This is a genomic window from Flagellimonas okinawensis (genome assembly GCF_029194005.1).
Lineage (GTDB): Bacteria > Bacteroidota > Bacteroidia > Flavobacteriales > Flavobacteriaceae > Flagellimonas > Flagellimonas okinawensis.
This window is the reverse complement of the sequence record NZ_JARFVA010000005.1, coordinates 57,672-115,342: the sequence shown is the minus strand read 5'-3', so window position 1 is coordinate 115,342 and position 57,671 is coordinate 57,672. Positions and strand designations below refer to the sequence as shown.

48 protein-coding genes (2 of these 48 cut by a window edge) are annotated in these 57,671 nt (G+C 41.1%); 22 read left to right on the top strand and 26 right to left on the bottom strand.

Annotated features, from left to right (window positions below; translation table 11 throughout):
* The 5 genes from PY091_RS14055 to PY091_RS14035 form a co-directional block, all read right to left on the bottom strand.
* A protein-coding gene (locus tag PY091_RS14055) for a GumC family protein (protein ID WP_275650292.1) crosses the window boundary here: on the bottom strand, positions 1–878 show its beginning. It extends 1,492 nt beyond the left edge of the window; the window shows 878 of its 2,370 coding nt (coding positions 1–878); it begins with the start codon at positions 876–878; its stop codon lies beyond the left edge, outside the window.
* Between the two features lie 40 nt (positions 879–918).
* Positions 919–1,686 (bottom strand): polysaccharide biosynthesis/export family protein, encoded by a 768-nt coding sequence (locus tag PY091_RS14050; protein ID WP_417957296.1) that lies wholly within the window; start codon positions 1,684–1,686, stop codon positions 919–921.
* A gap of 13 nt (positions 1,687–1,699) precedes the next feature.
* Positions 1,700–3,646: a polysaccharide biosynthesis protein gene (locus PY091_RS14045; RefSeq protein WP_275650290.1), complete on the bottom strand. Its 1,947-nt coding sequence runs from the start codon at positions 3,644–3,646 to the stop codon at positions 1,700–1,702.
* The gene (locus PY091_RS14040; RefSeq protein ID WP_275650289.1) at positions 3,643–4,776 is read right to left on the bottom strand and encodes a DegT/DnrJ/EryC1/StrS family aminotransferase; all 1,134 of its coding nucleotides are present in this window, start codon (positions 4,774–4,776) and stop codon (positions 3,643–3,645) included. Before PY091_RS14040 ends, PY091_RS14045 begins: the two co-directional genes overlap by 4 nt.
* 252 nt (positions 4,777–5,028) lie before the next feature.
* Positions 5,029–6,597, bottom strand: coding sequence for a hypothetical protein (locus PY091_RS14035; protein ID WP_275650288.1), 1,569 nt, complete (start codon positions 6,595–6,597; stop codon positions 5,029–5,031).
* A gap of 439 nt (positions 6,598–7,036) precedes the next feature.
* Between PY091_RS14035 and PY091_RS14030 the strand changes: the two genes are divergently transcribed.
* The 10 genes from PY091_RS14030 (at position 7,037) to PY091_RS13985 (ending at position 19,124) form a co-directional block, all read left to right on the top strand.
* Positions 7,037–8,080: an NAD-dependent epimerase gene (locus tag PY091_RS14030; RefSeq protein ID WP_275650287.1), complete on the top strand. Its 1,044-nt coding sequence runs from the start codon at positions 7,037–7,039 to the stop codon at positions 8,078–8,080.
* Positions 8,081–8,147: 67 nt separating this feature from the next.
* Positions 8,148–9,482, top strand: a complete 1,335-nt coding sequence (locus PY091_RS14025; protein ID WP_275650286.1) for a UDP-glucose dehydrogenase family protein — start codon at positions 8,148–8,150, stop codon at positions 9,480–9,482.
* 171 nt (positions 9,483–9,653) lie between these two features.
* Positions 9,654–10,760 (top strand): glycosyltransferase family 4 protein, encoded by a 1,107-nt coding sequence (locus PY091_RS14020; RefSeq protein ID WP_275650285.1) that lies wholly within the window; start codon positions 9,654–9,656, stop codon positions 10,758–10,760.
* A 13-nt stretch (positions 10,761–10,773) separates the two neighbouring features.
* The gene (murJ, locus tag PY091_RS14015; protein WP_275650284.1) at positions 10,774–12,117 is read left to right on the top strand and encodes a murein biosynthesis integral membrane protein MurJ; all 1,344 of its coding nucleotides are present in this window, start codon (positions 10,774–10,776) and stop codon (positions 12,115–12,117) included.
* A gap of 8 nt (positions 12,118–12,125) precedes the next feature.
* Positions 12,126–13,223 carry an O-antigen ligase family protein gene (locus tag PY091_RS14010; protein ID WP_275650283.1) on the top strand — a complete coding sequence of 366 codons (1,098 nt, stop codon included), beginning with the start codon at positions 12,126–12,128 and terminating at the stop codon, positions 13,221–13,223.
* On the top strand, positions 13,220–13,759 hold the full coding sequence (locus PY091_RS14005) for an acyltransferase (protein WP_275650282.1): 540 nt from the start codon (positions 13,220–13,222) through the stop codon (positions 13,757–13,759). The genes PY091_RS14010 and PY091_RS14005 overlap by 4 nt, the downstream gene beginning before the upstream one ends.
* A gap of 15 nt (positions 13,760–13,774) precedes the next feature.
* Positions 13,775–14,866 carry a glycosyltransferase gene (locus tag PY091_RS14000; RefSeq protein ID WP_275650281.1) on the top strand — a complete coding sequence of 364 codons (1,092 nt, stop codon included), beginning with the start codon at positions 13,775–13,777 and terminating at the stop codon, positions 14,864–14,866.
* 33 nt (positions 14,867–14,899) lie between these two features.
* A complete protein-coding gene (locus tag PY091_RS13995) occupies positions 14,900–16,051 on the top strand; it encodes a glycosyltransferase (RefSeq protein ID WP_275650280.1) in 1,152 nt (383 codons plus the stop codon).
* Between the two features lie 17 nt (positions 16,052–16,068).
* Complete coding sequence (gene asnB / locus PY091_RS13990) at positions 16,069–17,970, top strand: asparagine synthase (glutamine-hydrolyzing) (RefSeq protein WP_275650279.1); 1,902 nt, start codon at positions 16,069–16,071, stop codon at positions 17,968–17,970.
* Between the two features lie 20 nt (positions 17,971–17,990).
* Entirely contained in the window at positions 17,991–19,124 is a 1,134-nt protein-coding gene (locus PY091_RS13985) for a glycosyltransferase family 4 protein (protein WP_275650278.1), read from the top strand.
* A gap of 35 nt (positions 19,125–19,159) precedes the next feature.
* Here PY091_RS13985 and PY091_RS13980 read toward each other — a convergent pair whose 3' ends face one another.
* Positions 19,160–19,633, bottom strand: coding sequence for a GNAT family N-acetyltransferase (locus PY091_RS13980; RefSeq protein ID WP_275650277.1), 474 nt, complete (start codon positions 19,631–19,633; stop codon positions 19,160–19,162).
* 485 nt (positions 19,634–20,118) lie between these two features.
* Between PY091_RS13980 and PY091_RS13975 the strand changes: the two genes are divergently transcribed.
* From PY091_RS13975 to PY091_RS13955, 5 genes are all read left to right on the top strand, one after another.
* Complete coding sequence (locus PY091_RS13975) at positions 20,119–21,207, top strand: hypothetical protein (protein ID WP_275650276.1); 1,089 nt, start codon at positions 20,119–20,121, stop codon at positions 21,205–21,207.
* Positions 21,194–21,883 (top strand): sugar transferase, encoded by a 690-nt coding sequence (locus PY091_RS13970; protein ID WP_275650275.1) that lies wholly within the window; start codon positions 21,194–21,196, stop codon positions 21,881–21,883. Before PY091_RS13975 ends, PY091_RS13970 begins: the two co-directional genes overlap by 14 nt.
* A gap of 5 nt (positions 21,884–21,888) precedes the next feature.
* Positions 21,889–22,956: a GNAT family N-acetyltransferase gene (locus PY091_RS13965; protein ID WP_275650274.1), complete on the top strand. Its 1,068-nt coding sequence runs from the start codon at positions 21,889–21,891 to the stop codon at positions 22,954–22,956.
* A gap of 223 nt (positions 22,957–23,179) precedes the next feature.
* On the top strand, positions 23,180–24,148 hold the full coding sequence (locus PY091_RS13960) for an ATP-grasp domain-containing protein (RefSeq protein ID WP_275650273.1): 969 nt from the start codon (positions 23,180–23,182) through the stop codon (positions 24,146–24,148).
* Positions 24,132–24,788 carry an HAD family hydrolase gene (locus PY091_RS13955; protein ID WP_275650272.1) on the top strand — a complete coding sequence of 219 codons (657 nt, stop codon included), beginning with the start codon at positions 24,132–24,134 and terminating at the stop codon, positions 24,786–24,788. The genes PY091_RS13960 and PY091_RS13955 overlap by 17 nt, the downstream gene beginning before the upstream one ends.
* Positions 24,789–24,816: 28 nt before the next feature.
* Here PY091_RS13955 and PY091_RS13950 read toward each other — a convergent pair whose 3' ends face one another.
* From PY091_RS13950 to PY091_RS13890, 13 genes are all read right to left on the bottom strand, one after another.
* A complete protein-coding gene (locus PY091_RS13950; RefSeq protein WP_275650271.1) occupies positions 24,817–25,788 on the bottom strand; it encodes a hypothetical protein in 972 nt (323 codons plus the stop codon).
* A gap of 2 nt (positions 25,789–25,790) precedes the next feature.
* Positions 25,791–27,203, bottom strand: a complete 1,413-nt coding sequence (locus tag PY091_RS13945) for an MBOAT family O-acyltransferase (protein ID WP_313790388.1) — start codon at positions 27,201–27,203, stop codon at positions 25,791–25,793.
* Positions 27,204–27,345: 142 nt separating this feature from the next.
* Complete coding sequence (locus tag PY091_RS13940; protein ID WP_275650269.1) at positions 27,346–28,257, bottom strand: hypothetical protein; 912 nt, start codon at positions 28,255–28,257, stop codon at positions 27,346–27,348.
* A gap of 3 nt (positions 28,258–28,260) precedes the next feature.
* On the bottom strand, positions 28,261–29,694 hold the full coding sequence (locus tag PY091_RS13935; protein WP_275650268.1) for an MBOAT family O-acyltransferase: 1,434 nt from the start codon (positions 29,692–29,694) through the stop codon (positions 28,261–28,263).
* Positions 29,695–29,701: 7 nt separating this feature from the next.
* The gene (locus PY091_RS13930) at positions 29,702–30,868 is read right to left on the bottom strand and encodes an OmpA family protein (protein WP_275650267.1); all 1,167 of its coding nucleotides are present in this window, start codon (positions 30,866–30,868) and stop codon (positions 29,702–29,704) included.
* A 114-nt stretch (positions 30,869–30,982) separates the two neighbouring features.
* On the bottom strand, positions 30,983–31,444 hold the full coding sequence (locus PY091_RS13925) for a hypothetical protein (protein ID WP_275650266.1): 462 nt from the start codon (positions 31,442–31,444) through the stop codon (positions 30,983–30,985).
* A 2-nt stretch (positions 31,445–31,446) separates the two neighbouring features.
* Positions 31,447–32,589 (bottom strand): N-acetyl-alpha-D-glucosaminyl L-malate synthase BshA, encoded by a 1,143-nt coding sequence (bshA, locus tag PY091_RS13920; RefSeq protein ID WP_275650265.1) that lies wholly within the window; start codon positions 32,587–32,589, stop codon positions 31,447–31,449.
* 29 nt (positions 32,590–32,618) lie between these two features.
* The gene (locus tag PY091_RS13915) at positions 32,619–35,531 is read right to left on the bottom strand and encodes a glycoside hydrolase family 3 N-terminal domain-containing protein (protein WP_275650264.1); all 2,913 of its coding nucleotides are present in this window, start codon (positions 35,529–35,531) and stop codon (positions 32,619–32,621) included.
* 91 nt (positions 35,532–35,622) lie between these two features.
* Positions 35,623–36,105 (bottom strand): ABC transporter ATPase, encoded by a 483-nt coding sequence (locus tag PY091_RS13910; RefSeq protein WP_275650263.1) that lies wholly within the window; start codon positions 36,103–36,105, stop codon positions 35,623–35,625.
* A gap of 52 nt (positions 36,106–36,157) precedes the next feature.
* Positions 36,158–36,949, bottom strand: a complete 792-nt coding sequence (locus PY091_RS13905; protein WP_275650262.1) for a (Fe-S)-binding protein — start codon at positions 36,947–36,949, stop codon at positions 36,158–36,160.
* 10 nt (positions 36,950–36,959) lie between these two features.
* Entirely contained in the window at positions 36,960–38,285 is a 1,326-nt protein-coding gene (locus tag PY091_RS13900; protein ID WP_275650261.1) for a 4Fe-4S dicluster domain-containing protein, read from the bottom strand.
* The gene (locus tag PY091_RS13895) at positions 38,286–39,272 is read right to left on the bottom strand and encodes an MlaD family protein (RefSeq protein WP_275650260.1); all 987 of its coding nucleotides are present in this window, start codon (positions 39,270–39,272) and stop codon (positions 38,286–38,288) included.
* A 65-nt stretch (positions 39,273–39,337) separates the two neighbouring features.
* Positions 39,338–40,546: an N-acetylmuramoyl-L-alanine amidase family protein gene (locus PY091_RS13890; protein ID WP_275650259.1), complete on the bottom strand. Its 1,209-nt coding sequence runs from the start codon at positions 40,544–40,546 to the stop codon at positions 39,338–39,340.
* A 129-nt stretch (positions 40,547–40,675) separates the two neighbouring features.
* On the opposite strand from PY091_RS13890, the gene PY091_RS13885 reads away from it, so the two are divergent.
* On the top strand, positions 40,676–43,372 hold the full coding sequence (locus PY091_RS13885) for a putative LPS assembly protein LptD (protein WP_275650258.1): 2,697 nt from the start codon (positions 40,676–40,678) through the stop codon (positions 43,370–43,372).
* Positions 43,373–43,417: 45 nt separating this feature from the next.
* Positions 43,418–43,798, top strand: coding sequence for a RidA family protein (locus PY091_RS13880; RefSeq protein ID WP_275650257.1), 381 nt, complete (start codon positions 43,418–43,420; stop codon positions 43,796–43,798).
* On the opposite strand, the gene PY091_RS13875 is transcribed toward PY091_RS13880, so the two are convergent.
* The 4 genes from PY091_RS13875 to PY091_RS13860 all read right to left on the bottom strand — a co-directional run bounded on the left by PY091_RS13875 (position 43,791) and on the right by PY091_RS13860 (position 51,307).
* The gene (locus PY091_RS13875; protein ID WP_275650256.1) at positions 43,791–44,642 is read right to left on the bottom strand and encodes an N-acetylglucosamine kinase; all 852 of its coding nucleotides are present in this window, start codon (positions 44,640–44,642) and stop codon (positions 43,791–43,793) included. The two genes, PY091_RS13880 and PY091_RS13875, sit on opposite strands and share 8 nt — an antisense overlap.
* A 69-nt stretch (positions 44,643–44,711) precedes the next feature.
* The gene (gap, locus tag PY091_RS13870) at positions 44,712–45,713 is read right to left on the bottom strand and encodes a type I glyceraldehyde-3-phosphate dehydrogenase (RefSeq protein ID WP_275650255.1); all 1,002 of its coding nucleotides are present in this window, start codon (positions 45,711–45,713) and stop codon (positions 44,712–44,714) included.
* Between the two features lie 23 nt (positions 45,714–45,736).
* Entirely contained in the window at positions 45,737–46,723 is a 987-nt protein-coding gene (pfkA, locus tag PY091_RS13865) for a 6-phosphofructokinase (RefSeq protein WP_275650254.1), read from the bottom strand.
* Positions 46,724–46,867: 144 nt separating this feature from the next.
* Positions 46,868–51,307, bottom strand: a complete 4,440-nt coding sequence (locus PY091_RS13860; protein ID WP_275650253.1) for a translocation/assembly module TamB domain-containing protein — start codon at positions 51,305–51,307, stop codon at positions 46,868–46,870.
* 83 nt (positions 51,308–51,390) lie between these two features.
* Between PY091_RS13860 and tsaD the strand changes: the two genes are divergently transcribed.
* From tsaD to PY091_RS13835, 5 genes are all read left to right on the top strand, one after another.
* Positions 51,391–52,422: a tRNA (adenosine(37)-N6)-threonylcarbamoyltransferase complex transferase subunit TsaD gene (tsaD, locus tag PY091_RS13855; protein ID WP_275650252.1), complete on the top strand. Its 1,032-nt coding sequence runs from the start codon at positions 51,391–51,393 to the stop codon at positions 52,420–52,422.
* A 14-nt stretch (positions 52,423–52,436) separates the two neighbouring features.
* The gene (locus tag PY091_RS13850; RefSeq protein ID WP_275650251.1) at positions 52,437–53,144 is read left to right on the top strand and encodes a 16S rRNA (uracil(1498)-N(3))-methyltransferase; all 708 of its coding nucleotides are present in this window, start codon (positions 52,437–52,439) and stop codon (positions 53,142–53,144) included.
* Positions 53,145–53,210: 66 nt separating this feature from the next.
* Positions 53,211–53,861 (top strand): DUF4159 domain-containing protein, encoded by a 651-nt coding sequence (locus PY091_RS13845; protein ID WP_275650250.1) that lies wholly within the window; start codon positions 53,211–53,213, stop codon positions 53,859–53,861.
* A 3-nt stretch (positions 53,862–53,864) separates the two neighbouring features.
* Positions 53,865–54,965, top strand: coding sequence for an AI-2E family transporter (locus tag PY091_RS13840; protein WP_275650249.1), 1,101 nt, complete (start codon positions 53,865–53,867; stop codon positions 54,963–54,965).
* Positions 54,966–55,038: 73 nt separating this feature from the next.
* Complete coding sequence (locus PY091_RS13835; RefSeq protein WP_313790387.1) at positions 55,039–56,151, top strand: THUMP-like domain-containing protein; 1,113 nt, start codon at positions 55,039–55,041, stop codon at positions 56,149–56,151.
* 11 nt (positions 56,152–56,162) lie between these two features.
* On the opposite strand, the gene PY091_RS13830 is transcribed toward PY091_RS13835, so the two are convergent.
* The 3 genes in view from PY091_RS13830 to PY091_RS13820 are tightly spaced (at most 10 nt apart) and all read right to left on the bottom strand, a layout consistent with a single transcriptional unit that may run on beyond the window.
* Positions 56,163–56,894 (bottom strand): M15 family metallopeptidase, encoded by a 732-nt coding sequence (locus tag PY091_RS13830; RefSeq protein WP_275650247.1) that lies wholly within the window; start codon positions 56,892–56,894, stop codon positions 56,163–56,165.
* Positions 56,895–56,899: 5 nt separating this feature from the next.
* A complete protein-coding gene (locus PY091_RS13825; protein ID WP_275650246.1) occupies positions 56,900–57,619 on the bottom strand; it encodes a carboxylesterase family protein in 720 nt (239 codons plus the stop codon).
* A gap of 10 nt (positions 57,620–57,629) precedes the next feature.
* Positions 57,630–57,671 carry the end of a 5' nucleotidase, NT5C type gene (locus tag PY091_RS13820; RefSeq protein ID WP_275650245.1) on the bottom strand. 480 nt of this gene lie beyond the right edge of the window, so the window shows 42 of its 522 coding nt (coding positions 481–522); its start codon lies off the right edge, out of view — the gene reads right to left on this strand; the stop codon is at positions 57,630–57,632.

Genomic DNA, 57,671 nt, shown 5'->3' with positions numbered 1-57,671 from the left:
CCTCTATTTTCTTTGAAAGTTTCAGCAGTTTCATCCACAGAAGATAAATTGGAATAAATTTCTGCAATACGGTCATTAATAAAGGTGGTGGTACGATCTGCTATTTCCTTTTTATCGGCCACAGCGTTCTCATTATTTATTTCAACAAGATTATTGAGAATATCAACCGCACGCTGCTTTTTTGAGTCCATCAAAGAAATATCAATAATATTTGAAAACTCACCTGCTACCTTCATTTTGGTCAAAGCACGCAAATTCCCAAGTACAAAGGACATAGGCCTTATTTCCACCCTAATAACATTATCCTTATATAAGGGAACATTTTTAGTCTCAGGAAGCAAAATGATATCACCTATATCAGTATTGAGATTTGCTCCGAACGAATATTTTTGAAATACGCCATCTTCTTCATCTGAATAATTAAATTCGGTTTCAGAAATTATTTTGACATAAAATGTATGGTCAAAATTCTCAACAATGGAATCCGGTGACAAAAAATTTATTGCAAAAGGATATTTCGATCCATAAATTTCATTGTCCCTGATATTCCCTAGCACATAATATCTTGTATTTAGTTTTAATTTTTTAATAACTTTTTTAAAGTTATCTCTAGCCTTTAATAATTCAATTTCATCCACAATTTTAGGTCCACCACTACCCGCAGAAAAAATATCAAGGTCTTTTAAAACAGATAATTCAGAAGCAGCTCCTTTATCTTCCAATATTTGAACTTTTGCATATGCTTCATATTGTGGTATCGTATACCGTAGATACATAAAAGCTATAAAACAAGCTACAAAAACGGAAAGAACGAACCACTTCCAATGTTTTAAGTATGAAGATACAAGTCCTTTTAAATCTAAATCTGAACTGTTCATAGATGGCAATGGATGTTAAGAATCTAATTTTTGTTGGATATTAATTCCTAGTCAATAGAACTACTGTGGATGTTATTAGAACCGAAATAATAGATACGGCTATTGAAGCTCTCTGATCTAAACTTGATGCAGTTTTACCTGATTTGTTAGGCTCAACGTATACAACGTCGTTTTGTGTTAAATAATATACTGGAGATTTTAAAGCATCCTTGCTATTTAGATTTATTCGATTATATACTTTCGTTCCATCAAAATCCCTAATAACCATAATATTATCCCTCCTACCTTTAATATTGATATCACCTGCATACCCCAAGGCTTCCATAATGGTAATCTGCTCACCATTTATAGCATAGGTTCCCGGTCTGTTAACCGACCCAAGTACCGTAACCGTAAAGTTTCTGATTCTTATATTAATTATAGGGTCTTTTAGGTAATCCTTTAATCTCTCACGTAATAGTTCCCTAGTTTCACTTGGCGAAAGACCTTCAATTTTAACCTTTCCAATCACCGGAAAGTCTATCTCTCCATTTTTATCAACCAAATAGTTTACCTGTTCGGGGCGCATGGCCACACCTTCCTCCGCACCTCTAAATAAATTAAAGGGTGCACTAGCTTCTGGGTCCAAGGTTGATACATGAATACTGACCAAATCATCTACCTTGAATTTAGGGGTAAAAGTATTGTCATCGACCAATGTTTCAAATTGGCTGGCATCTTGAAAATAAACTACATCCTTGGATGGTGTGCATGAGAAGATTAGGCAAGTTAAAGCTGTGTAACACGCCAATTTAATTTTTTGGTGCATAAGAATGTTCATTTTAGTTGTTGAGTTGAGGAAATCCTACTTTAGATGATTCTTTTATCTCCGTTGATGGATTCTTTTTGTCCAATTTACAAAAATCCGAATTGTTGGAAATATATTCGGGAACAATGTTTTTCATCAATTGTACCACGTTATCCTTAAAGAAAAGGTTGGAGATGCACAGTTCATCTATCATGGTTCGAACTTTGGTGTAATTTATCTCCCTTACCTTGCTTATCATAATCTTATCATGATAAGTGGGTAATGTGTTTTCTCCATTTGCCAAAAGCTCTTCATACAACTTCTCACCTGGTCTAAGTCCGGTTACTTTAATATCGATATCATCCGGGTAGCTCAGACCTGAAAGACGGATCATATTCTTGGCCAGATCCATAATTTTTACGGACTCGCCCATATCGAAAATAAATATCTCCCCACCTTTGCCCATGGCGCCAGCTTCCAAAACAAGCTGCGAAGCTTCAGGAATGGTCATAAAATACCTAGTGATATCCTTGTGGGTAACCGTTAATGGACCACCTTTTTCTATTTGCTTTCTAAACAAAGGTATCACTGAGCCATTTGACCCCAAAACGTTTCCAAACCTTGTGGTAATGAACTTGGTTTTACCCTCTTGTTGCCTACAACTTATATACATTTCAGCAATACGCTTAGTAGCCCCCATTATATTGGTTGGGTTTACCGCTTTATCGGTAGAAACGAAAACAAATTTCTCTACTTCATATTCGAAAGCTAAATCTACAATGGTCTTAGTTCCTGCAACATTGATTTTTACAGCTTCATATGGGTTCTGCTCCATTAGTGGAACATGCTTATAAGCGGCAGCATGGAAAATCCTATCTGGTTGATATTGCTCAAACAACACACGCATTTTGTTCTTATCTCTAATATCACTGACAATTGGAACAAAATTGAAAAAGCCTGCTTGTTTTAATTCTTGCTGAAGATCGTATAACGCCGATTCAGCTTGATCAATTACAATTAAAGATCTATAATTGTATTTACAAATCTGCCTTACCAGCTCACTACCTATAGATCCCGCACCACCAGTAACCATAATGACCTTGTCATCAAAGTCCTTCATTACCTTACTGTTCTTTATCTCAATCGGCGGTCTATCCAATAAATCTTCAATTTGGACCCTTTTAATCTGGGACACTTTCAATTCCCCGTTGATCCAGTCCTCCACAGGCGGCACTATCTTCACCTTAACTGGCAAATCAACAATTTCGTTCACCAAGTTCCTTAGCTGTTTTGGATTAATGGTCTGTATGGAAAAAATAACCTCGCAGATATTATTGAACTTGACAAAATCTTCAGTTAGAATGGATTTGTCGTATACCTTGACACCATTAATTTGTTTGCCGACTTTCTGCAAATTATTATCGACAAACCCAACAACCTTAACACCCATTTTAGAGTGATTGGTCAACGTATTATATGTAATTATTCCTGATTCGCCCGCACCATAAATTATAAGGTTCTTTGTGGGGGCGTGACCACTTTTCATAATGCTCTCGAAGGCAATTTTAAATACATACCTTGATGCTGCTAACGTAATAAAAGTGAGCAAGCTGTTTATTATGATAATGGACAAAGGAATTGTAAAACCATCCACAATATCCATGTACCTATTGGCCAAAACAACGGCGATTGCTCCGATACTAGCAAGGCATACAGCATTAAAAATAGCGTAAACATCCTTAATTCCCGTATGTCTTACCACACCCTTATAACTACCTGAAATCAAAAACGAGACCAGGAACAACAGTACAACTACTGGGAGTTGCGTCCACAAGCGTTGGACATCGAAATCAAAACTTAAGTTGAACCTAATAAAATATGCAAGAATAAATGAAAAGGAAACAATACAAAGATCTATTGCAAGTACGGTCCATTTAGATGCATAACGCTTTCCTGTCCTAAAAAAGAATTCCTTGATCATTTCAACTCGTTTTTAATGATTCCACAAATTCTTTCCAAGTCTTCAACTTCTAGGCTTGATCCACTTGGCAAACACAGACCTCTATTAAATAGGTCTTCACTTACACCATTTACAAACGATACATTTTTTTCAAATACTGGTTGCAAGTGCATGGGTTTCCATAAAGGTCGAGACTCTATGTTCTCAGCCTCTAGAGCCAATCTAAGTTTTTCTCTAATCTCAAAAGAAGGGGTCAATATACAGGTTAACCACCTGTTTGAATAACTTCCATCGGGTTCTTGTAAAAACTCAATTTCTTGTAGGTCCGACAGATGTTCATTGTAAAAACTATAATTTCTTCTTCGTGCCTCCACCCTATCATTGAGCACCTCCATTTGTCCGCGTCCAATCCCGGCCAAAATATTGCTCATTCTATAATTATAACCGATTTTCGAGTGTTGATAGTGAGGAGCGTTATCTCTTGCTTGAGTAGCCAAGAAGACTGCTTTTTCCTTACTCTCTTGGTCATTGCACAACAATGCTCCGCCACCAGAAGTGGTTATGATTTTATTACCGTTAAATGATAATATGCCGTAATCTCCAAAACTACCACAGTTAAAGCCCCTGTATGAACTACCTAAGGCTTCTGCACTATCTTCAACTATTGGAATCCCATATTTCTTGGCAACAGCATGAACTTCATCTACCTTGTATGGCATTCCGTATAAATGCACCGCTACAATTGCCTTTGGCCTAATCCCTTTGGACAATCTATCATTAATGGCTTCTTCCAAAAGCTCTGGGGAAATGTTCCAAGTTTCGTTTTCGCTATCCACAAATATTGGTGTAGCTCCCAAATAAGTTATTGGGTTGGCAGATGCAGCGAATGTAAAACTCTGACAAATAACCTCATCTTCAGGACCCACACCTAAAAGTTCGAGTCCTAGGTGAATTGCTCCAGTTCCTGAACTTAAGCAAGCTGCATATACATTGTTGCCGATAAAATTTTCAATGGATTTTTCAAAATGCTGAACATTGGGACCTAATGGGGCTATCCAGTTGGTATCAAAGGCTTCCTTTACATAGGTCTCCTCATTTCCTCCCATATGTGGAGGTGATAACCAAATTTTCTTTAATACTGTGGTTTCCATTTTCAGTTTTGGGTTGATATAAGTAGGATGAGCGTTTTAATTCTCAAGAGTAAAAGTAATAGGAAAATTATGCCATTGAATCTTTTTAAGTTACTATTCGCCAAATACAATAAATAATCGATTAAATGCAAAAAGAGGAGAATTCATCCTAATTAGAATAAAAACAATGCATTTAGAATCAGACAAAAAAAAGAGGCCCTCTTCAAGGGCCTCTTTTAATTTCTTATCGAAAGCTAATGATTTATTCAGATCTTAAAAATCAACAAGATTCAAGAATTCTTCAATGTTTGTGTAACCGTCACCATCCATATCACCAGCGCTATCATCAACGTCAGGGTTAAATCCATTAGCGATTTCCCACTCATCTGGCATACCGTCCAAATCCGTGTCATAAGAACTTGATCTAGAAACTTGATTAATCACCGGTGGGTCGTAAACCCCCATATCAAACCCATAATCACTTCCGGACCCATTGGTATTTCCACCATAAATGACATCGTCAAAATATTGTTGTTGTTTGGAGTCATAAAGAACTGGGGCAGCTCCATTAGCATTCAAGTATTGTCTTGCCCCAGAATTGGTAAGAACATAATCAAATGCAACATTGTTTTGCATAATTTCAGGTCTAAGACCAGATATCTCCACTGGGCTAGACAAACTCCAGCTAGAAACCGGTGGTTGAGAAGTCTTTGCAACATTAGTTCCACTTTCTGCCGCATTAAAAATATCTGTAGCAGTATCAGAAGAACTTTCTACCTTACCTGTCATGAATGACCAATAAGTATTATCGATGTAAACACTAGCGCCATCATCGTCTCTCACCAAATTAATTCTGTTAGCTAAACTAAAATAAGTTGCCGGGCCTGCTTTATAGTAGTTTCCATAAAAATTTGCTTGAGCCGTACAGCTTACCCTTGAAAGTCTAGCTCTGGAATTATAAATAATGTTATTTATACTTTCTCCTTTCACGTTTGCACTAAAATTTGGCACCCTGTGACTGATATGAACAAATAAGTTTCTAATGGCCGAATATTCTCCAAACAAGGTAGTATTACATTCATCACCAGCCATCAGAACACCTGTATCACCTTCTCCAATAATACAGTTTTGCAATGTAGCGCCTCCAGCAACGGTTCTCTCAGAACTATAAAAATTAATCGCCTCATTATCATTGAATACAAAATCACAATGGTCCACAATTACATTGGAAGGACTAACAAACTGTAAAAGTTGTCTTCTTGCACTTGAAGGGTCGTTAGGAGCTATCCTTCTTGAAGGGTCACCATAGAATTTCATGTGTCGCAATACCACTTCGTTTGCCCCACTCCAATAATGACTATAACCGCTAATCATTATTCCATTTGGCGACGTTTGACCTGCTATGTAAACATTGGAATTTCTGCTATTTAGAACGATTCTCCCACTTAATTTAATTTCACCGGAAACATCGAAGACTATAATTCTAGGGTAATCCCTTGTAATTGCCCATCTCCAGGTACCTTCTTGAACATTATTATAATTATCTTCCAGAGAAGTAACATGTATTACTTGACCACCTCTAAATCCTTCAGCGTATGCCCCTGCTCCATAAGCAGTCGGAAAAGCTTTCAATTCAGTTGCAAAGCCTGGATCGGTAACAACATCTCCATTTGAGTCCTGTTCATCTGACACATTTTCTTCTTCAGAATTTTCCTCACTAATGATTTCTTCCTGAATATTGTCCTCAATGGCTTGAGTAAATAAATCTTGATCCTTTTGACAGGATGATAAAAAGACTAACGTAAAAACGTAAACTATTAGATGCAAGTTGGGGTATTTCATGGCAATAACTGATTTCGGGTTTTAAAATTAACTCTTGTCTAAAAAAAAATGGATAAAAAACTGATTTATTCGACAAACTGCACACTTTTTCAAAAATTTGGTATTTCAACTAGTGAATAATCTGACGTTCAGTTTACTATAAAAACAATTACATTACGTATTACATCGAGGAAATAGATGCTTTCGTCGAGTTTATTTAACACATTTTGGGTATAAGATCGACCAATTACCATGTTCTTTAATATTATGTTAACATTTTAATGGAATTCTTGAAAGATCTCACTAGAAAAACTACTATCTCATAACTTTTTAAGTAAGTACTACGTTTAAAATAATGAAACTCACTTTTCAACGAATTATATGGTAATTGGACAAATTATAAACCTTCTGAAATAAAAACTGAATTGAAATTTCCATATTTGCAAGCAATTGATTTACTATGAAAATATTGGTTACAGGAGCTGCGGGTTTCATTGGCTTCTTTACTTCAAAAAGTCTTTTGGAAAAAGGTCATACCGTTGTTGGTTTGGACAACATCAATGACTATTACGATATCAATCTAAAGTATGCGCGTTTGGGAGAGCTAGGTATAGATCGGACAAATGCGGAAAAATTCAATCAAATCTGTTTAAGCGATAAATTTGATGGAAGGTTCTCCTTTATACGATTAGATTTGGATGACCGAGACAACCTCCCAAAATTATTCCTCAAAGAGAAATTTGATGTTGTATGTAATCTTGCAGCGCAAGCAGGGGTTAGATATAGTTTAGAGAATCCTGATGCATATATTGATAGTAACATCGTTGGTTTTCTAAATATTCTGGAGTGTTGTAGGCATAATAAAATAAAGCATCTTGTGTACGCTAGTAGTTCAAGTGTTTATGGGTTGAACAAAAAAATGCCCTTTAACACCACTGACAATGTAGATAACCCGGTAAGTTTGTATGCTGCCACAAAAAAGAGCAATGAACTTATGGCTCACACATATAGTCATTTATACGGTTTCCCTACAACTGGATTGCGTTTCTTCACTGTATATGGCCCATGGGGAAGGCCTGATATGGCAATGTTCTTGTTTACCAAGGCCATTTTAAATGGTGACCCGATAAAAGTTTTTAACCATGGTAAACTGGAGAGGGACTTTACATATATAGATGATATTACTGAAGGAGTAGTGCGAATAATAGAAAAGGATACCTCAGAAAGAGTTGCTAATAATGAACTCTATAAAATATATAATATTGGCAACAATAGTTCTGTAAAACTGTTGGACTTTATTGAAGAAATAGAAAAAAGCTTAGGTATTGAAGCTATAAGAAACAATTTACCTATGCAACCGGGAGATGTTGAAAAAACCTGGGCCAATGTCACAGACTTAATAAAAGATTATGACTACAAACCAAATACGCCAATAGCAGAGGGCGTTGACAAATTTGTTAGCTGGTATAAGGAATTTTACAATATTCCTACATCCACATCATAATTTACACGTATATACGTTTCAATTATAACCTTATTTAAATTAAAATCTTTAAAATAAACTTCTGACCATGAATTTGACAGTAATCGGTACTGGCTATGTAGGCCTTGTTAGTGGAACCTGCTTTGCGGAAATGGGAAATACGGTAACATGTATTGATGTAGATAAAAATAAAATAGAAAACCTAAAGAAAGGTATTATTCCTATATATGAGCCAGGGTTGGAGCCCATGGTCAAAAGAAACATTGAGAACAAAACACTATTGTTCAGTGATGTTCTTAAAGATAACCTGGAAAATTGCGATGTCGCGTTTATCGCAGTAGGAACGCCTATGGGTGAAGATGGATCCGCTGACCTCAAATATGTCCTCCAAGTTGCGAAAGAGATTGGAGAAAACATGACTACTCCCTTAATTGTGGTAGACAAATCAACTGTGCCGGTGGGTACCGCGGACAAGGTAAAGGAAACCATTGCAAGCGAACTTGAAAAACGTGGATTGGAAATTGAATACCATGTTGTATCAAACCCGGAGTTCCTAAAAGAAGGGGATGCAATAAATGATTTCATGAAGCCGGATAGAGTTGTGGTTGGAGCTGATGATGATTCTGCGGCCGATACCATGAGGAGATTATATTCGCCATTTTTTAGAAGCAGTATGGATCGATTAATAACAATGGATGTGAAATCTGCAGAAATGACAAAATACGTTGCCAATGCCATGCTCGCTACTAAAATCTCTTTTATGAATGAGATTGCAAATATTTGCGAACTGGTCGGTGCTGATGTAAACAAAGTAAGAATTGGTATTGGGTCGGACAGCCGAATCGGTTATAGTTTTATTTATCCTGGTAGTGGATATGGTGGTTCCTGTTTTCCGAAAGATGTAAAAGCTCTTAAGAAAACTGCCGAACAGAATGGTTACACTCCCAAACTCATAACAGCTGTTGAAGATGTCAATGACATTCAAAAATTGGTGATTGCCAAAAAAGTGATTTCCAAATATGGTGAGGATTTATCAAATCACACATTTGCTATCTGGGGATTGTCATTTAAACCAGGAACAGACGATATGAGAGAAGCACCTGCAATCTATATCATAAAAGAGTTGGTGAAAAGAGGTGCAAAAATAAATGCATACGACCCGAAAGCAATGGATGAGGCCAAACATTTCTATTTAAAGGATGTGGACGGTATCACTTATTTTAATTCAAAATATGAAACCCTGGCAAAGTCAAATGCAATGATACTCTTAACAGAATGGAAAGAGTTTAGGGCCCCGGACTTTCATGAAATTAAAAAACAGTTGAAGGAGCCCACAATTTTTGATGGAAGAAACCAGTACAATGAAACACTTTTAAATGAATTGGGCATAGAATATCACCAAATAGGTAAGAAACGTCCTTAGAACAGATAATATTTTCTTTTTGGGATATTGAATTTTAATAATTCTGGTGTGATCCTTAATTATTCGATTTTTCCTATATAATTTAAATTCATAATTAAAGGTCTTCCAGGTTTTAATAGATAAAGCTAATCTAAAAGCTTCCAGTATAAATTAGGGCCTCAGGAACATATTATGCAAAACAAAACTAAAATAGCATTTGTTCTTGGCTCACTTACTTCGGGAGGTGCAGAAAGAGTTGTAACAACATTATCCAACTCTTTTGTAGAAAAATATGATGTTACCATCATAACCTTCAAAAAAAGTGAACCTTTTTATAAACTACATGATGCCATAAATGTGGTGTCTTGTATGGAAGATATAAAACCTTCAAAAAACCTATTCAATTCATTATTATTAAATTTCAGCCTTTTAAGAAACCTAATCAAATTATTGAGGGCCAACAATATCGACCTTGTCATTGGTTTTATAACGATGGCAAACGTGTTGACCATACTTTCTGCAAAATTTTTAAAAATTCCATGTATAGTCAGTGAACGAAACAACCCGTACATTGATGCCACACCTGGTTTTTGGAAACTTTGCAGAAAGTATACATATCCCTTAGCCAACAGTCTAGTTGTTCAGACTAAATTGATTAAAGAATTTTATAGTGGACTGGTCGATAATGATAAAATTGCTGTTCTTCCGAATCCTATTTCACCTCTTCTGTCCGATCAAAGGAATTTCGATGCCGATAAAGAAAATATTATTTTAAATGTTGGAAAGTTACATGACCAAAAGAATCAAACCTTATTAATAAAGGCTTTTAACGATATTGAGTATGGGGATTGGAAACTTTATATCATAGGAGAAGGCCAAAATAGATCAATTTTAGAGAATTTAATCTCTGAACTTGGACTACGTGATAATGTTTTTTTGCTTGGAAGAAAAAATAATATTCATGACTACTACAATAAGGCAAAAGTCTTTGCCTTCACCTCTAACTATGAGGGTTTTCCTAATGCTTTAATAGAAGCTATGCATTTTGGGTTACCCTGTGTTTCAACAGATTGCCCAACCGGTCCATCTGAATTAATAACAAATGGGGAAAATGGTTATTTGGTACCGATGGACAATAAGGAAGAGCTTGCCAAGAGACTCCAATTACTCATATCCGATGCTGAAATCCGAACAAACTTCTCTTCTAAATCCTTGAATGCGACAAAGGATTTTAATATATCAACTGTATTGGAAAAATGGGAGAACGTGATTGAATACACCTTGAACAATAAAAAATAATCACCTTTCCAATATGAGCATTAAGTCAATAATTTCAAAGCTTACAGGTCGGTTTAAAATCGCCATTGTCAGAAATATTATCATTGTTGGCTCGGTAACTCTATTTGTAAAAGTTGCAGGATTCTACAAGGAAACTTTAGTGGCTTCCAGTTTTGGCTTATCCGAATTGTTGGATTCGTTTTATTTGGCAATCTTAATCCCTTCTTTCATCCAAGCAGTTTTTATAGGATCTGTTAAGAACATTTTTATTCCTAACTATGTTGCAGAAACCAAAAACAGTGAAAACCCGGATATTGGAGGATTTCAAACCTTGGGTTTTCTGTTGATATTCGGGATTGTATTGATTTTTATTATCCTGACTTTTTTATTTGGGCTCTATTTTCTTGAATATGCATTTCCAAACCATACCGATTCTTTCTATTCTTTGACAAGGACACAATTATTTATAATGACTCCTTGCCTACTCTTTTGGGGTGGCTCATCACTTTTAAGTGCTTTATTGGATATAGATAACAAATTCTTGGCTTCGGCAATCTACCCAGTTTTTATTGCTGTCTGCACGATTATTTTTCTCGTATATTTCAAAGAATCTTTTGGGGAAATGGTCCTAGCACTTGGGACTCTTACGGGTAGTGTGGTTGGTTTCATATTTTTACTTGCAGTTACATTGAAAAGTAAGTTGATTATTTTGAGTAATCCACTGGTAAATGAAAACACCCGTATGATGATCAATCAATTACCCCCTAAGATCACCTCTGGTTTTTTGACGGGTATGAATCAATTTGTTGATCAATTCTTTGCTGCCCAATTAGCCGTTGGATCAATTTCCGCTATTAATTATGGCATCAAAATTCCTTCTTTTATTCTAACATTATCAATGATCGCGACAGGCACCGTATTGCTGCCATATTTCTCAAAAAAAATTACGGAGAATAGATTACAAGCGTTTAAGGACCTATTCAAAATTTTAAAAGTGATATTTGGTTTGGGGCTAGTTGTCACAGCAGTGATATTTATTTTTTCCTCCGATATTATCCGCTTTCTTTTTGAACGAAATGAATTTACTAGTGATGATACTTATACCGTATCTTTAATTCAGCAAATAATATTGGTTTATGTACCGTTCTATCTTTGTGGTAACTTGTTGGGTAAATTTCTTACCAGCATAAATAAAAACCGATTCATGGCCTGGGTCTCTTTATATAATCTAATTGCCAATATTGCTTTTAATATCATATTTATGAAGTTATATGGTGTTTACGGTTTGGCCATTAGTACATCATTAGTAATTACCATAAGTAGTTTTATTTACCTATTTTTCACTTATAAACAATACAAAAGGACTCTTGCCCAATGATGACCCTATTGAGATATATTGTTCTCTATTTGTTTGTAATGAATATATCAAGTGCGGGTTTGATATATGTAGGCGGAGCGATTGGCCCAGTATTGAGTACATTATCTTTTATGCTACTGTTGATCTATTTTTTTTTCGTAAAAAAAGGATCGGTAAATGCTTGGATGATTGTTTTGGGCGTTCTTTATTTTGCCATTGCAGGAGTACAATACTCTGGAACTACAAGTTATTTTTTAAATGTAACAATCAAATACTTTATCATAATCCTAGGAGGTTATGAGGTAGTTAAAAGAACATCTAACAAAGAATTTATTCTGGTTCTTTTAATGGGTGCATTCACCATCTTCCTGCATGCTGCAGTTATTGGTGGCGGTTCGGCGGAATATGGTAGGTTCAGTGGCTTCTATATAAACCCGAATGCAGCTGGATTCATTTGTATATCGGGTTATGCACTCGCATATTCATTGGAAAACAAAAAGGCACGGCTCGTAGCTCAAATTATATTTACGCTAATGGGATTGCTAACACTATCCCGAACCTTTATTGCCCTTTGGGTTATTCTTAATCTGATTTCATTAAAAATCAATATTAAGAACATTCGCATTTTTGTATATGGCTTCGGACTTTTATCGTTATTATTGATTTTTAGTGAATTACTGCCTGTCAAAAACCCAAGAATTGAACAATTAAAAGCACTTACCAGTAGTAATGAAGAAGTAAGTGTAAGTGAAATCAATGAGGATTCACGTACAGACACATGGAGTAAATATTTTAATGATATCGGAGACAACCCATTTTTTGGAAGTGGCTTCACCACATTTACCAAAAAATCCTATTTGAGTGAAAAAGTAGGGATACACAATACCTTTTTATTGGTTTGGGGAGAAGCTGGGTTTCTACCGTTTATTATCATCGTTGTTTTTTACATAAAAATGCTGATTTCAAGTTTTCGGCTTTTTAGTCACGCACCAAATCTTTTAATGCAATCCATAGGACTTTTCTTCTTTTTAATGGCTTCACATGTTTATTTTACACATGCTTTTATTTTATTCATATCCATGTGGATTCAATTTCAAATAGAAAAAAACAAACCTCTTCTGCAATGAAAAAATTGTTACAAAAACTAAAAGCATATTACCACTGGTATACCAAAAGTAATATAGAATATGCAAGGCACCTAGGAGTAGAAATTGGTGAAAATTGTAGAATTTATATCCGGGATTTTGGTTCTGAACCATGGTTGATTAAGATTGGAAAAAAAGTAACCGTGACCCACGGCGTAAGGTTCATCAATCATGATGGATCGACCTGGTTAATTAGTGATGAAAAGGGAAGACGTCAACTCTTTAGAAGGATAGAAATTGGAAACAATGTTTTTATAGGTATGAATTCTATAATACTTCCTGGAATACATATTGGCGACAATGTAATCATAGCAGCTGGAAGTGTTGTAACCAAATCTATACCTTCCGGATATATTGTTGGTGGCAATCCTGCAAAAATTATAATGGATTTTGATTCTTATGAGAAAAAAGTCCTAGAATCTTATGTCAGTAACCAAGAACTTGATTTTTCCAAGGATTATAAAAACAGAGTGCTGGAAATTGTCGATGAATCTTTTAAAGCAGACCTTAAACCTTAAACCAATAATATCCCAATGATCGAAAACCCCAAAAAGAAAGTATGTTTTGTTCTTCCCTCATTGGGAGCTGGTGGTGCTGAAAGAGTAGTTTCCTATGTGGCACAAGAGGTAGATTCCTCAAAGTTTATATCCGAACTGTTGGTTATTGGATTCGAAAAAGATAATCGTTACGAGATTAAAGGCATAAAAGTACACTTCCTTAACGAACCAAGGGTATTGACCTCCATTCCCAAGTTATTCGGATATCTAAGAAAAAATAATCCAGATATCGTATTGAGTGCCATAGGTCATCTAAATACTATAATGGCATTGATTTCTCCATTTTTTAGAAAAACAAAATTTATTGGGCGTGAAGTCAATGTGCTCAGTGTCTTGAAAAATTACTCAACAACTTCAAAAAAAAGATTATTTCCTGTTCCCAACTATATAAAACTAAGTTATCCACTACTGGATAAAATAGTCTGCCAATCCAATGATATGGCAAATGACCTCATAACCAATTATAACATAAGTCCTGAGAAGATATCTGTAATCAACAATCCAATTACCGCTGATTTCAAGCTAAAAGAAATAAGCACCAAACCACACGATTATGTATTCAAGTTGATTACAGTGGGAAGGCTGGCAAAACAGAAGGGTCATCCACGAATTCTAGAAGCTTTGAGCAAGCTAAAAATACCTTTCCATTATACCATAATCGGAGATGGTCCTGAGAAGGGTAACATATTTGAAATAATAGAGAATCTAGATTTATCAGAACATATAACACATGTTCCACATACAAACAAGGTCTCGGAATACCTATGCGAAAATGATGTGTTTATTCAAGGTTCCTATGTGGAAGGGTTTCCTAATGCACTTTTAGAAAGTTGTGCCGTAGGCACTCCTGTTGTGGCTTTTAAAGCTTTGGGAGGAATAGATGAGATCGTAGTTGATGGGGTCAACGGTTATATTGCGGAAGACGTCGAAGATTTCTCTAATAAAATAACTAGGATATTATCTTCGTTAAATCAGTGGGAACCTAGTGTTGTAAGCGATTCTGTTTACAAAAAATACAGCCCAAATGTCATTTTAGCCAAGTATAACGAATTACTTGAATCCATATAAAGATATTTTTAGCATAGAAATCGACCCCATTAAATGAATTCCAAAAAAAAGCTTTCAATTTTCATAAATAATCTAAATCATGGTGGAGCTCAAAAAATTGCCTCTGTCTTGATGAACGAACTTTCCAGTGAATTTGAAATTTTCTTGGTGTTGATTGAGAATAGCATAGTCTATGAGGTGCCTAATTCCGTGAAAATAGAAGTTCTTGGCAAAAAGAATAAAAGTAATTTGTTCGATAAATTCCTTAATGTATTTAGGTACCATTCATTTTGTAAGAAAAACAGCATAGAAGTCTCTCTATCATTGCTTACTCAGCCTAATTATATTTCGGCTTTGACCAAAATTTTTGGGTCAAAAACAAAAGTAGTACTTAGTGAACACACGTATCAGTCCTTGTGGAGGGCAAATGAGAAAGTCTATGCTACCTTAAAAAAGATCATCATCAGTCTGCTCTATAATAAAGCCGATAAGATAATTACAGTTTCCAATAAGATAAGATTGGATTTGATTGAAAACTATGGGGTGAAAAAAGATAAGGTTGTTACGGTATTTAATCCATATCCAATAGAGAAAATCAATTCCCTTTCAAAAGTCAAGATTGAAGAAGAATCAAATAACAGTTTCAACTTTGTAACGGTAGGAACCCTCTATCACGTAAAAAATCAAGAACTGCTTTTACGTTCGTTTGCGAAATTAAAATCAGAAAATATACACCTAAGGATAGTCGGGGATGGTGAGCTTAAAGAACATTTGATCAAATTAAGCAAAGAACTAAATATTCACGATAAAGTCACCTTCGTGGGATTTACAGACAACCCTTTCAAATATTTGGGAACATCAGATGTTTTTGTGTTAAGTTCCAATAACGAAGGGCTCCCCAATGTAATAATTGAAGCGCTGGCATGCGAATGTGCGGTAGTTTCTACGGATTGCATTTCGGGTCCAAGGGAGATTTTAGCCCCTGGCACTTCAATCGACCAGCAATTAAAAGATACAATCGAATTTGCCGATTTCGGTATTTTAGTGCCTATCAAAAATGAAAATCTAATGGCAGAAGCCATGGAAAAAATAATCGAGGACAGTAAGCTTTTAAATAATTATAAAGAGAAATCTTTTGAGCGAGCATTGTTTTTTGACGCTAAAAATTCAGTTCGCGGTTATATTGAAAATCTACAGCCAAATTAAAAACACCTACTCACCATATGTGCGGAATAAATGGAATTATTACAAAAATGGCATCCAATCAAGAGCAAATTGGGACCGTTTTGAGCCAAATGAACAATCTTATTATCCATAGGGGACCAGATGAGGATGGAACCTATACATTTTCCGATACATCTTGTTCTGTTGGAATGGCCATGAGACGTTTGTCCATAATTGACTTGACTTCGGGTAAACAGCCGATTTTTTCGGAAGATGGTCAAATAGTGATCGTATTTAATGGTGAAATATATAATTACCGTGAACTAAAAACTGAGCTGGAAGCAGAAGGGGTAACCTTTAAGACCACAAGTGATACCGAGGTAATATTAAAGCTATATGAAAAGGAAGGGGCTTTATCTTTTGGAAAATTGGATGGGATGTTTGCTTTTAGCATACATGATAGGAATAAAAACAAACTTTTTATTGCCAGGGATTTTTTTGGAGAAAAGCCGCTATACTACACTACATTGGAAAATCGCTTTATTTGGGCTTCAGAGTTAAAATCCATCGTAAACCAATTAGGTGTTAAACCAGAAATTTCCCCAAAAGGCTTAAACCTCTTTTTCAGGCTAACCTACGTGCCTGCACCTCATACCATTTATAATGGTATATATAAACTTGAGGCCAATCATTACATAGAATATGATTTAACCACCCATGAATTTAAAATGGAGCGAGTTAATGATGAACCCGAACCAAAACAACAAAACATAACTTTTGATGATGCTAAAGCTAAAGTGAAGGAAATGGTATATAAAAGTGTGGACAGTCGCTCCGTATCGGATGTTCCCTTGGGAACTTTTCTATCGGGTGGTGTCGACTCATCCATTGTATCACTTTGTCTTTCACAAGCTACTGGTAAAAAAATCGAAACATTTTCCATTGGTTTTAAAAAAACCAGTTTCGACGAAACTGACAAATCACAATTAGTAGCTAAATTAATCAATAGCAATCATCATGAATTTATTATTGACGAGGATGACCTCAAAAACAATATCCATGAAATCCTGATAAATTTTGATGAGCCTTTTTCCGATACAGCTTCCCTCCCAACCTATTTGGTATCTAAAAAAACAAGAGAGTTTGTTACCGTGGCCCTAACCGGTGATGGTGGTGACGAGGTTTTTGGCGGATACAACAAATACTATATTGGAAAAATGAATAACCGATACACCAAATTGGTCCCCAAGGGCATTCATAATTCAATTAGAAAAATAGCAAATTCCGCTCTTGCAACAAAAGACGACAACCGCGGGAAAAGGTTTAAAATAAAGAAACTACTCAACAGTATTGATTACGACGGGCAATTTTACTGGGATATTATTTCTTTGGCAAACACAGGGGATTTACTATCCGAAATTATGCTGCCCGATATTTTTAATCCGGACATTTTTACTGAGTACAAACAAAAACTGGATTTGGAGAAAGCAACCAGTTTAACCGATTTTAGACAAATAGACAAAATAGTAAGCCTTGAGGGAGGAATGTTGCCAAAGGTAGACCGCACAAGTATGTTAAACTCCCTTGAATGTCGCGCACCTTTCTTAAATAGGGAGTTATGGGAGTTTACCAATACGCTGCCTGAAAGCTATTTAATGAAGGGGTGGAATAAAAAGTATATTCTTAAAGAAGCATTTAAAGATCAATTTCCAAATAAATTTTTGGAAAAAAGCAAAAGCGGATTTGGATCTCCGGTCGGAGATTGGCTAAGACAAAGTCTTCGGAAAGAATTGGAAAGTTATATCGAAAAGGACAGATTAAAACTTCAAGCAATTTTTAAAATTGAGGAGATCACAAAATTGGTACAAGATCATTTATCGGGCAAAAAGGACAATACTTTCCGAGTTTGGGCCTTTTACTGCTTTCAAAAATGGTATTGGAACACTTACATGAACATTTAAAACAAAAAACATTCTGCAGCATGACCAAACGTATTTTAATTATTTGTTCATACGACCTTTCCCTTACTCATTTTAGAGGTGACTTTATAAAAGATCTGATTAAAGCAGGGTATACTGTTTTTACGGCCGCGCCTGAAATGACAGAAGAAGTAACCAAAAAATTAAACGAAATCGGAGCTATTCCTTTGGAGTACCAACTTCAAAGAACCGGAATGAACCCTTTCAAGGACTTGAGTTCCATTTTGGAACTAAAAAAGGTAATACAGGAGTACAACATTGACTTGGTCTTCCCATATACCATTAAACCGGTAATATACGGTTCTATGGCCGCCAATATGGCTAAAATACCTACCATTTCATTGATTACAGGTTTAGGTTTCACTTTTAGTGGTATGTCTCAAAGGGCAAGATTATTGCAAAAGGTTACCGAAACATTGTACAAGCTTTCTATTAGAAAGAACAAATTGATTGTTTTTCAAAATACGGATGATTATAAACTCTTTTTGGATAGGAATATAATTTCCAAAGATCAAAAAGTGGATTTTGTAGGGGGATCTGGTGTCAACCTGGATTCTTATCCAACAAGGGTAAACAACAATACCTCTGAAAAAATTATTTTTGTAATGGTTGCTCGGTTAATAAGGGAAAAAGGTATCCATCTATTTGTGGAAGCAGCACAAGTTCTTAAAGAATCCTACCCTCACGCAGAATTCCATGTTATTGGTGCTCCCGATGTATCACCTTCAGCCATTTCTATGGACAGGTTGAACGAATTGCACGAAAAACAAATCATAGTGTATCATGGTAGACAAAACAATGTTGCTGAATTTTTATATAATTCAGATGTTTTTGTTTTGCCCACATTTTACAGAGAAGGAATTCCTAGATCTATTTTGGAAGCGTTGTCTGTTGGTTTACCAGTAATCACAACGGATTCTCCCGGATGTAAGGAGACTGTGGTAAATGAAGAAAACGGTAGATTGATTACACCGAATGATTTTGATTCTTTATTAGTGGCCATGCGAAATTTACTCGAAAACACTTCACAAATTCGTGAAATGGGCATTAAAAGCCGTGAATTAGCTGAGAATAAATTTGACGTTAAAATCATCAATAAGAAATTGATTAGTCTTATTGATGGTGTTTTAAATTGAATATTTTTATCATAAGCTTTGATTTATTCTCCTCTTTAAGATTTGTTATAAACCATTTTTATTTGATTCCCCTCAGAACCTTCAATTTCAAAGCCATTATTGAGATACGACTTAATAGCCGCTTTGTTCTCTTCATTCACATATAGGTAGATTGATGAAAGTGCCAATGTATCCATTCCATATTTAAGAAGTTGCCCGGTTGCCGATGTACCTATGCCCTTTCCCCAATAGTCCGATTCACCTATAAAAATATGGAATTGAGCCTCGGTTTTGGTGATATGCGTCAGCTGTACGTTTCCAACATAGGTATCATTCTTGGCAATACAAATTGCAAATCGTTTTTCATTAGGCCTTTTTATCGCTTCTTTTATCCAGGTCAATTCCATTTCCAATGTTATATTTTGATCTGGACGTGAACCTGTATACTTCCAGATTTCTGGGTTATTCCGCCAAAGTACCGAAGTATATGCATCCTTTTCCTCAAGTGGTCTTATATAAACATCAATCATTTTTACTTAATTATTTACTTTAAACTTGATTCACCGACTATATAAAGTTTTATTTGGTAATATATTGTATTATTTAACTCCTCCCTATAAGTGAATTTAGTTTTTTTGGGTGAAAACAAAGATCCAAATAAAACATAAAGCGCTGTTGTATAATTATTCGGTTTCCAAAAAGTGTAAAAACAGCTTTTAATTCAAAAAAAGTTAAATTTTCTAAAGGATTTAAGTAGTTCACTTTGGTTCCTGACCAGCTTTAAATGAAATATTAAAGACATGGATTAAGTGGTGGGAAGTCTTTGGAGGGATCGATTCTTAGATTTTGGGATTCAAAACCTTTAATTCAGTACTCATAAAATCCCGTTTAATCAAAAAGATAAATTTTAATTATCCTGCTTTTAAAACAATCTTACAACCGATTTTCCAACTTTTCATCCTATTAAATTTTAAAGTTAAAAGCAATCCGTTTTTTTTGTGTAAAACACTAAGTAATGAACAAGGAAATCGTTGGCTACGGCTCATTTTTTCATAAAATCGAAGAAACACAGATTAAAGAGTCGAGCAGCATTACTTTTTTTCAAGACCACAAGCTATTCTACACTGGCAGACATGCCATAAAGTTTATTATTGAAACTATTAATAAAACAAAAGATGTCGAAACTATTTGGCTGCCCAAATATTATTGTCAGCATGTCACCGCTTGGATAAAACATAATTACAATAATGTTGGGTTTTATGATATTGACCCTTTCGAAATAAATGACATTGTTCAGCTAGATCCAAGTCTTTTTCAAAATCCCAATGATATTGTACTGTTAAATAATTTCTGGGGAATTTTTAATTATGACTTACCTAATAATCCAACTAGAGCAATTGTATTGGAAGATCATTCTCATGGTTGGTTGAGCAATAGTTGTATAAATAGTTCTGCCGATATATGTATTACCTCTCTAAGAAAAACCTTGCCTGTTCCTTTGGGAGCAATGGCTTGGATTCCGGAAGGGAGCAGTTTAAAAATAAACTGGGAAGATACCCTCACAAATATTTCGGAAAAAACCACTCAAACATTTATAGTCAATGCCTGGGATTCTATAGATAAAGCAATGGAGCTAAAGTCCAATTGTAGTACCGAAGAAAATAAACAAGAATATCTCGAGTTATATTCTTTTGCGGAAAATTATCTCCATAACCAATATGAGATAATTCCTGTAACAATTGAGCACAGCGAATATATTAACGCTTATCTTACAAAAGACTTTCAATCCTACAAAACTGAAAATCTTAATTATTTACACTCAATAATAAGTACTTTTAAAGACTTGGACATTCTTTGGCAAGATGGAAATACAACATTTGGCCTTAATATCCCATTTGAACGAAGAACAGATTTTGACAGACTTAAATCACACTTGATTGAAAATAAAATATACCCTTCGGAACTATGGCCCGGTAACTCGGTTGATACTAAGTTTAAATACTTAATGAATATCCATGTTGATTTTAGATACAACAAAACCGATTTGGATTATTTGATTGAAACACTTTCACATTTTTTTAGATTTAAAAATGAATTGGTATAAAAATTATTTTAAACGTGCTATTGATTTCATAGCATCTCTATTTGGTTTGTTAATCTTATCTCCTATCGTTCTAATAGTGGCAATACTCTTGGGAATCGATTTTAAGGGGAATCCATTTTTTAAGCAAAACAGACCTGGTAAAAACGAAAGGATATTTGGAATTGTCAAGTTCAAGACCATGAACGATAAAAAAGATGAGCAAGGGAACTTACTGCCCGACAACGAACGGATTACACCTTTAGGTAAGTTTATACGCAAAACATCTCTTGATGAAATTCCACAATTGATCAATGTCTTAAAAGGTGATATGAGTTTAGTAGGGCCACGACCCTTACGAACTTTCTATCTTCCTTATTACAACCAGACCGAAAAGATTAGGCATCACGTAAGACCCGGAATTACGGGTCTTGCTCAAGTTTCGGGGCGAAATTTTTTAACATGGGAAGAAAAATTCGCCTACGATATAACCTATGTCCAGAATCTAAGTTTTCCTTTGGATGTGAAAATTTTATTTAAAACCTTCAAAAAAGCTTTTTTTGATAAAGATGTTGCGGATGACCCCAATGCTTATGTTGAGAATTTTGACATATACCGAACAAAGCAACGTCAACAGAAAAATGAAGAAGAAAACATTGATGCTAAAGAATATATTGAAACCAACACAATCAACCAATAAGTTATATGAAGGCTAAACAACTAAGCGTATTCAAGATAAATACAGAAAGTGAAGTCCATACCTTCAAAAACTTCATAAACACTATTAATCCTGACAACCCCTTTTACAAACCAGAACTCTTTAAAGAGGCCGGACATATGGATGGTGAAATACACTACTTCATCTATTTTGAAGAGGAAGTTCCATTAGTACTCATGTGTTTTTATTTAAGGCCCATTTATATTAATGGAAACCTTTCCGAATATACTGATGTTAGCAGCCCATATGGTTACAGTGGTCCTTTGTTCAAAAAAGATTTAGGTCTTAATACAATCGAGAATTTCTGGGAATTAGTGGACAACTGGTACAAGAGTAATGGTGTGGTGACCGAATTTATTAGGTTCTCTCTCGATGGTAACCATTTAGGTTATACCGGTGCAACTATTTCAACGCTTGATAATGTGATGGGAAGGATTTTAACGGAAGAAGAGCAATGGCAAAGCTTTAAACCCAAAGTCAGGAATAATTACAGAAAAGCACAAAAAGAGGAATTGAAATTTGAAATGTTCTATGGGAATATTCCCGATGAAATCATGGACGATTTCTACAACATTTATATTAGTACCATGAAAAGAAATAAAGCAACCGACTATTATTTCTTCCCTAAATGTTACTTTTCGCAATACCTCGAAAACAATCCAGAAAACGCAACTATCGCAATGGTGTTCAAAAACAATATTCCAATTTCTACAGAGTTTATTCTATTATCAAAGGATACTATATTCTCCTATTTGGGTGGAACTAATTCGGAATATTTTCATACCAGACCCAACGACTTTTTGAAAATAGAAGTAATGGATTGGGGAAGAAAGAATGGTAAGAAATTTTATGTCTTGGGAGGCGGAAGACAAAATGGCGACCCTTTGTATAAGTACAAGAAAAACTTCTTTCCAAAAGAAAACGACATTATATATTATACCGGAAGAAAAGTTTTGCTGCCAGAAGTATACAGAGAAATTGTAGAGAGTATCTCAAAAAACAGTGAAAACCTAGAAAAAATTGAAGAAGGTTACTTTCCTATTTATAGATCTTAGAACTTTAAAAATGAAAGTAAATTTAGAACGGCTACGTCTAAAACAGCATAATATTCGTAATTATATTATAATAGCAAAATGTTTATTATCCATTTTAATTGACCAAGCCAATGATATGGAAAATACTGTACCCTATAATTTTAACATTAGTTAAATTAGTATGTACGGAGCAGACAACCATTACAACACAAAATAAACCAGAACTTACAACTATTCCCCAATAATGAACATTTTAATTACATCTGCAGGAAGACGGGTTTCATTACTCCAAGCATTTCAAAAAGAGTTGAAAAAAATTATACCGGATGGTAAAGTTTACGCCGCTGACGCCAACCCTATCCTATCCGCTGCATGTAGAGTTGCCGATGACTTTTTTATGGTTCCCAGACTTGATGACGAATCCTATGTTTCTACGTTGATTGAAAACTGTAAACAAAGAAACATAAGTCTTGTAGTGCCTACAATAGACCACGAACTAATGTTACTTGCAGAAAATAAAGAGAAGTTCTTGGAAAATGGGATAACGGTATTGGTATCAGAGCCAGAATTTGTTAAAAAATGTAGAAACAAGAAAGTGACCCACGAGTATTTTGAATCTATGGGCGTTTCAGTAGCAAAGGAATTCAAAAAGGATGATTATGAATTGCCCTTATTCATCAAACCTATAGATGGTAGTAGAAGTGTAGACACATTTATCATCAAATCCAAAGAAGAACTTACGAATTACCATTTCGAAAACGACAAGTTGCTCTTTCTTGAATATTTGGATCACCAAGAGCATGATGAATATACTTGTGACCTTTATTATAATAAACAACACGAACTAAAATGCATTGTACCTCGTAAAAGAATCGAAGTACGGGATGGGGAAGTAAATAAAGGTGTTACGTGCAGGAATGAGCTGGTAGACCATTTAAAAGAAAAGTTATCCTTTATGGATGGTGCTGTAGGATGCATTACCGCCCAATTTTTCATGCACAAAGAGTCAAATCAAATTTATGGTATCGAGCTCAATGCTAGATTCGGAGGTGGATACCCGCTCTCCTATTTGGCCGGTGCCAATTTCCCTAAATGGATTCTCGAAGAATATTACCATAAAAAAGAATTAGCAGATCAATTTGATGTTTGGGAGAATAACCTACTCATGTTGAGATATGACAATGAAGTTTTAGTCCATGGATATAAAGGTTGACAAAAATACGGTTGTTGTATTTGACTTGGATGACACCCTTTACAATGAAATCGAGTATTTAAAATCTGCCTATAAATATATAGCCAAACAATTAGATGCAAATAACTGGAAAAGGCTTTATATACAAATGTTCTCGGATTATCGTTCTGGTAAAAATGTATTCGAACTTGTAAGCCTAGAATATAAAACCAAAACAGCAGATTTACTGGATATCTACCGTAACCATGTCCCGGACATATCTCCCTTCCCCGGGGTAGCCGAGCTATTTGAAAAAATAAAAATAAAGGGCGGTAAAATCGCAATAGTTACAGATGGAAGATCTATTACGCAACGAAATAAAATTAAGTCACTGCGAATAGATCACTATGTAGATTACACCGTAATTTCCGAAGAAATAGGCTCTACAAAGCCCAATAAAAGAAACTTCACTGTTGTTGAAGATTATTTTGACCTGTCCAATTACTATTATATAGCTGACAACGCCAATAAGGATTTTGATGCACCAAACGTTTTAGGATGGAAATCCATTCTTGTAGCCGATAATGGCCTAAACATTCATACTTGCGAAAATCTACCTGCAAAGATCAATCAAGTTCACCCAGGTATTATTTTGAATTTAGCTGAACTAACGGTCATCTAAACCTTGATTTTTTATATTACAGGCTTTACTAATTATTGCGTACAACCCCAGAGTTTTCAAGATTGTCAATAATAATATCGGCAATCAATGTCCTGCCATAATTGTTCCAGTGCATATCGTAGACCAAAGTGGTTTTCCTTTTGGAGTTGTTTATCGTTTCCCCAAAGTCGATGTGTTGAAAGCCGTTTTCGTCCAAATAGTCCAAGAAAATCTTTGCAGTATCGGATTCGTCCATTAAAAGAACAGTTTTTTCTTTATCAAATCCATAGAGGTTTACTAAGTTCTTAAAATTCTCCAAGTATATTTTCTCTTGCTCAAGCTCGTCTTCGGATGATTTCTTGGGTTTTGCCTGTTGTGTTCCGCCCTTGACCAGTGAAGTTGCATCTTTCATTAAATTTCGAACCGGGTCCAAAACACCGATTTCAGAAAAATAAATCAATAGCTTACTCTTTTTAAGAAGCTTGTTTACTGGGGATTCCAGGTTTAGTCTGGATTTCTGCACAAAATATTCGCCTCTTTCAAGATCATTATAAAATTTCATTTTGATGTATATCCGGTCGATAAGGTCGAAATCCTCCTTGTAAGCATTGATCAAATGGAGCTGATCGGCCATATCCCAACCGGAATAACCATATTCAAAAACCTTGATCTTATCGTTAAATTTCTGTTCCACTTTTCTTCCAATAGAAATTCTATAAGGCTGATGAAAACCCTCGATAAAAGAATCCCCCACTAAGGCTATCTCTACACCATCTTTGGTCGGTTCAAACTCTTGGTAAGAATTAAAACCAGAACTATTGATGTTGTATCTAATGAAATTTTGGTTACGGTTTCCCGTTACGTTGTACCCCTCTTGGTTGGGCACCCATTTTTCCACTCGTTTTTCATCAACAAATCGAGAAGGTTTATCCTCCCCCAAATAAAATATCCTAACAAGAATCTCCAAGCTGATCAAGATCAGAAAAGAATAAACACCTAATTTTATTACTAATTTTTTCATATCTAGAATTGGAAATAAATGAATGATCTGTCAAACCCGCTATCATAGAATAACAACATGGTAAATATCACTACCGTATATGCCACAAAACGCACCACTTTGGATTTAAACTTGAAAGGGTTTCTTTCATCCTTCCTAATGCGATATTCATATAACACAAAAGCCGCCAAAAGGATAAAATAATCCAGCATTCTATAACCATTTGGGTGTTCATAGGGTACAAACTGAAAATCAGTGAATATCCTGGCAATGAAATTAAATGAATCGGTTAAGGACTCCGATCTAAAAAAGATTCGAGAAAACGTTACAATACCAAAGGTTAAAATAAGTTGGCCTATTTCTATAAAAGATGGGAAAAAAGAATTCTCGCCAACCACATTGTTTTTATAAATGGTATTCCTTCCCATTAAATATACGGGGACATAGGCCACGGCATGAAAAGCACCCCAAAAAATAAATGTCCAGTTAGCCCCGTGCCAAAAACCACTTACCAAAAAGATAATACAAATGTTTCTGATTGCTCTTCCCTGACTCACCCTTGATCCCCCCAAAGGAATATAAATATAGTGGCGGAACCATGTGGACAATGAGATATGCCATCTTTGCCAATACTCCGCCACGTTTCTGGAGAAGTTTGGAAATTTAAAATTGGACATCAATTCCACGCCGAACATTTTTGAAGTACCTATCGCGATATCGGAATATCCACTGAAATCACCATATACCTGAAAACTGAACAGGGTTACCCCCAAAATCAATGTAGAGGCCGGATAGGTTTCGTAGTTCATAAAAATATCATCCACAATGGGAGCAATACCATCTGCAATCACCATTTTTTTGAAGAGCCCCCAAAGAATCAGTTTAAGTCCGCTGACTATTTGATCATAGTTAAAAGTCCTTTTATTGGTAATCTGGTGCAATAAATTGGATGCCCTTTCAATTGGCCCAGCAACAAGCTGAGGAAAAAATGCCACAAACGTAGCAAAGGATAAAAAGTCTTGACAGGGCTTAATTCTTTTGTAATAAATATCCATGGAATAGGACATGGTCTGGAAGGTATAAAAGGATATACCCACCGGTAAAATAATCCTTAATGTCCAAGTGCTCTTAATGGAATAACCCAACATTTCGAAAAGGTCAACAAAAGAGTCCACAAAGAAGTTGTAATATTTAAAGAAGCCCAACAGGGATATATTAAATATTACGCTTACCCACAACCACAGTTTCTGCCGGTTGCGATCGTCCTCATTTTTGTGGATCATAATGCCCACAAAATAATCCACGATGGTACTGGCAATAATCAGGAAAAGAAACCTCCAGTCCCAAAGACCATAGAAATAATAACTTCCTACAAGAACTAAAGCATTTTGCAGCTTTAACTTCTTATTGAAGACAAACCAATAAAGTACGAACATTATTGGCAGAAAAATGAAATACTCTAGTGAGTTGAATAACATGGTTAGTTTTTGTTTAAAATTTTATCTAGTCCCTTTTAATAAACAGAGCCCTCATTGGTGTCCACAAACTATATTTTTAATCTATTGTTATAAGGCAACTTTACTTTTTGTACTTTCTTAAATAATCAGAAACTTGTAACGACGCTCTTTCGTGTCCATAACACGTCCAATGGGCATCATAATCGAACGACCATGATTTATCTTTAGTATCGTCTAATACCATAAACTTTATCTCATACTCACTTAATAAATTCTGAAATATTGGATTGGTATTAGGTTTTAGAACAATTATCACATTATCCGCTACATAATTATTATGAATAAAATCAATGAGCTCTCTGTACTTTGGTATATCATCTTTTACATCTGATTTTTCACTATGGGAGGCCTGGACATCATTAAAACTTAAATCTGACGAAAACCTGCGATATAGATAAAATACAAACTTCCAATTATATAAAATCTTTTTTAGCCCAGGAGATTTTAATTTACCATACGCTATCTGATTGGTTTTCAAATTAAATTGTGTAACATCCGACATAGGGTGAATTTGAGCTATACTCTCCTCAAAGTCAGAGTCTGAAGCATAAATTAATTGGTACTTCGGATTCAAAGTATCCAATTCTTTTTTTATTTCAAATGCCTCGATAAGAGAAACCCCCGACCTGGCGGCTTCCATAAAATTTAAATTCGGCATTTCCTTTTTCAACAGTACACTTTGATGACAACTGTCAGGGTTCATAAAATTTTCAATGAATGAATCTCCAATAACAGTAACCAAGTTGTCATAACTATCAGGTAAAGGTCCTGGCCATCCTAAATGATTAACCTGCCATTTATGGGACTTCATTTTCCAATACCCTTGCTGATCGGGAACGTATTTTTGAATTTGGTTAGTGTTAACAGTTCTCATAGGTATATCACTGGTAAATACAAAGAAACGGGAAGCAACTTCCGCAATCACCAATCCAATTAAAATAAACAATGCTATTTGAATCAAAAATTTCCTCATACCCTAAAATTGAAAATAAATGAATTCTTGCTCTTTACCAGTATAAATAAACATCAAGGCGATTAATAAGAAATAAAATGCCCATCTGCCAATTTTTGGCACCTTGAAAATACTTTCGATAGCATATTTATTCGACCTTCCGAACCACTCAACGACCATAAATCCAAGTACCAAAAAGAAAACATTCGAATCAAAAACCTCTGGAACATGAAATAGTGAGGAAGAAAACATTCCATCTAAATAAGAAAAGGCATGAGATACATCCTTTGCTCTAAAAAATACCCAGGCCAATACTGTTAGTAAAAATGTTATGGTCATTTGACCAATCTCCCTAAAGCTTGCGAATATTCTAGACTCCGCCACTAAATTAGTGTTCACCCTATTTTTATTCATCAACATTAATGGCAGAAAATACAATGCATTTAGAAAGCCCCACACGATAAAAGTCCAATTTGCACCATGCCAAAAACCACTCACAATAAATATTATAAAAATATTTCTAATCTTTTTTAACAAGCTCCCCCTACTCCCTCCTAGTGGTATGTATAAATAATCCCTAAACCAAGTAGATAAAGATATATGCCATCTTCTCCAGAACTCTGCAATATCCCGGGAGAAGTATGGGAACGCAAAGTTTTGCTTTAAATTAAAACCAAATAAACGAGAGGTCCCGATGGCTATATCCGAATAACCGCTAAAATCACCATAGATTTGAAACGTAAAACAGAGAGCCCCAATAAATAATGTACTGCCCGAAAAATCATTAGAATTATTAAATATTTGGTTCGCATATTCAGCGCAATTATCTGCTATTACAACCTTTTTAAACAGACCCCAAAGTATTTGTCTTAGACCATCTATGGCCAAGTTATAATCAAATGTCCGCCTTTTATAAAATTGGGGAAGTAGATTTGTCGCTCTTTCAATGGGTCCTGCCACCAATTGAGGGAAAAAGCTAACGAAAGCAGAAAAAGCAATTATATCCTTTGTGGGTTCAAGTTGCTTTCTGTACACATCAATTGTATAACTTAATGTCTGAAAAGTATAAAAACTGATACCTACAGGTAATATAATATTCAAGGAATTTACACTAATCTCACCACCAAAGAAACTAAATACTTCCGTGAAGCTGTCAATGAAAAAATTATAGTATTTAAAAAAGCCTAAAAATCCAAGATTAACAATAATACTTATCCATAAGTATATTTTTCTAAAATTGACCCTCACTTCATTTTTAAGTAGATTACCAATAGTGAAATCTACAATAGTACTGAATACTATTAATGATAAAAACCGCCAATCCCACCATCCATAGAAAATATAACTGGCTATTACAATAAGTAAGTTTTGTAGTTTTAAATTTCTATTGGTCAAAAACCAATAGAGTACAAAAACTATTGGAAGAAAAATTGCAAAATCAATTGAATTGAAGAGCATATTAAAATTATAGTTTTAATATCACAAATTCCGATCTGCGGTTCTTGGCATGCTGTTCTTCAGTACATCGTACACCGTCCTCACATTCATTCACCAATTGTGTTTCTCCAAAAGCCTCATGACTTATTCTATCTTCGGAAATCCCTTTGGAAATTACATATGCAACCGTGCGCTCAGCCCTTCTTTCGGATAACCATTGATTATACTTCTTGGTACCTCTGGAATCTGTATGCGCTGTAATTTTTATGGTCAAATTCGATTCATCTTCCATAATGGCCACCAATTGATCCAATAATTCCTTATCATTTGAGGTCAAGTAAGAGGAATTGAGCTTAAAGTACACATTGCCCAGGTTATTGATTTTATTTCTTATCGCATCCCTTCTTGCCTCTTCAGCTTCTCGTTTTGCCTTTTCTGCTGCAGCTAACTCTGCAGCTTCTTTTTCTCTTTGTAAACGTTCGGCCAATCTTTTCGCTTCCTCTGCATCCGCAATGGAATCTTGGACACGTTGCTGTTCCTTCTCCAATTCTTGCAATAAAGCCAGTTTTTCCTCACCTTTTCGAGAAAGTCCTTTTTCCACATTAAAACGATACGCTACCCCTAAGGCGTGTTGTATATGGTTTGTTGCGTTTTCTGTATCCATTGCCCATTTCCCTGTGGTGCTAAGGTCCAATCCCCAATGATCGGAGAACCAGGTTCTAAAACCTAGAACCGCATTATATGTACCCCTACCCTGATTATTGGCATCGGTATACCCTGCGCCAATTCCTATATAAGGGTCAAAGAATCCAGTATGGCCCAATATCATATTTAAATCATAGCTCACCCTAAAGTCGAGTCCCCAATAGTCAATATCTTCTATATTTACCTGATTGTCTATAATCTTACCTTCTTTATAACGGTTGTAAGACCCTATCGCTTCCAACCCAAGACCATTCTTGAAATAACGGCCTACGCTCACCCTAGAGGGGTAAGGTACCATGTTCCACCCTTCACTCAGGTCAAAAAGTTCTCCAAATTCATCTCCGGAATCATCAACGATATTGGTTCCTAAAGTAACGAGCCAATAGCTTTGGACTATACTGTCCTTTTTGGTCAGTTCCACGTCTTGGGCAAAGGTTAGCGCTGTAAATAAAAGCGCAAAGAGTACCATTGCAGGTTTTGAAATATTCATTTTTATTGATTTGAGGTTATCAAATTCAAAACTATGTCAAGCTTTTATAAAAAGGAACTTTGCACTTTCAATTGCGTTATTAATCGATAAGAAGTAAAAAAGATTTTAAAAAGGCTATTCCTCAATGAATTGGAAAGTAACTGTTTTATCGACCAATGGCATTTTGTAAAGATAAAACGGAAAATAAACAGGTTCTACCGTAGTATCTTTCTGCCCTTCCTCTTGGATAAGTTCCAGGGCCAAGGATAGTTCCTGGTCCGTCTCGGATAATTTGGACAACATCGGTGCATACTTGCCCTGCTGTTCGCCCAAACAGACAATGATTGCCATATCACTCGAGAAATCGATCATGGGCACCGGAAGTCCGGGCTTTCGGGTCTTGTTCACCCCGGTGTAAAATTTACGTAACGACTTGGTGTCCCGGATAATTAAGGTATCAAAATACTCAACATTGCTATAATCATCATGATCAACCAAAACCAGCTGTTCCATTGGCTCTCCAACAGAGGTGTGGCCGCTCTTCTGTGCCTTGCAGGAAGCAAGGATGAATAGTGCTATATAAAAACCGTACCTCAAGATCAAAATGTGTTTTTAAAACGGGATTTGAACGCCTTTTCGTAAAGGTCCTCATAAAGGGGCAACACGTGCACGATATCAAATTTGGAAGCCACGTTATAGGCGTTTTCCTTGAACTTCTCCAAGGTCGAATCATCCTTGAGTATTTCTATGGCCTTTTGTGCCATGGTCTCCACATCGCCAACATCAGCCAAATAACCGGAGACCCCATCAATGTTCACTTCAGGGATACCTCCCGTATTACTGGAGATTACGGCCACCTTGTTGATCATGGCCTCCAATGCCGCCAATCCAAAGCTTTCGGTCTCCGAGGGCAAGAGGAACATATCGGAAAAGCACAGGATCCTATCGATCTCGTTGCTATTGCCCAAGAAAAGTACCTTGTCCTTGATGCCCAAGGCATCGCACATATCCTCTGCCTTTTCCTTTTCCGGTCCCTCTCCTACCATGATCAGCTTTGCCGGTACTTCCTTTTGTATCTTATGGAAGACCCTGATCACATCGGGAATGCGTTTTACTTTCCTAAAGTTACTGATATGGGTGATGATACGCTCATCTTCCTTTGCCATCATGGTACGTTGGCAATCCGTATAATCGTTGCGGTATTTGGTGGTCTCGATAAAATTGGGGATCACCTCGATCTCCCTTTCGATATCGAACAGCTTTAGGGTATCCTTTTTCAATGCTTCGGAAACGGAGGTCACCACATCCGATTTATTGATACTGAAGGTCACAGCCGGCTTATAGAAAGGGTGTTTGCCCACCAAGGTAATATCCGTTCCGTGCAGCGTTGTGATCATCGGGATAAAGATCCCGTACTCCTGGAGCATTTTCTTGGCCATGTACCCTGCATAGGCGTGGGGTATGGCATAATGCACGTGCAATAGTTCAATATCATAAAGCTTGATGGTATCCACCAACTTACTGGAAAGTGCCAGTTCATAGGGCTGGTAGTGGAAGAGCGGGTACTCGGGTACGTGTACCTCATGAAAATGGATGTTGTTGCCCAAAAGCTCCAACCGGACAGGCTGACGGTAGGTGATAAAATGTACTTCATGGCCCCGATCGGCAAGGGCAATGCCCAGTTCCGTGGCCACAACGCCACTACCTCCAAAGGTCGGGTAACACACAATCGCTATTTTCATAAGAACAAATCTAAGGCAATATTCATTACCTAATTAATAATGGAATCATAAATGGCCTGTTGGATACGGGTCCTTAGGCCGGATTTGATCAATAATGTATTGGTCGCGGAGGGATATGTACGGTTCGAGATAAAGACATAAACGATCTCCTCATCGGGATCGGCCCAGGTGTAGGTGCCGGTAAAACCACTGTGACCAAAGCTCTTTCTGCTGACACAGCCACAGGTCGGCCCCTTATCCTCCAATTGCGGTTTATCGAACCCCACTCCCCTTCTCACATTTTTATTGCAGAAATAGCAGGTATTGAACCTTTTGATGGTCCTGGAGTCAAAAAATCGCTCTCCCCCATAATAACCACCCTGTAAATACATCTGCATGATCTTGGCCACTTCATTGGCGGTACTGAAGAGTCCGGCATGCCCCCCGACACCACCTTGCATGGCCGCTCCCATATCATGGACATAGCCCTGCACCGTCTGATATCTGAAATAGTCGTCCTCCTCGGTGGGAACTATCTCTTGTTTTGAAAACTTTTTTAAAGGGTTGAAGGTGGTGCGCTGTAATCCCATGGGACGGTAGAGAAATTCGTCCACCAGTTCATCAATGGGCCTTTGATAGGTCTTCTCAATGTATTCCTTAAAGACATAATAGCCGACATCACTGTAGCGGTACCTATTGGACTTGAGACTTTGCCTTCCTATCCTACTGTAGATGGAATCCTTGTAGGAACGGGTAAGGTATAGATGTTCCGCCACCTTATAGGGAAAGGCTTCCGAGGGGTTCTGTCTATAAAACTCGGATGATGGTTTCCTATCCTCCGAAAGGGTATCCAGATAAAAGGCGATCCAAGAAGGCAAACGTCCATAATGGGACAGGGCCTTTAAAACGGAAACATCCTTTAATTCCGTATCGGCATATTCGGGGATCAGGTCCTTGAAGGTATCGTTCAGGGCGATGTCCCCCTCCTCCTCCATTTTCATGATCATGGGCAAGGTGGACAAGATCTTGGTCAGTGAGGCCAGGTCATAAATGGATTCCCCCGTAATGCTATCCGTGGATCTATAGGTGGGCCTTCCGAAATTTTTATCGTAGATGACCTTCCCGCGCCTTGCGATCAGCACTTGGGCACCAGGGAACATCAATGAGTCCAATCCATCCTGCACCAGTGAATCGACCTCTGCCAACATCCTAGAGCTCATCCCTACCCTTTCCGGAATACTATAGCCCAAACGTTGGATGGGTTCCACATCCACCCCGGTACCCACAGGAAACTCATTATGGGCCGAGACCGGCAATTTCCCTGTGGCCCCAATGGCCCCAAAAATGACCTCTGCCACTTTTTCCTGTGCGACACCACTGTTCTGGTAACCGACGACAAGACCATCCATCGTATCAAAATTCAGGACATCCAACAGCGCATAAGGCCTTGCGAACAGGGCCAAGATGGTATTGCTTGTCCTTAAACGGGAAATTTCCTCCATCCAAAACAGCTCGTTCTTGGAAAATGTATAGCCTTTCCATGGACTTGAATTATCCTTGTGGAATCCGATGATCACCAGATTGTAATCGGCCAGTTCCTTTTTATATTGTGCAATATCCTTGGCATTGATATGGGTAACCTTGTGGTATTTGTTCAAAGTGGTATAATAGGTATCCCCCGAATCATCCCCGAAATGGACATATGCAATTTTCTTGTTGTCCAACTTTTTGATGGGCATCAGGGCAAAATTGTTCTTGGCCACTGTTATCGCGGCTTCGATGGCCTCTTCATAGATGACATCATTTTCAATTCCGTTCAGATCCCCGACCAGCCCCTCCATCGCGACAGGGCGGTAATCATAGAGACCCACCTTGTACTTGGCCATCAGTATTTTTTTGACGGATTCCGCTAGTCTTTCTTCGGTGATCGCTCCTTGGTCATAGGCTTGCACGAAAGTCTCCTTTGACTTGAGTACATTTTCGGGCATCAGGAGCATATCGTTTCCAGCCAAAAAGGCTTCCAACGCTACCTTTCCCTCCGGTGCAAACCCGGATACAGCTTTCATGTTCAGGGCATCGGTGATCACAAGCCCCTTGAACCCCATTTGATTTTTCAACAGACCCGTCACGATACTTTTTGAAAGTGTTGATGGGTGCCCCTCGCGGCTCTCCAGGCTCGGCACGTCCAAATGGGCCACCATGGTGGAGCTCAATCCGGCTTCCATCGCCCTTTTGAAGGGGTATAGTTCAATGGAATCCAGGCGCTCCAAAGAGGATCCTATTATGGGCAGTGCCTTGTGGGAGTCGGTAGCGGTATCCCCATGACCGGGAAAATGTTTGCCGCTGGACAATACGCCTGCCCTTTCCATACCACGGATAAAGGCCCGTCCCTTTCGAGCCACGTTCTTGGGGTCCTCCCCAAAGGAACGGTTCCCGATGATGGGATTTTGTGGATTGTTGTTGACATCCAGGTCGGGCGCGAAATTAATGTGCACCCCGAGCCGTTTGGCGTGCTTTCCTATTTGATGGCCCACCTTCTCTACCACTGAACTGTCCTGAATCGCCCCCAGTGTCATATTCCACGGAAAGGCATAGGTGGAGTCCAGGCGCATGGCCAATCCCCATTCGGCGTCCGACCCTATGAGCAGCGGCACTTTTGATTCGGCTTGGTATTCGTTGGTCAATCTTGCCTGTTGAACAGGGCCGCCCACAAGGAAGATCACCCCTCCGATATGCTGTTCCCTAACCAGGTCCTTTACCTTTTCCGTTGCGGACGGCCCCTGATTAGAAGCTACGCTCACCATGAAAAGCTGTCCGATCTTCTCTTCAAGGGACATATTGGCGTATTGGTTCTCGACCCATGCCATTTGTGCCAAGGAATCCTTGACCACTAAAGGATGGTTTTGCCCTTGGGCCTGTAAAAAAATAAGTAGAAAAAGGGGGAGGTAGCTATTTATCCGCATAAATATCTTGTCTATGACCTGAACTTAATGCCAATAAAAATATTGCATTTCATCGAGGAACGCACACAAATTAAGATAAATTAAAGTTTTGCTATACAAATCTGGAATGCCAGCTCTCACTTGCCGGAACTTCCCAATTCTCAAGGTATTCCTGTTTGGTCGCCACCAAATTATTGAAGACTATGGTATTCGGGGACACCGATTTGGCCTTGGCCAATTTCTTGAAGTCCTTCAAAGGTTTGTAAGCGATATATTCCCCTTGCTTGAAAGAAACGTTCATCCGGTCCAAAAGTTCCACTTGGTACTTCTGTTCCAAAGTTTGTATAAAGTGTACGGAGGCATCTATGGAACAGCCTGATGCACTGGTATTGGTCTGGTCCAGTCCGATAACGATGAACCTTTTGTACTTGATCTCGAAACCGGCCAATAGATCGCTCCCATGAGCGGTCCACTCCTTTAGGAAAGCCGTTACACTTTCCTCCAGTTCCTGTAACTCTTCTTCGGTAAAACTCCTATCTGCCTGATAGATCCATATTCTGGAATGATCGGGCAATTCATTAAAATCCACTAGCATAATCTGTATCGATAATGGTCGTATAAATGACCTTTTTGAAATTTTGTTTTCTTTATAGTCCCTGGGAATTCGCCAACAATTCGGCCACGTCCAAAACGGTGACGCTGTCTTCCTTTTCATGGGCCTTAATACCATCTGTCATCATGGTATTGCAATAGGGGCATCCCGTTGCAATGATATCGGGGCTGGTCTCCAGTGCGTCCTTGGTCCGCAGCACATTGATGTCCATATCCCCCTTTTCCGGTTCCTTGAACATTTGGGCACCACCGGCACCACAGCACAAAGCCGTTTTCTTATGTCGTTTCATTTCCACGAGTTCCGCATTGGTCTTGGCCAGTACATTTCGTGGTGCATCAAAAACGGAATTGGCACGGCCCAAATAGCATGGGTCGTGAAAGGTGATCCGCTTGCCCCTGTATCCTTCTCCGCTTATCGATAAACGGCCCTGGTCGATCAATTCCTTGAGGTATTGGGTGTGGTGCAGCACATCATAGTTGCCGCCCAGACCGGGGTATTCGTTTTTAAGGGTATTGAAGGAATGTGGGTCACAGGTCACAATGCGCTTGATCTCATATCCGTTCAACAGTTCAATGTTCATCATGGCCTGCATTTGGAACAGGAACTCATTACCTGCCCTTTTGGCCACATCTCCCGTAGAACTTTCCTCTGAGCCCAATACGGCAAAATCCACATTGGCGCTGTTCAACAATTTGACAAAGGCCCTGGATATTTTCTTGGCACGATCATCATAACTACCGGCAGAGCCTACCCAAAACAATATTTCAGGCTGTTTTCCCTCGGCCATAAATTCCTGCATGGTCTTCACCTTTAACTGCTCACTCATAGTTTTCGATTTATTCGTTTACCCAGTTTAAACGGTCCATTTGGTTGTAGGGCCAAGGGGCACCGTTATTTTCTATATTGGACATCATATTGTTCAGTTCCATCGGGGCCGCCGATTGTTCCATGACCAGGTACCGGCGCATTTCCACAATAATGGACAAAGGGTCGATGCTTACCGGACAGGCCTGTACACATGCATTGCAGGTGGTACATGCCCAAATCTCCTCATGGCTGATATAGTCCCCCAACAATTGCTTTCCGTCCGGAACGAACTCGCCTTTGTTGGCATCCATGTTCTTGCCCACTTCTTCCAACCTGTCACGGGTATCCATCATGATCTTTCGCGGTGATAGTTTCTTACCGGTCTGATTGGCGGGACACTCTGAGGTACACCTTCCGCATTCGGTACAGGTATAGGCATTGAGCAACTGCACCCAATTGAGGTCCATGACATCCGAAGCCCCGAACTTTTCAGGTTCGGTCGAGGTCTCTTCCGCGGGGGCCGCGAACGGGTCCGCATCGGGGTTCATCATGAGCTTGACCTCATTGGTCACCGATTCCAGGTTATTGAACTGTCCCTGAGGGCGTGTTTTTCCATAAAATGTATTGGGGAACGCCAACAGGATATGTAAATGCTTTGAATAATAGAGATAGTTCAAAAACGCTAAAATACCTATAATGTGAAGCCACCATGCCGTACGTTCCACCAGGATCAATGAGGATTCCGAAAGTCCTTCCAACAACGGGACGATAAACTGGCTCACCGGAAATGCCCCGGCCTTCACATAGTGCTCCGCACCCAGTTGTTGCAACTGAAAATCGGCCGCGTTCATGGTCAGGAACAGGGTCATCAACACCAACTCGATATATAAGATCATATTACCATCGGTCTTGGGCCAGCCCTTCATTTCGGGCTTTATGAAACGCTGTAACCTAATTATGTTCCTACGAATCCAAAAAAGGATGACCGCCACAATGACCAAAAGCGCCAACACCTCAAAGGAGCCTATTAAAAAATTGTATGCGGTTCCCAATGGGGCGAAGAGCCTGTGCGTGCCCAATAGGCCGTCCAGGATAATCTCCAGCACCTCTATATTGATAATGATAAAGCCCACATAAACGATAATGTGCAGAAGACCTGCTACGGGCCTGACGACCATTTTGGTCTGTCCCAAGGCTATCCTGGCCATGTTCCTCCAACGTTGTGGCCGATTGTCGCTTACATCGACATCCTTTCCCAGTTTGATGTTACGGGACAGCTTTTTCACGTTACGGGCAAAAAATCCTATGCCTGCAATAAGAGCGAGTGCAAATACGATATTGGGCAAATATTCCATCTATTGATTTTCTTTTGATTCTGTCGATTTATCCGTTTCGGCCGGATCATTTTCTGGCAGGGTATACTCCTTCTGTTTTTTGCCAAAGACCGATACGTTCACGTAACGTTTCGGGTTGAGCCTGAAATCCTGTAACAAGAGGTCCAGTTCCCGGGATGCGGCTGCCAAATTATTGTACAGGGCATCATCCTTGTGCAGTTTGCCCAGGGAGCCCTCCCCCTGTTCTATTTTGGCAAGGATGCCGTTCAATTTTCCAACGGTGCTCTGGAATTCTGCCAGGGTCCCGCCAAGATCGGCGTTCACCAACGAATCCGAAAGCTTGGAAAAATTGGAGGTGATATGGTTTACGTTCTTCAAGGAGCTGTCCAGTTGCATTTTGTTGTTGGCCAATAGGACGTTCAGGTTGTCCGCACTGCCCTTGAAGGATTTCACCAATTGGTTAAGGGAAGTAATGGTCTCCTGCAATTGCTTTTTGGTGGGGTCGTCCAATATCTGGTTCACGTTCATCAGTAGGGAGTCCGCATTGGATACCGCGCCTTCCACCTTCATCTGGAGCGGGGTGAGCTTTTGTTGTACCAGCTCGGTGATCCCCGGTTTGATCTTGGATTGCAGGGTATCGCCGGACTTGGCCAGCGGTTGTTGATCAAAGACAGGTACGATCTGTATGCCCTTCCCACCGATGATCCCGGTATCAAAAAGTTCGGCTATACTGTTTTGTGAAAATTCGAACTCGTTGTTGACCGTCAAGGTCACCAACAACTGCCCGGAGCCGTCCTTAAAGCCTATATCGGTCACATTGCCCACATTATACCCATTGATGGACACCTTGGTTCCCGGCTGTAGGCCACCGACATTGTCATAAACGGCATAGAAGGTCTTGTTGTTTTCGAATAGCGGAGAGGATTTCAAGTAGCTAAGCCCAAAAATAAAGGCTGCGATTCCAGCCACTACGATAATCCCAGTTTTGATTTCCCTGGATAGTTTCAAAAGATTCGGTTTACAGTTTAAACAAAATTAGGAATTATTTTCACAAGAACGATCTTGGCGCCCTTCTACTTTAATGCAGCGGTCAGCGGCACCCTCGTCCCGTTCTTATAGGCTACGATATATGATGTCGTATAGCCCTTGGCATCGGCATTTTTCTTTAGCTGCTTGGCCCCTTCATAGCTGTCCGCGTTTCCGTACATATAACGGAACAGGTTTTTGTACGGCTCCTTGGAAAGCTGATCCAATCCATTGAAGTTGCCACCGGTCAGGGGAATGTTCTTCCCACTGGCCATCAATTGCACTTTGTAAACGACCCCTGAACCTTTGGGCTTTGCTTTGCCCTCAGCAGCGGCCACTGTCCTTTCGGCCACTTCGGCCACCTGCTCTTGTTTCTTGTCCGTAACGACCTCTTTGGCCTCGGTCTTCTCCTCTTTTATCTCCAGGGCCACCTTGGCATCTTCCACTTTGGGCGTGGATGCGATGGGCGCCGCGGTGAATCCCATATCCTCCTTGTACGCCAATACGGCCTCGGCAATGGCCTTCCCCATTTCGTCCTGGCCCTTTTTGGAGTTCAAATAGCTCCCTTCGTTCTTATTGGTCAAGAATCCGGCTTCCACCAAAACACTGGGCATAAAGGTCTGGTGGAGGACGATAAAACCGGCCTGTTTTACTTTACGGTCCTTTCGCTTGAGCCCTTTTGTAAAATTGTCCTGTAATTTTTTTCCCAGCTGAATACTTTGGTCGAGGAACTCCTCTTGCATGATGGTAAGCCCGATAACCGATTCCGGTGAGTTGATATCATATTCGGCATAGCGCTGTTCGTAGTCATCCTCCAGATAGATCACGGAGTTTTCCTTTTTGGCGACCTCGAAGTTTTGTCGATTGGCGTGCAGTCCAAGTACATAGGTCTCCGTACCATAGGCATCTGAATTGTGTGCGTTGCAGTGGACCGATACGAAAAGGTCCGCATTGGCCTGGTTGGCGATCTCCCCTCTGGCGAATAGATCCACGAAGGTATCGTCGTTCCTGGTATAGACCACTTTGATGTCCGGGTGCTTCTCCAGCTCCCTGCCCACCTTTAGGACAATGGCAAGGGCGATCTCTTTCTCCAGATACCCGTTTCCTATGTTCCCCGGGTCGTGTCCACCGTGCCCTGCATCCAGTACCACCACGAATTTATCCTTTGGCAATACCTCGGTATCATTTTTGTTGAACGAGGCCAAAGGGAGGACCAGAAATAGAAAAACTAAAAATGCGAACCGGCTTTTATTCATAAGAACTGAGTAATTATAGTGTTCCTAATTGGTTAAAAATATTGTAATCCCCAATTAGTAGAACAAAAAATATATGTAAGTTTGACCCCAAAAACTGGGCCGACTAGCACAAAAATAGGATTTATCACGTTGCAACCAAATAAACATCTTTTACTTTTCCTATTTGTTCTTCTTTGTGGCATCGCTACCTTAAGTGCTCAGGAAGATCCAATTACGCCTTTGCCCATAAAGGCCATCAAGGATACGATTTTCGCTCCCTTGCTCCCTCCCAACATACTCAATGACACCATCAAGACCGATTCCGTCCAGAAGGACACGGTACCAAAAAAACAGCCTTTGCTCTTGGACAAAATAGAATATAAGGCAAAGGATTACGTAAAGCTCAGTCAAAAGGACAACAAGATCTATCTCTATGACGAGGCCGAGATCTATTATCAGGATACGGAACTCAAGGCTGGGGTCATTGTTATGGACTACGTAAAGAACGAGGTTTATGCGGGCAGGATGAAGGACTCCTTGGGGAATTACTCCCAATTGCCCTTTTTCAAACAAGGGGACAACGAAGTGCGACCGGACTCGATACGTTTTAACTTTGATACCCAGAAGGCCCTGATATGGAATTCCAGAACGGAACAACAGGCCGGTTTGGGACAATTGGGCAACGACGCAATGAAAGTCTATGCCGAAAGAACGAAAAAGGAGAACGATTCGGTCTACTTTCTGAGCGAGGGCAAGCTGACCACCTCCAACGATACGGTCAATCCCGATTATTACATCCGCGTCAGGAAGGCCAAGTTCGTGCCCAAGAAAAAAATCATTGCCGGGTACAGTAATATGTACATCATGGACGTACCCACGCCCATAGCACTCCCCTTTGCCTATTTCCCCTTAACGGGCGGACGGGCACCGGGCATTCTCTTCCCCACTTTCGGTAACGACCCCAGAAGGGGCTATTTTATCCAAAACGGGGGATATTACCTGCCCATCAGTGATTATGTCGACCTTAGTGTGACCGGGGATTACTATACCAACGGAAGTTATGGGCTGCAAGGTAGGTCCGTATACACCAAGCGTTACAAGTTCAATGGGAACATCAATATAAGCTACGAGAACCTGGTTACCAGTCAAAGGGGTTTTGACGATTACAGTCGAACGAGCAATTACAATATCCGGATATCCCACTCACAAGACGCCAAGGCAAGCCCCAATTCGCGTTTTTCGGCCTCGGTGAACCTCGGTTCCAGTCAATATTACACGAACTCCCTGAACCAGGTCAACCGAAACAATTCACAGACCAACACCTTTGCCTCCTCCATCAGTTATTCCAAAACATTTCCGGCCTATCCTTCCGTGAACACCAGCTTGACGGTAAGCCACACACAGAACTCCAGGACACAGACCATAAATATGTCCCTGCCCACCTTCCAGGCGAGCATGGAGCGTATCTATCCCTTCGTAAAGCGTGACGCGGTCAAAAAAGGGATTTTTGAGAACATCAATTTTCAATATGATGTGAATGCCCAGAACAGCATTACCACTACGGAGGAGAACTTTTTCAAGAGCGGGATGTTCGATGAGGCCAGAATAGGCGCACGACACCGGATTCCCATAGCGACCAACTTCAAACTGGCCAAATACCTCAGTGTCAGTCTAAGTGGAAATTATGAGGATATCTGGACCATGGAGACCATCAGACGTCAATACAATTCCGAGACCGAAGAGGTGGTGACCGATACCATAGCGGGTTTCGACCGATTCAACCGGTATAGCATGGGAACCAGTATCGGGACGACCATGTATGGAACATGGAACTTCGGTGAGGACAAGAAAATCCAGGCACTTCGCCATGTGATCCGTCCTTCGATCAGTTATAGCTACACCCCATCCTTCGAACAATTCTATGAAAGTTATACCGATGCGGATGGTGAAGAGGTCGAGTATACGCCTTATGAGACAAGCATCTATGGCAGGCCTTCGCTGAATAAAGGAAGTTCGTTGAGCTTTTCCCTCCAGAACTCATTGGAAGCAAAGGTTCGGGACAAGGATTCCACGGCCACGGAGCCGAGAAAGGTCAAGATCTTAAGCAACCTTACCTTCAATGCCAGCTACAACTTGGAGGCGGATTCCCTAAAATTGAGCCCCATCAGTATGAGCGGGGCCACGGAGATCATAAAGAACGTTCCCATCAACTTTGCCGCCACCTTCGACCCTTACGCCATCGATAACAACGGGAGGCGGATCAATACCCTGAACATCAACAACGGGGGCGGTATCGCCCGATTGACCTCCGCTAGGATCAATACGAGTTTCTCCCTGAACAGCGAAATGTTCCAAAAAGGCGGCGCCAAAGAAAAAACGGACGAGAAAAAGCAGTCGGACTTTAGTGACAACCCCTTTGCCATGGACGATGTCAGAGGTGCTGGCGCTGGTTTTAACCGAGGAAGAAGGGGCAGTAGTCGAGACAACGATCGGAAACCCGATGAGGACAGGCCCATATACAACAATAAATTACCATGGGATGCCCGTTTCACCTATGTAGCTTCTTACAACAACAGTAACCGACAAAGTGAGATTACCAACCATTCCCTGATGTTCTCGGGCAATATTCAGCTGACCCCCAAATGGGAAGTGGGCTTTAACTCCGGATACGACCTAAAGGACAAAGGGTTTACCGATACGCGTTTCGCCTTTAAGCGGGATTTGGGAAGTTTCAGGTTGAGTTTTGACTGGACCCCTTTCGGAAGATTTGAACGTTGGTATTTCTTTATCGGGATCAAGAGTTCCATCTTGAGCGATATCAAATGGGAAAATAGAAGCCAGCGCTAAAAGTATCGGGTATATTTTTTACCTTTTAACCCCTAAAAACATAAGATGAAAAAAATAATCAATACCCCAAAGGCCCCTGCGCCCATTGGACCCTACAACCAAGCCGTACTGATCAAGGACACCCTTTACATCTCCGGACAGATCCCGATCGACCCGGCTACCGGAAACCTTGTGGAAGGTGATATCCAGCAGGAGACCCGACAGTCCATGGAAAATCTAAAAGCTATATTGGAAGAGGCCGGAATGACCTTTGAGCACGTGATCAAGTCTTCCATATTCATCAAGGATATGCACCAATTTGCACAGATCAATGAGGTTTATGGCACATATTTCGATGCCGAAACTGCCCCGGCAAGGGAAACTGTGGAAGTAGCGAACCTACCAAAGTTCGTCAACGTGGAAATATCGATGATCGCGGTTAAATAGTCTCACGGTGGAATTCCACCAGGCCTTCGATGGGCCTACGACGGATAACCCCCAGTATAAGATCGTTGCGTTCCAGGCAAGCGGTAAGCTCGTCCCTTAAGAAATGGGCGATGCTCCCTACAAAACTGACCGGTACCTTGGTGGCCAGTTCGTACTGCATAATGTAATTGTTGACAAACTGCTGCAGTCCTTTTTCAATGACGCCCTTACAATAGGGATGTTCCTTGTTCTCGATGATAAATCGGGCAAAGGTCGCCAAATAGGTATTTGGGTTGGGCTGTTTGTAAAGGTGTTCCTTGATGACATCGGCATCCAGGTCATATTCCTTGGCAAACTTCATTCCAAGGTCCTGCGGCATTTTGTGGAAGTAATAATCCCGGATCAGTTTACGGCCAAAGAAATTTCCGCTACCATCATCCATTAGGATATAGCCCAAGGAAGTTACCTTCTGTATCAATTGGTGGCCATCATAATAACTACAATTGGAACCCGTTCCCAAGATACATACGATGCCCTGCCTACCGATCTTTGTAGTGGAATAGATCGCGGCATAGGTATCCTCTCTTACCTCTGCTTTGGCATTGGGGAAAAAGTCCTTGAAAATGGCCTTTAAAAAATTCTTCATCCTATCGGTACCACATCCGGCACCATAGAAATATAACTGACGTACGTCCTCTCTGTTCTTGGATAGTTCAAAGTTGTTGGCCAACCTATCTTCAATCACTTCTTTGGTAAGTACCTCTGGGCTCAATCCCAAGGTTTGGGTCACGAACAATTGTTCCCCTTTTTCATCCAGGGCGATCCAATCCGATTTGGTGGCACCACTATCTACGATCAATACCATACGTCGCTATTTTATATTGAGATCCTGAAGGGAATTACCCCTTCAGGACCTTAATTTATGGAATAAAATTTATAGGCTGGCTGCGTGCAATGCCAATTCGATCAATTTGTTGGAGTAACCGGTCTCGTTATCGTACCAAGATACTACTTTGAAGAATTTGGAATTCAATTCGATCCCGGCATCGGCATCAAAGATGGATGTTCTCACATCACCGACAAAATCCTGGGAAACCACCAATTCCTCGGTATAGCCCAAAACGCCGGCCAACTCACCTTCGGAAGCGGCTTTCATAGCAGCTTTGATCCCTTCGTAAGAAGTCTCTTTTTCCAATTTCACGGTAAGATCCACTACGGAAACATCAGCAGTGGGCACCCTAAACGCCATACCTGTGAGTTTACCTTCCAATGAAGGAATTACCTTGGTCACCGCTTTGGCCGCACCAGTGGATGCAGGAATAATGTTCAAAAGGGCACTTCTACCCCCTCTGTAATCCTTTCTTGATGGACCATCGACTGTCAACTGGGTAGCAGTAGTGGCGTGAACGGTGGTCATCAATGCCTCTGCAATACCGAACTCATCGTTTAGTACCTTGGCAATCGGGGCCAAACAGTTAGTGGTACATGATGCATTGGAAATAATGGTATCCGTGGCTTTTACATCCTTATGGTTAACACCCATTACAAACATTGGTGCATCTTTGGATGGAGCGGAAATAACTACCTTTTTGGCACCGCCATCGATGTGGCTCTGTGCCATGTCCAAAGTGGTAAAGATACCTGTACATTCCGCAACGATCTCTGCACCGACTTCGTCCCATTTCAAGTTTTTGGGATCACGCTCGGCAGTAATCCTGATCGTGTTGCCATTCACCACTAGATTCCCATCCTTTACCTCAACGGTTCCATCGAAGTTTCCGTGTACCGAATCATACTTTAACAAGTAGGCGAGATGTTCAACATCCAACAAATCGTTGATTGCCACAACATCCACATCACCTCTTTTTACGGTGGCCCTAAATACCAACCTTCCAATTCTACCGAATCCGTTAATTCCTATTTTCAAATTTGACATGATCTTGTTTTTTGTGTTTAAAATTAAGTTGTCATTATATCAGAAACTCTAATGAGTTCTTCGTCGATTTCTGTGTGCGCCTTAATGGCCTCGGCCAATGGGGTAAGCACCAATTTGGTATCCCTGATACCTACCATTAGATTGGTCTTGCCCTCCAAGATGCTTTCCACGGCCTTAACGCCCATTCTACTGGCGAGCACACGGTCGAAACAGGTCGGGTTGCCCCCACGCTGCATATGCCCCAATACGGACACCCTTACATCATAGATGGGCAAATGCTCCTCTACGTATTCCTTGAGTTCAAAAACGTTCTTACCAATTTTATCCCCTTCGGCAACGATGACGATACTGGATGATTTTCCAGAGGCCTTACTGCGCTTCAAGGAATCCAACAAACGTTCCAATCCCAGGTTCTGTTCCGGGATCAATATTTCCTCGGCACCGGCTCCTACACCTGCATTAAGGGCGATATGGCCCACATCCCTTCCCATGACCTCAACAAAGAACAATCGGTTGTGGGAACTTGCCGTATCGCGTATTTTATCGATGACGTCCACAACGGTATTGATCGCGGTATCGAATCCTATGGTAAAAGAAGAGCCCAAAATATCGTTATCGATGGTACCGGGAATCCCGATCACCGGAAAATCATATTCTTCGGTGAACAAAAGGGCTCCCGTAAAGCTTCCGTTCCCTCCGATCACCACAAAGGCCTCAATGCCTTCCTTGGTCAATTGGTCGTATGCTTTCTTCCTTCCTTGCGCCGTTCTGAACTCGTCACATCTGGCGGACTTTAAAATGGTCCCCCCTTTATTGATGATATTGTTCACACTACGTGCATCCAAGGTCTTGAAATCCCCTTCGATCATCCCTTGATACCCCCTGTAGATACCGACACATTCAATATTCAGATAGGCACAGGTACGGACCACGGAACGAATGGCGGCATTCATTCCGGGAGAGTCTCCTCCAGAGGTAAAAACCGCTATTTTTTTAATTTTTGAAGCCATTCAATTTTTTAAGAGATCAAAACTAGGAAACTTTATTCAAATTTTGAATGTCTTAATAATTTATTTGTTTTGACGGGCTTTCTCAAACGTTTTCGTAATAAATTAATGTAAAAACTCTTAAAAATATAAATTTAATAGAAGTGATTATGGGCGATTTATGGGCTTTTCTGAAAAACGGATCAGGCTATCCTTGCCCATGACCTGGGAGGCTTGTTTTCTTGGGTCGGTTTCCGCTTCTTTTTCCGGTTTTTCCTGTTTATTGAAGACCTTTTGCATCAATTCCCGGAAACTATCGAAATCCACTTGATAGGACAATCCCACCCCTTGGGTATATCCTTGGCGTTCGGCCAAAAATTGTTGTATCTGGTTTTCCCTGTTAAAGATCTTTGCACTTAAGGTCCCCTGGTCGTTCAACAGCACCTGGACCTCAACATCGCCGGCCACCACGGTTTCGGAAACGCCCCCTACGGGAACCCCCACCCTTCCGTTGACCAGTATCCTGTCCGATAATTGCGTGGATACGGTCACCCCGATACGGTCCTCCGTGGCGATATCCGCATTGGGGTCATTGTACCCTTGTTCATAGGAGACCCCAAAATTAAGCTTATCGTTGTTCCCCGATAATATTTGGTTAAAAAGTCCTGAAGCTGTCTGGATCAGGTTTCCCGTAACGGCCTGTTGATTGATCCCCCCGGACTGTGGATTCACAAAAGTACCTTGAGCCAAAAGGAAAAAGGCATTCCGTTCTTTGATCGTTGGATCCTGCAAACGGTATTCCAGTTCGGACTGCACCACGGAATTGGTCCCCGGGAATTCAATACCGAAATCGATGTTCGGACTTTCCAGTTCCCCTGTCAACCTGACCACCACTTCGGTTGGTATCCTTCCGGTATAGCCGGCATTGTCCAACAATGGGGCCGGGTTGGCGTTCAGTGAATATACGGCCTCCAGGTTCAATTGCGCTGCCAAGGGGTCACGCTCCCAAAGGATGGTCCCTTCCGGACGTACCTTGAATTTTTTATCGATCACCCCCCCGTACTTAAAATTGTATTCACCGGAGACCACGACAAAGTCCCCGTACATATTGAACTTACCGTTGGTATTGATCTCGATCAACAAGATGCCTTCCCCAGTCCCCTTCAAGGAGCTTCCCGTATCCTGATCTACAACGATCTCCACTTCCGCATCCCGTGTCACGGCAAGGTCGAACTTCATCTCCAATCCCTGATATTCTTCCAAAACACGTTCCTCTTCCAGGGAGCCCGATTGTCCCTTCTCCAAAAAGTTGATAAAGGAATAGTCCCCTACACTGGTGACATCGCTCAGGGGTATCTTTAAGGAAGAGCCGGCCGCCGTGGTGGCATCCACCGATATGGTCAGTGCATCGACCGGTCCATAAATACTGCCCGTTCCATTGATAAAGCCCGTTCCGTAGTAGAGGGATTCCTCATCATATTCCGTGTTCAAGATCATAAAGCGGTCGTTGCGGGTATCCACATCAAGGCCCATATACCAATCGTCAAACCCCGTATGGCTTATGGTACCGTCCAAGATCGCCGTGGTGCCCTCCTCTACGTCCGACAATTCCACATTTTCAAAATAAAAGGTCTGATCGAACAGCCGCACCTGTGATCTTGGGGCGAAATCGTAATCCACGTTCAGATAGGGTATACCGATGCCCGCTTCGTTAAGGGTCAGCAGTCCATTGATCGAGGGATTGTTCACATCCCCCGATATGGTGGCATCCCCGCTGACAAAGCCCCTAATGTTCGAAATTATGTCCTCGCCCAAAGGTTTGAACGGTTCCAGGGCCAGATCGGAAAAATGGGCCTGAAGGTCCAGTTCCTGCTTTTCATCGATATTGGTGACCTTCCCGTTAATGCTCATCCGCTCCTTGCCCCGATCATTGAGCCAGGTGCTCACCCCAAATTCCGTAAGGTCGTTATTTCCGTATATACCGACTTCAAGATTGCCCATGCGCATATCGTTCACCTTGAAGTTCTTGATGTTCAGGCTGGATGTGGGCAGGTAATTTCCATCTTTCTGCAGGATATTGAGGAACCCGTCCACTTCCCCATCCATTTTTAGGCTATCGATGGCCGGGGTGATCTTCTCCAGGGATACCAATTTAAACTGCAGGTCCAGGTCCTTGTAGGTGGAATCGGCAAACTCTCCCCGCAATCGGATCTGCTCCTCATTGTTATTGTCCATGACCACATCCTCTATACGGATGCTGTCCAGGTTGCTGTTGAAGATGACCTTGTTCTTGCTGTTTCCGTCCTTGTTCAGCACCCAGGTGTTCCCTTTAAAACTGACATCCGATTTCTTCAAGCCGATTACCGATCGGTTGTTCTCGTTAAAGGTGTGATAGAAATTGAGGTTATAACTGTCATTATACTCGCTGCCCCCTTTGAACTCCGTTCTGAAGAACAGGGTATCCTGAAGGGTGGTATTGATCAAATTGAAATCCTTGATATCATAATATACCGTGGACATGTCCTCCACGGATACGAAGGTGTTGAAGAGGGGGTTCTTGTTGTCGATCTTCAGTTCTATATTATCGAAGGTATTGCCAAAGGCCTCGATGCTGGGCGATTTAAAGGTCAGCTTAAAATCACTCTGGTCCGCCTGTATCGACCCACGGATAAAGGTATTGGGATCAAAAGCCATTTCGGGGACAAACACATCCACGATCTTATTGTAGATCTTGAAGTTGAAGTCCACATACTGTCCCTTGGATATTTCAAAGGGTTGGTAGTTCGTATAGATACTTCCCACGGAGTTCTGCACCAAACGCCCCAGTTCGTTGACCTTGAAGCTTCCCCGCATATATCCGGTTATAATGTCGGGTGAATTGATCTCGATGGTACGGATGGTATCCCTTTCAAAAGAAGAGGTAACGTTGAAATCCTCGAAATAATAGGTATCGTTGATGTTCTGATAGGTCGTATTGGTAAATTGGAGCTCACCCGCCATGTCGTCCAGGGTATTGCCCTCGATATCCATATCGATATGTCCTTTGAAAATGGAAATACTATCGTTGATGAAATTGAGCTTCTTCAGATCGGCATAGTCCACGGCGGCAACGAAGTTGAACTTGTTCTGTTGTGCCCCGAAATTGGCCAGTCCCTGGAAATCGAACCTAAAGTTATCGTCATTGCACAAAAGGATACCGTCGAAAAGCTGGTTCCGCAATATTCCCTTGACCTTTATCTTGTTGTATTCGTAATCGTTGAAGTCGAATTTGTAAACGTCACCGGAGACCTCTGTGTTCAGGCTCTCCGCGACAAAACCTTTGCCCTCGACGTTCATGTCCATGGAAGCCAGTCCCAGATCGTCGTTATCGATGAACTCACCCAGGTTAAAGTCGATCAGTGAAATGAACCCGATATAGGAAGCATCTTCAATGGTCTGCACATTGGTCATTTGCAGGTCGACATAACTATCGCCCACGGCGGTGTTCAGGTTAACGGTCACATCGATGGAGGTCTCCGTGATCTCCGTATCACCACGGACGGTAAATTGCCCCAGTTTCTGGACCGATTCGGGAATGTTCCTCCCCAGGATATCCGGCAGGATACTCCTGAGCTGATAATAACTGGAGGTCAGGTTGTCTATTTCTCCTCGGAGCACGAAAGGTGCCTGTTCACTGAACATATTGTCGAACCTAAAGTCGCCCCGGATCCCCGTGTTATCGGTAAAAAGAAAGAGGTTGTCCACTTGAAGCTGGTTGAGCACTCCACTGAAATCACCGGTAAAGGTCACCGTTTTGTCCTGGCCGAACTCATTGTAAAAGGCATTCACCTCGTTAAGGGCCACGGAGGATTCCGTGAAATTGGCCTCGATCTGGACCAGATCGATAAAATCGGCGAGGTCCTCCCGATTATAATTGAACACCAGGTTACCTTTGAGCTCGGATTGTTCCGTATCAATCAGGAGCGAATCAAAACGCATCTGTTCCGTGGTATAGGCAAATTCAGTGGACAATTTTTTAAGGCGTATGCCCCTTTTGGCCAAGGTGGACAGTTGCTCGATCTTTAAGGAAACATTGGGCCCCTCAATAAGAAAGTTACTGGCCAGGATATCGATTTCGGAAAAATTGAGGGTTTCGGGCGCTTCCAGGTTTTCATCGATCAACCGAAATTTCCCGTCATGGATCTCGATCCCGTCCGAGGTCATCAAAAATGCCGGGGTGCCGGGTGCCCGTGGTTGCCCATCGTCCAGTTTGTCGACAAAGACATCGAGGTTGGTCTGCGTCTCCCCTTCATAGGTCTTTAAGTTAAAGACAAGCCCGTCCAGCTCCATATCACCGAACTCCATGCTATTGTTGGCCATGTTCCTCAGATTGAGAATGGAGGTGCTCAGTTTATGGATATAGATCAGGGTATCCTTTTTATAGTCCTCCACATATACCCCTTTGATGTCCGCATTCAGGTTGAACAGGGACATGCTCACCCTATCGATCTGGATATTTGTACCGAACTCCTCGTTCAAGGTATCCGTGGCATATTTGCCCAATTTGGTCTGTACCGCGGGCAGGGAAAGCACCAAGGAACCCAATACCAGGATCAGGATGATGGCCAAAAGAAAACGTAACAGTATTTTGCGGAGTTTTTTGATAGGGCTTTATGTTTTACCTTTGACGATCAATTTTTGTTCCAAAACCAGTGGAAAATCCAAAAAAATACATTCTTGCAATCGAATCATCTTGCGATGACACCTCTGCCGCCGTACTTTGCAATACAAAGGTACTGAGCAATGTGGTAGCAACGCAAGAAATCCACAAGCAATATGGAGGTGTGGTACCAGAGCTGGCCTCAAGGGCACATCAACAAAATATTGTACCCGTGGTGCACCAAGCCTTGGCCAAGGCAAATATCGACAAAAATCAACTATCCGCCATAGCCTTTACAAGAGGGCCGGGACTTATGGGTTCCTTGTTGGTGGGAACCTCTTTTGCCAAGTCCCTGGCATTGGGTCTCCATGTACCGCTGATAGCGGTAAACCATATGGAGGCGCATATCCTCGCGCACTTTATCGATGACAAGGACCAAAGTGCCCCCGCCTTCCCGTTTTTGGCCATGACCATCAGTGGGGGACACACACAGATCGTAAAGGTCACCGACCATTTTAAGATGGAGGTATTGGGGGAGACCTTGGACGATGCCGTGGGGGAAGCCTTTGACAAAAGCGCCAAACTCATGGGGCTGCCCTACCCTGGCGGACCGCTGATCGACAAGTATGCCAAGCTTGGAAATCCCGGTGCCTACCCTTTTCCCAAACCCAAAGTGGACGGTCTGGATTTCAGCTTCAGCGGTCTAAAGACGAGCATCCTTTATTTTCTCAATCGGGAGACCCAAAAGGATCCAGGGTTTGTGTCCCAAAACATCAATGATATTTGTGCTTCGGTGCAGTTCACCATTTTGGAAATACTGATGGACAAGCTCCAATTGGCCGTGGAACAAACGGGCATCAAGCGCATTGCCATCGGCGGAGGTGTAGCGGCAAATTCTGGGATCCGGCAGCGATTGGTGGACGCAGAGGAAAAATTGGGCTGGCAAACCTTTATTCCTAAATTTGAATATTGCACGGACAACGCCGCCATGATCGGTATCGTGGGATACCTGAAATACGAAAAGGGCGAGTTCACGGACCAAAGTATAGCGGCAAAGGCCCGTTATGCCATTGGGTCCGAATAATTAAAATCTTAGCTATGCAACTTTTTTACAACCCATCATTGGACTACAGTGCCAAACAATTTATTTTTCCTCCGGACGAGAGCAAACATATGGTACGGGTGTTACGGAAATCCGAAGGGGACATCGTGCACATCACCAATGGCAAGGGCTACCTGTTCGAGGCCGAGATCATGGAGGCGGACCCAAAAAAGTGCAGGGCACGCATTGTCTCCGAAAAAAAGTCCATTCCCAAACGATATAAGCTCCACATGGTCGTGGCCCCCACCAAAATGAACGATCGTTACGAATGGTTCTTGGAAAAGGCCACCGAAATCGGGGTCGACGAGATCACGCCCATTATCTGTGACCATTCAGAACGCAAAACCTTAAAGCTCGATCGGATGGAACGCGTATTACAGGCGGCCATGAAACAATCCCTGCAAACGGTATTGCCCCAATTGAACCCACCCATTTCCATCAAGGAATTTTTGGAAACCGGAACTGAACCGGGACTGCGGTTCATCGCCCATTGCCAGAACGGGGAAAAAATGGAATTGAAGCGCAAGGTGATCGCCGACAACGACATCACGATCCTTATCGGTCCCGAAGGCGACTTTTCGGACGATGAGATCGATATGGCAAAGGACAAGGGATATACCCCCATTGCCCTGGGAAGAAATCGCCTGCGCACGGAAACCGCTGCCATTGTCGCCTGCACAACAGTGGCCATGATCAACAACTAATCGGTCTTGTTGCGCAATGTTTACCATGGATTACCTATTTTTGATGGGCAGGTCAAGCCACCCTTCATGAAAAAACAATTGTTTTTAATGGGCACACTGCTCTGTTTTGCAGTGACTGCCACAACAGCCCAACAGATTGCCGTACTCAAATACGGTGGTGGCGGGGATTGGTATTCCAATCCAACGGCATTGCCCAACTTGATCCGGTTCTGCAATGCACAGATAGGCACCAAGATCGACCCTGAGCCCGAAACTGTGGAGGCGGGCAGTGTTTCCCTGTTCAAATATCCCTTTTTGCACATGACCGGGCACGGCAACGTTTTTTTCAACGAAGGGGAAGTACAAAATTTAAGGACCTATCTCCTTTCCGGGGGGTTTCTCCATATTGATGACAACTATGGCATGGAGCCTTATCTAAAGCGGGAATTGGCAAAAGTGTTCCCGGATAGGCAGTTGGAGGAACTGGGCACGGACCACCCGATATTTTCCCAAAAATTCAATTTTCCGGACGGTCTTCCCAAGATACATGAGCACGATGGAAAAAGGCCCCAGGCCCTTGGTATATTCGATAAGGGAAGGCTGGTATTGTTGTACACCTATGAATGCGACCTTGGTGACGGCTGGGAGGACCCCAGTGTGCACAACGATCCCGAAGAGGTCCGTACCAAGGCCCTGCAAATGGGATCCAATATTGTGGAATTTGCTTTTAAAAGTTGATCAATGAATTCAAAGACGATTGCCAATGGTATCTTAAGGGCGGTGGCCATCCTGGTCGGGGTTGTCCTGCTATGTTGGTTCTTTTACAAAATACAATCGGTACTGGCCTACTTGGCCATTGCCGCGGTGCTGGCCCTTTTGGGACGGCCCATCGTAATGTTTCTAAGGCGTAAACTGAAATTCCCGAACACCTTGGCCGTTGTGGTGGCCATGGTCTTGATGCTGTCCATTTTTCTGGGCATCCTGGCCCTGTTCATTCCATTGATAGCCGAGCAGAGCAAGAACCTATCCCTACTGGACATCGAAGCCCTTAAAGGGGACCTGAACACGCTCTATCTGCAGACCCTGGACTATTTTGGCGCCTCAACGGGCAGTGTGGACGACCTATTGAACGAATCCAAATTGGAAGAAAGCATGTTACAGGGTCTTGACCTGGGCTTTATCCCCAATTTTCTCAATTCGTTCGTCAATGCACTGAGCAATTTCAGTATAGGGCTGTTTTCCGTCCTTTTTATCTCCTTTTTCTTTTTGAAGGATAGCAAGTTGATGCAGAACGGTATTTTGACCTTTGTCCCCGATAACAAGGAAAGTAATTTGGTCAAATCGATTGACAAGATTAACAATCTGCTCTCCCGGTATTTTGCGGGCATCCTGTTACAGTTGTTCATCCTGTTTGTGATCTATACCATTGCGCTCTTGATCGTAGGGGTCGAGAATGCCATAGTGATCGCCTTTCTCTGCGCACTGTTCAATATCATCCCGTACATAGGTCCGATCATCGGAGGGGTCACCATGATCACATTGACGATGACCAGTTTTTTGGATGCCGATTTCAGCACCGTTATTTTGCCGAAGGCCATGTATGTTTTGATCGGTCTGACCATTGGGCAACTTATCGATAATTTCTTTTCCCAGCCCTTTATATTCTCTACCAGTGTCAAGTCGCACCCGCTGGAAATATTCTTGATCATCATTATTGCCGGGCTGTTGTTCGGTGTTGTGGGCATGGTGGTCGCGGTTCCCGGGTACACGGCCATCAAGGTGATCCTAAAGGAATTCTTAGCCGATAATTCCTTTGTGAAGAAGTTGACCAAAAATTTATAGTGTTGGTTTGAATAAAGATATATTAAATACTGGTGTACAGGATTTTATATCGGATAATATATCGTCTGACATCATGTCAGTTTTACTGCATTCCCCACATTTCGAAGGGGTATCGGCCAAAGAACTGGCCACTCAAATCGAAGCGAAGAAAAAGTGCAGGGACAAACTGCCCACATGGTACCAGAGCCAACATATCTACTACCCGAACAAATTGAACATTGAACAAACAAGTTCGGAAGGGACCGCCGCATACAAGGCAGGGATCGTAAAGGGGGAAACCTTGGCCGACCTCACCGGCGGCTTTGGTGTGGACAGTTATTTTTTTTCCAAGCGAATGGAGCGTGTCATCCACTGTGAGATCGACCCTGAACTCAGTGGGATAGCAGGTCACAATTTTAAGGTCCTGGGACGGGAAAACATCCATTGTATCGCAAAGGACGGTCTGGAATATCTACGGGAGTCTTCCCTTTTATTTGATTGGATCTATGTCGACCCTTCCCGAAGAAACGACAAAAAGGGCAAGGTCTTCCTATTGGCGGACTGCCTTCCCGACCTGCCCGATAACCTTGAACTGCTCTTTGAAAAAACACGGCATGTTTTGGTAAAAACATCCCCCCTTTTGGATATCAAAATGGGCATCGAAGAACTGGGACATGTCAAAGAGGTCCATGTGGTGGCACTGGACAACGAAGTAAAGGAACTGCTCTTTGTATTGGAGAAAGGGTATACCGGAAGCATTGCCATCAGGACCGTGAACCTTTCCAAGGATGGGAAGGATACCTTCGATTTTGAAATGGAGTCGGAACGGGCCGAGAAGGTAAGCTATGGGGAACCCCTGTCATTTTTGTACGAACCCAATGCGGCCATACTAAAGTCGGGCGGTTTCAGGTCCGTGGCCAATCGCTACGGCTTGGTAAAATTGCACCAGCACTCACATCTGTACACCGCAGAGCGGCCGATCGATTTTCCGGGCAGGAGGTTCCGCATCCGACAGGTACTGCCCTATTCCAAAAAATCGCTCAAGGCCCTGGGGGCTTCCAAAGCGAACATCACCGTCCGTAATTTCCCGGTACCGGTAGCTGAACTCCGCAAAAAGCACAAGATAAAGGATGGTGGTGAGCGCTATCTGTTCTTTACGAAAACTTGCACGGACAGCCTGATCCTCATGGATTGCGAAAAGATATGAAGGGGAACCGATCAGTTCGGGCAATCCCATTTAAAATTGGCCACCGGGTCATTGGAAGCTGCCGAAAGGTTATAGTGCCACCACTCGGTACGTATCGACCAAAAACCATGCGCTTCCATGGTCTCCTTCAATAGTTTCCGATTGTCCAAGATCTCTTGTGGAAGGTCCAGGTTATCGTGATAGGCCCTTTTTCCGAAATAATCGAAATCCGTTCCCATGTCCAGTTCGTTGCCATCGAGGTCCACCAAGGTAATGTCCACGGCACCGCCCTTGTTATGGATCGATCCCTTGTCGGGATTGGCCACATATTGTGGATTGGGCACGATTTCCCACATTTTGTACTGCACTGAATTGGGCCGGTAGCAATCAAAGAACTTTATCTTGGCCCCCTTTTTCAAAAATTCCCGGTTGGCCGCTATCAGGGCTTTGGCCGTTTTGACACGGGTATAGCACTCCGGACATTCATAGACCTTGGCCTTCAGAAAGTTGTTTTCGGTGGCATAGCGCATATCATATTCAAAATCCCCGCTGAAATCGGCAAGCCGCACAAAGGTGGTATCCGCAAGTCCATCGAAGGTCCTGTAAAGGGGTTCGTCCCCTTGTGGCAGGGAGTCGACCTCGACGGTATCCGATACCATTTGTGCTTTCGTCGGGGCCGGATCCTGTTGCCCGGCTTTATCCCTCTGTTTACATCCCAAAACTGCGACCCATAAAAAGGTCCATAAAACCATTCGGTACTTCATCTATCTCAATTGATTCGTTTTTGTGCGTTGATCCAGGTATACAGGGAATCCGTGGTATAGGCCCTGCCCCAAGCATTGTGCCCGACACCTTTGTAACGCGTATACCTGACCTCGTGTCCCATTTCCCGTAATTTGGCCACCATCCTGTCCGATTCCCCCACTTGGATGACCTCGTCCCGGTCCCCATGGAAGACCCAGATGGGCAGCTCCCTATCTATCCAGTGCGCATAGGGCAATGGGGTCATTCCGCAGACAACGGCCATGGCCGCGAACTTTTTGGGATACTGTGTCGCCAGCTCCCAACACGCACTGCCTCCCCTACTGAGTCCGGTGAGGTATATTCTTTTCTTGTCCACCCGATGGACATTGGCCACCGAATCCAGGAGTTGGACCACTGCTTCGGTGTTCCACCATTTTTTGGCATGGGAGTTTTGAGGGGCCAATATCAAAAATGGGAACTGTTTTCCCTCGGCCAACATTTTGGGCGGTCCCGTATCCTTGATCTCTTCGAGGTTCCTGCCCGACTCACCACCTCCATGAAGAAACAGCAACAGACCGAAATCCTCTTTGGATTCGAAATAATTCTCTGGATAATAAAGGTAATATTTCAGGTTCTCCTTGGTGACCGTCTGCAGTTCATCCTGGATCAGATGTGACTGTGCCGCACAGGCCTGTAGCATCAAAATGAACAGTAGGGAAACGATCTTGGGCAGTGTCCTTTGCATAGGTGGCAAGTTACAAAAGTTTCTTTGCGATGTCCTCCCAGGTATCGGCGCG

Coding starts and splice junctions, on each gene's coding strand:
- PY091_RS14045 (WP_275650290.1), bottom strand. CDS start 3,646: ATGATCAAGGAATTCTTTTTTAGGACAGGAAAGCGTTATGCATCTAAA.
- PY091_RS13985 (WP_275650278.1), top strand. CDS start 17,991: ATGACCAAACGTATTTTAATTATTTGTTCATACGACCTTTCCCTTACT.
- PY091_RS14030 (WP_275650287.1), top strand. CDS start 7,037: ATGAAAATATTGGTTACAGGAGCTGCGGGTTTCATTGGCTTCTTTACT.
- PY091_RS14000 (WP_275650281.1), top strand. CDS start 13,775: ATGATCGAAAACCCCAAAAAGAAAGTATGTTTTGTTCTTCCCTCATTG.
- PY091_RS13910 (WP_275650263.1), bottom strand. CDS start 36,105: ATGCTAGTGGATTTTAATGAATTGCCCGATCATTCCAGAATATGGATC.
- PY091_RS13970 (WP_275650275.1), top strand. CDS start 21,194: ATGAATTGGTATAAAAATTATTTTAAACGTGCTATTGATTTCATAGCA.
- PY091_RS14040 (WP_275650289.1), bottom strand. CDS start 4,776: ATGGAAACCACAGTATTAAAGAAAATTTGGTTATCACCTCCACATATG.
- PY091_RS13940 (WP_275650269.1), bottom strand. CDS start 28,257: ATGAGGAAATTTTTGATTCAAATAGCATTGTTTATTTTAATTGGATTG.
- asnB (WP_275650279.1), top strand. CDS start 16,069: ATGTGCGGAATAAATGGAATTATTACAAAAATGGCATCCAATCAAGAG.
- PY091_RS14020 (WP_275650285.1), top strand. CDS start 9,654: ATGCAAAACAAAACTAAAATAGCATTTGTTCTTGGCTCACTTACTTCG.
- PY091_RS13960 (WP_275650273.1), top strand. CDS start 23,180: ATGAACATTTTAATTACATCTGCAGGAAGACGGGTTTCATTACTCCAA.
- PY091_RS13890 (WP_275650259.1), bottom strand. CDS start 40,546: ATGAATAAAAGCCGGTTCGCATTTTTAGTTTTTCTATTTCTGGTCCTC.
- PY091_RS14005 (WP_275650282.1), top strand. CDS start 13,220: ATGAAAAAATTGTTACAAAAACTAAAAGCATATTACCACTGGTATACC.
- PY091_RS13950 (WP_275650271.1), bottom strand. CDS start 25,788: ATGAAAAAATTAGTAATAAAATTAGGTGTTTATTCTTTTCTGATCTTG.
- murJ (WP_275650284.1), top strand. CDS start 10,774: ATGAGCATTAAGTCAATAATTTCAAAGCTTACAGGTCGGTTTAAAATC.
- PY091_RS13875 (WP_275650256.1), bottom strand. CDS start 44,642: ATGGTATTGATCGTAGATAGTGGTGCCACCAAATCGGATTGGATCGCC.
- PY091_RS13975 (WP_275650276.1), top strand. CDS start 20,119: ATGAACAAGGAAATCGTTGGCTACGGCTCATTTTTTCATAAAATCGAA.
- PY091_RS14050 (WP_417957296.1), bottom strand. CDS start 1,686: ATGCACCAAAAAATTAAATTGGCGTGTTACACAGCTTTAACTTGCCTA.
- PY091_RS13840 (WP_275650249.1), top strand. CDS start 53,865: ATGAATTCAAAGACGATTGCCAATGGTATCTTAAGGGCGGTGGCCATC.
- PY091_RS13825 (WP_275650246.1), bottom strand. CDS start 57,619: ATGCAAAGGACACTGCCCAAGATCGTTTCCCTACTGTTCATTTTGATG.
- PY091_RS14035 (WP_275650288.1), bottom strand. CDS start 6,597: ATGAAATACCCCAACTTGCATCTAATAGTTTACGTTTTTACGTTAGTC.
- PY091_RS14025 (WP_275650286.1), top strand. CDS start 8,148: ATGAATTTGACAGTAATCGGTACTGGCTATGTAGGCCTTGTTAGTGGA.
- PY091_RS13945 (WP_313790388.1), bottom strand. CDS start 27,203: ATGTTCGTACTTTATTGGTTTGTCTTCAATAAGAAGTTAAAGCTGCAA.
- pfkA (WP_275650254.1), bottom strand. CDS start 46,723: ATGGCTTCAAAAATTAAAAAAATAGCGGTTTTTACCTCTGGAGGAGAC.
- PY091_RS13830 (WP_275650247.1), bottom strand. CDS start 56,894: ATGAAGTACCGAATGGTTTTATGGACCTTTTTATGGGTCGCAGTTTTG.
- PY091_RS13955 (WP_275650272.1), top strand. CDS start 24,132: ATGGATATAAAGGTTGACAAAAATACGGTTGTTGTATTTGACTTGGAT.
- PY091_RS13915 (WP_275650264.1), bottom strand. CDS start 35,531: ATGCGGATAAATAGCTACCTCCCCCTTTTTCTACTTATTTTTTTACAG.
- gap (WP_275650255.1), bottom strand. CDS start 45,713: ATGTCAAATTTGAAAATAGGAATTAACGGATTCGGTAGAATTGGAAGG.
- PY091_RS13900 (WP_275650261.1), bottom strand. CDS start 38,285: ATGGAATATTTGCCCAATATCGTATTTGCACTCGCTCTTATTGCAGGC.
- PY091_RS13905 (WP_275650262.1), bottom strand. CDS start 36,949: ATGAGTGAGCAGTTAAAGGTGAAGACCATGCAGGAATTTATGGCCGAG.
- PY091_RS13965 (WP_275650274.1), top strand. CDS start 21,889: ATGAAGGCTAAACAACTAAGCGTATTCAAGATAAATACAGAAAGTGAA.
- bshA (WP_275650265.1), bottom strand. CDS start 32,589: ATGAAAATAGCGATTGTGTGTTACCCGACCTTTGGAGGTAGTGGCGTT.
- PY091_RS13935 (WP_275650268.1), bottom strand. CDS start 29,694: ATGCTCTTCAATTCAATTGATTTTGCAATTTTTCTTCCAATAGTTTTT.
- PY091_RS13880 (WP_275650257.1), top strand. CDS start 43,418: ATGAAAAAAATAATCAATACCCCAAAGGCCCCTGCGCCCATTGGACCC.
- PY091_RS13995 (WP_275650280.1), top strand. CDS start 14,900: ATGAATTCCAAAAAAAAGCTTTCAATTTTCATAAATAATCTAAATCAT.
- PY091_RS13850 (WP_275650251.1), top strand. CDS start 52,437: ATGCAACTTTTTTACAACCCATCATTGGACTACAGTGCCAAACAATTT.
- PY091_RS13980 (WP_275650277.1), bottom strand. CDS start 19,633: ATGATTGATGTTTATATAAGACCACTTGAGGAAAAGGATGCATATACT.
- PY091_RS13835 (WP_313790387.1), top strand. CDS start 55,039: ATGTCAGTTTTACTGCATTCCCCACATTTCGAAGGGGTATCGGCCAAA.
- PY091_RS13845 (WP_275650250.1), top strand. CDS start 53,211: ATGAAAAAACAATTGTTTTTAATGGGCACACTGCTCTGTTTTGCAGTG.
- PY091_RS13930 (WP_275650267.1), bottom strand. CDS start 30,868: ATGAATATTTCAAAACCTGCAATGGTACTCTTTGCGCTTTTATTTACA.